The organism is Achromobacter sp. LC458 (genome assembly GCF_001005835.2).
In the GTDB taxonomy this organism is placed as follows: Bacteria; Pseudomonadota; Gammaproteobacteria; order Burkholderiales; family Burkholderiaceae_B; genus Achromobacter; species Achromobacter spanius_B.
The window spans coordinates 1-56432 of record NZ_LBHW02000030.1; the positions used below are offsets into that span (position 1 = coordinate 1).

Sequence of the window (56432 nt, forward strand, 5' to 3'; positions counted from 1 at the left end):
GCGGCGGCAGCCGATGAACCAGCAGCCGATGAACCAGCAGCGGATGAGCCGGCAGATTTCGCTGCGGACGTTTCCCCAGCCGCCGCCGCCGCCGCGCCGCCATGTTCCGCCAACGCGCGATCAACCGCCGAGGCATCTTCGCCTTCGGCCAGCAGCACGCCGATTACCGTGTTGATCGGCACCGACGCCGCGCCGGCCGGGACGACGATGCGGGCCAGCACGCCCGCATGCTCGGCGTTGATTTCGACGATGGCCTTTTCGGTTTCGATTTCCGCCAGCGCATCGCCGACGGCGACCGTGTCGCCTTCCTGCTTGAGCCACTGGTGCAGGTTGCCGCCCGAGGTATCGGCGGCAACAGAGGGGAGCTTGATTAGGTGAGCCACGATGTTCGTCCTAGTTGGCGGCGCCGGCCAGATCGGGCCGGTAGTCGGCGGGGTCGTCGTATTCGACCAGTTCCAGCACGTTGCCTTCGGGGTCGCGGAAGAACGCCAGCCACGTGCCGGGGCGCACTTCCATGGGCGCGGGCGTGCTGTCGAAGACCACGCCCCGGGCTTGCAGGTTGCGCACCACGCCTGCCAGGTCGCGCACGATGAAGGTCAGGTAGGTGGCGCCCTGGCGATCCAGGATTGCCGCGCCGCGCACGGCCGTCTCCGGCGCCACGCTCGGTTGCAGCAGCTTGATGCGTTCGCCGTACGGCGTCTGCAAGCGCGCCACGTCGTAGCCATGCGCGGTAAGGCCCGTGGCCCGTGCCTTGTCGGCGGGCACGCTGACGCGGTTCACCAGCTTCAGGCCGACGACGTCGGTGTAGAACGCCAGCAGCGCGTCCAGATCCCGGCAGCAGATGCCGACTTCCATCGGCACGGTCATGTGCATCGCGTTCATGCCTGTTCCCCCAGATCGGCCAGCACGTCGGCCAGCCCGGCCAGCACTTCTTCGGTGTCCGCGAACGCCGCGCGTTCCAGCACCTTCGAGATGCTGGGCGACGCCTCGCCACCCGTCACACGCTTGATCGGCTGATCCAGCCAGTCGAAATAGCGGCGCTGGATTTCATCGGACAGCATCGCGCCGTACGACGTACCGCGCGCGCCTTGCTCCACGATCAGCACGTTGTTGGTCTTCTGGATGCTGGCGCCGATGGTGTCCCAGTCCAGGCTGGCGCGGTCCAGCGTGCGCAGGTCGATGACCTCGGCATCCACGCCCGCCTCTTCGGCCGCCTTCAACGCGCGGCTGACCATCGACAGGTACGTCAGGATGGTGACCTTGCCGCCCGTGCGGCGCACGCGCGCCTTGCCGAACGGAATGGCGTAGTCCAGGTCGCCGTCGGGCACCTCGCCCGTCGAGGCGTACAGGTCCACGTGTTCGATCACCAGCACGGGGTCTTTCGAGGCCAGCGCGGTATTCATCAGGCCCACGTAGTCATACGGCGTGGACGGCGCCACGATGCGCCAGCCCGGCGCCGTGGCGAAGATGCCGGCTGGGTCCATCGAGTGTTGCGAGCCATAGCCCGTGCCCATCGCAACCTTGGTGCGCAGCACGAACGGCACGTCGATGTCGCCGCCAAACATGTGACGGGCCTTGCCGATCTGGTTGAAGATCTGGTCGGCCGCCACCCACATGAAGTCGGGGTACATGAATTCAACGATGGGTTTGTAGCGCCCGTCCATCGCCAGGCCGCCGCCCAGGCCCGCGAACGCGTTCTCGGAGATGGGCGTGCCCAGCACGCGGTCGGGGTACTTGTCCTTCAGCCCGCGCGTGGCGCCGTTGGTGCCGCCCTTCAAGCGGTGCACGTCTTCGCCCAGCACGACCACGCCGGCGTCCGTTTCCATGCGGCGGTCCAGCACGTCTGCCACCGCGTCGACAAACTTGCGTTCGACTTTCGCGCCCGTGTGGTCGTCGGCGTCCTGGTAGCGCAGGCCGGCCAATTCGGCGCCGTCGCTGCGCAGGCCCACGTCGCGGAAGTCGGGGCGCGGCCACAGGTCGGCGCGCACGCGGCGCTTGCCGCCGTCAGCGGCTTCGGTCAGGCGGCCGCACACGTCTTTCATGACGTCCTTGCAGCGCTGGCGCAGCGCATCCACTTCGGCTTGCGTGATCAGTTTGCGGCCGATCATTTCGGTAGCGATCTTGTCCAGCGGATCACGTTGGCGCCACTGGGATTCTTCGTCTTTGGTGCGGTAGCCGAAGGCGCTGCCGGGGAAGGGGCCGTTCTGGTGGAAGAAGCGGTACACGTCCACTTCGACAATCGTCGGGCCGTTGCCGGCGCGCATGTGCGCCACGGCTTCGGACATGGCCAGGTGCACGGCCAGCGGGTCCATGCCGTCGACTTTCCACGACGGAATATTGAACGCCAGGCCGCGTGCGGACAGGCGCGGTTCGGCGGTGGATTCTTCCACCGTGGTCGACACCGCGTAGCGGTTGTTCTCGATGAAAAAGCACAGCGGCGTTTTCCATGCGGCCGTCAGGTTCATCGTTTCCAGGACCGAGCCGATGTTCACCGCGCCGTCACCAAAGTAAGTCACGGCCACGCGGTCAGTGCCGGCGTGCTTGTGTGCCCAGCCCGCGCCCGCCGCCAGCGGCACGCCGCCGCCCACGATGGCGTTGGTGCCCAGCGCGCCCGCTTCCAGCCAGCGCAAGTGCATGCTGCCGCCACGGCCCCGGCAGAAGCCTTGCGCCAGGCCCATGATTTCAGCCAGCGTCTTTTGCAGCAAGTCGTCGATGGCGGGCGTCAGCGGGTTGCGCGGGTCCAGGCCTAGCGGCGCCACATGTTGCAGCGCCTTGGCCAGAAATTGATGGTGGCCGCGATGCGAGCCGTTGATCTGGTCGCCCGCGCCCAGCGCCAGCACCGATCCGACGGCGCCGCCTTCCTGGCCCACGGACGAATGCGCGGGGCCGTGCACCAGGCCTTCGGCGGCCAGGTCCAGCACGGCCTCTTCAAAGGCGCGGATCCAGTGCAGCTGGGTCAGCATCGTGCCCAGCAGGGCGGGGTCCGCCTGCTGCCAGTCACGCGCCTCGACCGTCAGTTGCCGCCAGGGCGCTCGGGGCTCAAGCGATTGGTAGGTGGCCATGAGTGAATCTCCAGAATGTTTTTAAGCGTCGGTGCGGTTAGAGGTAGCTGTAGCGGCTCCAGCCGCCGTCGGCCACCAGGGTGTGTCCGGTGATGTAGGCGGCCTGGCGTGAAGCCAGGAAAACCGCCAGGTCGGCCATTTCGGCCGGCTGCGCCATGCGGCGCAGCGGGGTGCGCTGCTTCAGGCGTTCGGGGTCCAGGCGGCCGCGCGCGGCCAGGTCGCGCACTAGATCGGTCTCGACGTAGCCGGGGGCCAGCGCGTTCACGCGTACGCCCATCGGACCCCATTCCACGGCCAGCGTTTCGGTCAGCAGCACCACCGCGCCCTTCGTGGCGCAGTACGCGGCGCGGTCGGGCGCGGCCACCACGCCGTACATCGATGCCAGGTTGATGATGCTGCCCGCGCCCGCCGGCACCATGCGGCGGCCGGCGGCCTGCGCGCACAGGAACACGCCGGTCAGGTTGATGTCCACGGCGCGGCGCCATTCGTCCACGGTGACTTCCAGCGTGGGCTTGTTGGCCGAGATGCCGGCGTTGTTGACCAGCACGTCAACGCCGCCCCAGGCCTGTTCGACCTGCGCAAACGCGCGCTCGACGGCGTCGGCGTCGGTGACGGACGCCTGCACGGCCATGGCCTGGCCGCCGGCCGAGGTCAGTTCGGCCACGGCGGCCGCCAGCGCGGCGGCGTCCATGTCCAGCAAGGCCACGCGCGCGCCCTGGCGCACGAACGCGTGGGCGGTGGCCAGGCCAATGCCCTTGGCGCCGCCGGTGATGACGACGCGTTGGCCGCGCAGGTCGCTATGGATGACTTCTGTGGTGTGGTCCAAGGTAGATGCCTGTAAAGGTTGTGCGTTGCGGCGGGGTCAGACCGCCAGCCATTCCTGGACCACGTCCTGGCGCTCATGCAGCTGCGCGGGCGGTCCTTCGAACACGATGCGGCCGTGGCCCATGACGCTGACGCGCGTCGATACCTTCAGCGCGATTGTCAGCTTCTGCTCCACCAGCACCACCGACACGCCGCGCTTGTGGATATCGCGGATGACGTCGGCGATCACTTCCACGATCTTCGGCGCCAGCCCCTCGGTGGGTTCGTCGATCAGCATGACCTTGGGGTTGCCCAGCAGCGAACGGCACATCGTCAGCATCTGCTGTTCACCGCCCGACAGGTTGCCGGCCTTTGTGTTGCTGCGTTCCTTCAGGCGCGGGAAGTAGTCGAACATCTGCGCCACTGTCCAATGGGGCGCGTCGTCGCGCTTGGGCTGTTCGCCCATGCGCAGGTTTTCGTCCACGGTCAGGTTGGCGAAGACCTCGCGTTCCTCGGGCACGAAGCCCACGCCGGCGCGCGCGACTTCAAAGGGGCGCTTGTTGGTGATGTCGCGCCCTTCAATGGCGATGTGCCCGCCGGTTACGTCCACCAGGCCCATGATGCTTTTCATGGTGGTGGAGCGGCCGGCGCCGTTGCGCCCCAGCAGGCTGACGACTTCGCCGTGCCCGATGGATAGATCGATGCCGTGCAGGATGTGGCTCTTGCCGTAATGGGCATGCACGCCGTGCAGGCTGAGCAGGGGCGTTTGTAGTGAGGCTTGCGTCGTCATACCGTTTCCTCTCCCAGATACGCCTCGCGCACGCGGGCGTCGCCACGGATGTCGGCGGGCGTGCCGGTGGCAAGAATTTCGCCGTACACCAGCACGCTGATGCGATCGGCCAGCGAGAACACCACCTGCATGTCGTGCTCGACGATCAGCAAGGTGCAGTCGCGTGTGACGTCCTTGATCAGCTCCACCGTGTAATCGACTTCGTGTTGCGACATGCCGGCCATGGGCTCGTCCAGCAGAATGACCTTCGGGCGCGAAGCCAGCGTCATGCCGATTTCCAGCGAGCGCTGCTCGGAATAGTTCAGGTCGCCCGCGGCCGTTTGCTGCTTGGCCGTCAGCCGCACTTTTTCCAGCAGGCGGTCCACGTCTTCATTGACAGCGCGGTGCCGCGCAATGGGGCGCCAGAAGTTGTAGACCAGCCCATGCATGCGCAACACCGCCAGGCGCAGGTTTTCGCGCACGGACAGGCGCGGAAACACGTTGGTGATCTGGAACGAGCGGGCCAGGCCCAGGCGGTTGATGGCTTCGGGGGACAAGCCGCCGATGGCGCGCGAACGCAGGTTGATGTCACCGGAAGTGGGCGCGAACGAACCGGACATCAGGTGGAACAGGGTCGACTTGCCCGCGCCGTTGGGGCCGATGACCGCATGGCGCTCGCCGGCTTCAATGGCCAGGTTCACGCCGCGAATGATCTGCGCTTGGCCAAAGGACTTGCGCACGTCGGTCAGGGTCAGGATGGAATGGCTCATTTTGCGGGCTCCAGCACGGGGGCGGCATCGCCGTCGTCGCGCCACAGGGCCAGCGCCCAGCGGCACGCCAAGAGGCCCGTGGCGAACAAGGCCAAGGGCACCAGCCAGGTAGACAAAGCCAGCGGCGCCCAGTCGTGACCGAACAGCGCAATGGGGGGCCAGCCCGCATCCGGGTTCATGGCCAGCAGCGCGCGGTAGTCGCGCGCGAACATGCGTTGCAGCAGCTCTACCAGGAAGACGGTGGCGGCGGTCAGCAGCAAGCCGGCAGCCACGGACACGACGGCGCGCGGCAGCCAGTTGGCCAGGCCCCGTTCGCGCAGCGACTTGGCCGCGCGCTGCACCAGGCCCACCAGGCCGTCCGGCACGAACAGCATCACCAGCACGAACAGAATGCCCTGGTACAGCAACCAGGAACGGGTAATGTCGGCCAGCGTCTGCGACAGGAATGTCAGTGTCGCCGCGCCCAGCACCGGACCCAGGAACGCGTTGACGCCGCCGATGTAGGCGAACAGCACCGCGTCGGTCGACAGCTTGACCTCGAACAACACGTAGTTACCCGCTTCGATGTTCAACGCCTGCAAGCCGCCCGCGATGCCGGCGAACATGGCCGACAACGCAAACACCATCGTCTTGAGCGCATGCGGGCGATAGCCCAGATAGCGCAGCCGGTTGGCGTTTTCGCGCAAGCCCAGCGTCAGCCGGCCCAAGGGCGTGCGGGTCAGGCCATACAGCGCGGCCAGCGATATCAGCACCCAGGCCAGCACCAGGAAATAGACCTCGATGTCGGACCCGAAGGTAAAACCCCAGGCCGGCATGCGCATGGCGGACACGCCCGCTTCGCCACCGAACACGCCTTTCAAATGCGGCGCCAGCGCGTGCAGCAGTTCAGCCAGCGCCAACGTGATCATGGAAAAGTAGACGCCGGAACGCATGGTGGCGAACCAGCCCGCGACCAGGCCGAACAGCAGCCCGGCCACGCCGCCCACCAGCGGCATCAATGGCGTGGGCAACAAGCCCGCGCCGCCCAGCGCGTTCATGGCGTGAATGGTGGCAAAGGTGCCAACGCCGAAGTACGCGGCGTGGCCGAAGGACAGCATGCCGCCCTGGCCAGCCAGCAGGTTGAAGGCGCAGGCGAACAGCGCGGCGATCAACATCTGCACCGCCGCCACCAACTGGCCGGGCGGCAGCAGCCACGGCAAGGCGCACAACGCCGCCACGCAAAGGATCAGCAGCAGCGCGCCGGATGCAATACGGGTCTGGCTCATGCCTGCTCTCCTTTCAGGCCCGACGGCTTGACCAGCAGCACCACCAGCATCAGCAGGAAGGGCAGGGTGGCGGCGAGGCTGGAAATCTTCACGGTCATCAAACCGCCGACGCTTTCAGCCCATTCGCCCGCGCCGAACAGGCCGAACAGGGACGCCAGGCTGGCGTCGATACCCACCGAGAACGAACTGATCAGGCCGATCAGCAGCGAGGCGATCATGGCGCCTTCCAGCGACCCCAGGCCGCCTACGACGACCACCACGAAAACCAGCACGCCCAGCTCAAGCGCCATGTTCGGGTTGGTGGTGTAGAACGCGCCGGCCACCGCGCCCGCCAGCCCGGCCATCGCCGCGCCCACGCCGAACACGCTCATGAAGACGAGCGGCACGTTGTGGCCCAGCGCTTCGGCCATGCGCGGCCGATAGATGGCCGAGCGCACCACAATGCCCACGCGAGTGCGCGACAGCAACAGGTAGATGACGGCGAACATCGCCAGCGACACGCCGCCCATCAGCAGGCGATAGAAGGGGTAGTCCGCATCGAACACGCGAAAGGCCGCGAAGTTCAGGAAGGACGGCACGCGGTAATCAACCGGAAAGTCGCCGTAGAACAGCTTGATGAGCTCGGCCACGATGAACGCCAGGCCAAAAGTCACCAGCAGTTCCTGCGCGTGGCCGAACTTGTGCACACGGCGCAGGAAAAAGCGTTCGACGCCCATGCCCAGCACGCCCGAGATGATCGTGGCCAGCACCAGCGCCGTCCAGAAACCCGTGACGGGCGTCAGCGTGTAGGCGGCGTATGCGCCAATCATGTAGAACGAGGCGTGTGCAAAATTCAACACGCCCATCATTCCAAAAATCAGTGTCAGGCCCGCCGACACCATGAATAGCAGCAGGCCGTAAATCACGCCGTTCAACAGCGAGACGGTAAAGTATTCCATGTCCGCTCCATAATTCTTTCGCGCTCAAGCCCGTGGCTTGCGCGATCCATTACGCACCTTGTTTTTCCGGCCCGCGCCGGCGGTGCGTTTTTTTGTCAGGCGACGAACAAGGCGAGCGCGCAGGCTGCGCGCCGCCTTGCCTGGCGTCTTATTGCGGACGCTGCATCTTGCAGGTGGCCTGCACCGGGGCGGACACGTCCGCCGCCGCCAGCACCTTCACCGGCTCAAAGCCCATGTCGGTGCCGTCGGCCTTGTACTTGGCGTTCTTGCTGACCTTGGACACCACCATCGGCAGTTGCACCTGGTGGTCTTCGGCGCGCATCGTGTAGGTGCCCAGCGCAGACGTGTAGGTGACCTTTTCCAGCGCCAGCGCCAGGTCCGGCACGGACAGCTTGCCGTCCTTGGGCTTGACCTGCTTTAGCGCTTCACCCAGGAAGCGCACGCCGATGACGGTCTGCGGTTCGGTGTAGCTGGGGTAGTGGCCTGTCTTGGACTTGTAGTCCTCGGCGAACTTGGCGCCTTCGTCGCCGGCGGCTTCGATGTTGTACGGGTGCGCGATGTAGTGGCCCAGGGCCACGTCGCCGGCGTTGGCCAGGTTACCCACCTGGTCCAGGAACACGGTGGCAAAGCGCACTTTCAGGCCGGCGGACTGCGTGGCCTTCATCAGCAACAGCAGATCGTTGGACCAGTTGCCGGTGATGACGGTGTCGGGCGTGGCCGAACGGATGCGCGCCACGTAGGGCGCGAAGTCCTGGATCTTGTTGACTTCGTGCAGCGTCTTGCCCACCACTTCATAGTCGTACTGCTTGGCAAAGCGCTCGGTGGCGCCTTCCATGTCCTGGCCCCAGGAATAGTTCTGGTTGATGGCGTACACGCGCTTGCCCAGCGTGCCGTCGGCCGACATCACCGACGCCAGCGACTTCACGCGCAAATCGGCGTTGGTGGTGAAGCGGAAGTGATAGAAGTGGCACTTCTGGCCGGTCAATTCCAGCGCTTCGCCGCCCACGTTCAGAAAGACGACTTCCTTGCCCGGGTTGCGCAGGTTGTGCTTGCGCACGTCTTCGGTCAGCTGGCCCGAAATGGCGGACGACGAGCCCTGCACCAACACCTGCACGCCTTCGGCGGCGGCGGCGCGGAAACGGTCGGACGCGCCCACGGGGCCGCCCTGGTTATCGAACTCGACCAATTCCAGCGGCTGGCCGTTCCAGCCGCCGGCGGCGTTGATGCGGTCCAGCTCATATTTGACCGCGGCGCGGAACATCAGGCCGGTCGAGGCCTGTGGGCCGGACAGCGTCTCGATCAGCCCGACCTTGACGGGTGCGGCGTGCGCCGATGCGGCGATGCCGGCCAGGCACAGCAGGCCGGTAGTGAAAGCCAATTTCATGCGTGTCTCCTCCGTGGAACGGGAGTGGTGTGTGCGTACGTAAAGATGCGTGCGACCGCCCTAGCAAGCGCGCTTGGTGGCGCCTATTCCATGGCCGTGAACGAGCAAATCGGGGAAGGGGATATCGCAAGATGGGGACGAACACCGTCGTGCTGCCGGGGGTGTCCGCCCTGTTGTCTCCGTCCTGTTTTTGCGGCGCTTCGGCCTTTGTTTTTTCTGACTGGCTTGCCTGAAAACGCGACTTGATTTACGCTTTCCGGATAAGTTGTCAGGTAACTTTATTAAGTTGTCTGATAAATAATAGGGCAAGCGTTTTTCTCGTGTCAAGCGGCGGATTGAGGAGTTCAATCACAGTGCCGGGCGGCCGAGACACAAGGCGCGCCCACTTACACACGCTGGAGACAGGATGATTTCATTTGAAGGGCAGGTGGCCGCGATCACGGGCGCGGGCAATGGCATCGGCTTGGCAACGGCGCGCCTGATGGCCGCCCACGGCGCCCGGCTGGTGCTGACGGATATCGACGGCGCGCGGTTGGAAGAGATCGCGGCCGAACTGGACCCGACGGGCCAGCGCGTCTACACACATGCGCTGGACGTGTCGGTGTCGCATGAATGCGAGCGCGTGTTCGAGGCGGCGGCCAAGCATTTTGGCGGGCTGGACCATCTAGTGCATTGCGCCGGCATCTATCCCGAACAACTGGTCAAGGACACCAGCGACGAGGCGTGGCGCACGCTGATGCGCGTGAACCTGGACGGCACGTTCTACGTATGCCGCGCCGCCCAGCGCCACCTGCGCCACAACGGGTCCATTGTGCTGCTGACCTCGTTGGCGGCGCAGCGCGGCAGCTACGCGCACGCGGCCTATTCCGCGTCCAAGGGCGCGGTGCAAAGCTTCACGCGCAGCCTGGCGCTGGAACTAGCGCCGCAGATCCGCGTGAACGCGGTGGCTCCGGGCATCATCGCCACGTCCATGACGCACGACCTGATCGGCCAGAAAGGCACGCATCTGCTGGAAAGCACGCCGCTGCGCCGCTTCGGCACCGCCGAGGAAATCGCCGGATCCATCGCATTCCTGTGTTCCCCGCTGGCCGGTTTCGTGACGGGCGAAGTCATGCAGGTCAACGGCGGCATCTACATCGCTTAAAGTGAAGGACGCCGCCATCACCTTTTCCCGATTTCCCATGTCGACGAATCACGATCAGGACACGCCGCGCAATCCGCCCAAGAGCTCGCTTTCCGCAGCTTTGGGCGATGCGTTGGCCGAACAGATACGCCAGGGCGTGCTAGCCCCCGGCGACCGCCTGCCCACCGAAAAGCAGCTGACCGAAACCTATTCGGTCAGCCGCGCGGTGGTGCGCGAGGCCTTGGCGCGCTTGAAATCCGAAGGCTTGATCACGTCGCAGCAGGGCAGCGGCGTGTTCGTGGACCCCAACTTTCAGCGCAACGCGTTTCGCATTGCCGCGCCCACGCCCGGCGACACCGAAGACCTGGAACACATCCTGGAATTGATGTTGTCCATCGAGGTCACGGCCGCGCGCTACGCGGCGCAGCGGCGCACCGATCAGGACCTGAAGAAGATGCGCCAGGCGCTGGTTGGCATGGAATACGCGCTGATCAACGACAAGCTGGGCGACGAAGAGGACTACCAGTTTCACCAGGCCATCGTGCAGGCCACGCACAACCCGCATCTGGTGTCGCTGAATGATTATCTGGAAGCGAATGTGCGGCGCGTGATCCGCAGCGCGCGCAACAACACGGCGCGCCGTTATGCCGAACGGATGGCCGCCGTGCAAAGCGAGCATCAGGCCATTTTCGTGGCCATCGAAGGCTCGGACCCCGACGCTGCCGGCCGCGCCGCCGAACAGCATCTGCGCAACGCGGCGGACCGGCTTCGCTTGTTCCAGGCCGAGCGCCCGGCGCCGGTGTAAGCGGCGCGGCGGTGACGCGCAACGGCGCTGGCTTCGCCCGTGTCTGGCCACCCTTTTCGGCCGTCGCTACGCGAAGGTCTGCTCCATTTCGCGCCGGAACTGCACCGCCGTCGAGCGCTCGTCATATTCCACGTCGCGCCAGCGAATCGCCTGCGACTGCCGCACCGGATGCTTGAGCTTGACCTGATGCGACAAGCCCAGCGGCAGATAGCCTTCTTCGACTGAATCGCGCGCCGGCATCAGCCGGCCGTACACCGTGTAGCCACCCTCGCCATCCAGGATCTGGCCGGCCTGCAAGTCGCGCTTGGCAGTGGCCACGACGTCGCCGTGCCAGCCGGCGGGCGCGCCGGTGGGTTCGCGCCGCAAGCCCACGCTGGCCACGCTGATGCCAAGCTCAAGGCCGATCAGGTGATACGGCTTGTACATGGCGGTGTAGTTGCCGCTGGGGTCGGTGACCAGCCCGTATTCCTGGAAGCAGCGGCGCACGTAGTCGCTGTCGGCTGCCAGCGTCACGTATACGCCCCAGCGCAGGTCGCGAAACACCGGGCGGCCGTCGCGTTCCAGCGATGAAATGACTTCCACCTGGCCCCGGTGATGCAGGATGCCACCGTCCTCGCGCGGGCGCAGCACACGCGCCAGATCGTCCACGCCGCAAGGCGGAAAGTGCAGGCCGGACGGTGACGGCAAGAGCCCCGTGGCGTTGGACACCGCCGCCATTTCGATGGCGCTTTTGGTGCCGTCCAGAAAGCTGTTGAACATCTGCGCGTTGAAGTCGCCGGCGGCCACCATTTCGGCGGTGAAGCCGTAGTACGGCCAGACGGTGTCGGGTGTCGAGGTGTGGAATTCCGGCAGGTACTTGGTGCCTTTGCCCGCCGCCATGACTTCAAAGCCGGCGGCGCGCGCCCAGTCCACCATCTCGCAGATCAGCGCGGGCTGGTCGCCATAGGCCAGCGAATAGACGATGCCCGCCTCGCGCGCGCTGCGCGCCAGCAGCGGGCCGGCCAGGGCGTCGGCTTCGACGTTGACCATGATGATGTGCTTGCCGTATTCGCAGCAGGCCAGCACGTGGGTGATGCCGGCGGCGGCCTGCCCGGTGGCGTCGATGACGATGTCGACCTCGGGGCTGGCAATGACGGCCAGCGGGTCGTCGCTGAAGAAGACCTTGCCGTTTTTCAGGGCGTCATTAGTGCTGGCGGCATTGAGCGCGGTGGCCGGCCAACCCACCCGTGTCAGTGCCGCGCGGGCGCGATCGGGCGCCAGATCCGCCACCGCCACCAGTCGCATGCCCGGCGTGCGAGGGGCCTGGCTCATGAACATGGCGCCGAACTTTCCGGCGCCCAGCAATGCAACACGCAACGGCTTGTGATCGGCTTCTCGCTGCTTGAGCAGACGGTACAGATTCATGGTGCGGGCTCCTCCGGGGTGGGGGTACAGCCAACACAGAATAGTCCTAAATCATGACGGCTGAACAGCAGCCGCCCGGACTCATTCGTCCGCCGTATAGAGCTCGCCCGCCAGCACGTTGCGCCAGTTTTTCCAGGTAACGCGAGGGCGGTCGGTGACCTGGCGGTTATAGGGCGCGTCAAACAGAATGTGCTTCCAGCGCGGCTTCACGGCGCCTTCGATATGCGGCTTGTCGTCGATCAGCAGGTCGCCGTGCACCAGCGTCTTGTCCTTGGTCAGGATCAGCCGGGCGGTGGCGTCGCGCCCCAGGTTCTTTTCGACCCACAAGTACTTTTCGGCCACGCAGTTTTCAAACTGCGACAGCGGCGACGTGCAGATGCGCACGTCCATGCCCAAGGCCAGCAGTTCCTGCACGGCCTCCAGGGCGCCGGGCACGGGCGGCAAGTTGCGGATGAAGCCGGGCGCCGTATAGATGGCTTCGGCCATGCCGCGAAGTTCGGGCGGATAGTCCTCGCGGATGTGGAAGGACTTGCGGTCTTCGAATTCAATGGGGGCGATATCGGGATGGCGCACGCGCCAGGCGTCGATGAACGCATGTTCGAAATCGGCCAGCACGCCGTCTTGGTCCAGCAGGATGATCATGGCGATCCCAGGGGTTGCAACCCAGCGATTGTGCCAGAGCGCGGCTATGCGTCCAGCGGCCGGGATTGGGCAACGATCCGGTAACGGCTGCCGCCCGACAGAGACTCCGAAGCCACCAGCACCAGGCGGTCATAGCGCCAGATCAGCGGTGTCCGGGCGCCGTCAGCGGCGTCGGCGGGCAGGCGCGGAGGCGGCTCCGCATGTTCGATGTTGCGCAGCAGCGTGACGTGGGGGCGAAAGGGTTGGGGTGGCTTGGCAAGGCCGTAGCCCGCCAACCGTTGCCACAGATCGTCGTGCACCGCTTGCAGCGAGGGCGGCGTGTCACGCGGCCCGGACCACAGAATGCGCGGGCGCTGGAAGACGCCCAGGTGGTCCAGCGGCACCTCGCCCGGCGCGATGCCATAGCCGGGCGTGGCGGCGGCCAGCGTGTCGGCCAATTGCGCCTCGACCGGTCCCAGAAACGCCAGGGTCAGATGCAGCGTCTCGGTGCGCATGACGCGGCCGCCGCAAGCGGGGCGGGCGGCTTGCGCCCACTGGGCCAGCGATGCTGCCAGTTGCGGTGACGGCCACAGGGCGTAGAAAAGGCGGACGGTGGACATGCGCCGATTGTAGGCGCGCCGTCTGCGGTCTGCTGCTGCCGTTCGCCGTCCGACCTGCGCCGTCCAACCTGCGCCGAGCGCCCCTCGCCCCGCGCTTTCGGACACGCGTCGGGCGATGGCTCAGCTGCCGGTGTTTTCCGACTTGCGCAGGCGCGACAGCGCGGTGTCGAAGCGTTCGACGCCCGGGCGTGCCGGGCGATCAAAACGTTCCACGCCGGGTCGCGCCGGCTTGTCGAATCGTTCCACCCCCGGTCGGGCGGGCGCATCGAAGCGCTCGACGCCAGGGCGGGTGAAGCGTTCCACGCGTTGCGGGGTTTGCGTCTTGGCTTGCACGCTTTGGGCGGCGGCCTGTTCGCGCTTGGCGATGATTTCTTCGGCGCGCTGGTGGTGCGGCGCCATCTTGCGCACCATCACGCGGCCATCGCGGGGAAAGTAATTGATGCGGCGCGCGTGCACGTCGCCCAGATCCTTGCCCTTGACCGGAATGCCTTCCATCTTCAGATAGTTCAAGACGAAGATGGCGTTGCGTTCGCCGATGTTCATTTGCTGCATGGCGCTAAGCACCGCGCCGCCGCCGAACACCTTGGCTTCCAGGCGGTCGCGCACGGCGCCGGCCTTGAGCAATTCGTTGATCAGCACTTCCATGGCGAACGCGCCGTAGCGCATCGTCGCCGAGGCGGGCGACTGCATGTCGCCTTCCGGCAACATAAAGTGGTTCATGCCGCCCACGCCGGTAACCGGATCGTGAATACAGGCGGCAACACACGACCCGAGTACGGTCGAAATCATCAGGTCTTCGTCGGTGACGTAGTACTCGTTGGGGAGTACCTTCACCGCCTGACACTGGAACGCGCTATCGAAATAGTGGCGCGTTGCACGGGCTTCAAGACGGGCGACCATGGGACTTATCAGGCAAGAACGGCGATTGGGACACGAAGGACGGTGCTCGGCAAAACGTTGAATGTTTCAAAAAGTATAGAAAAATTTCGCTTTATTCTTACATATCCCGCGAGACAACGGGGGAAATGCTTGTAACGGCGGCGAACGATACGTCCCTGATTCATAACGCGCTTTGCCTCCATGGCGGCGACCCGCCACGACGCGTATGACGCCGCGGCGCGGGCGGGCGTCAGCAACGACGCCTGGAAATCATCGTACACAGGCGCGCGCGCGGTCTTTCCCCGGATCACGGGGACGTTCCGGCTTTATACGTAGCTTTAGAGATTGGGCAGGGCGGTTTTAGAACCGGGTGCTGCGCGTGACCGACCAGCGCGCCGACAAGGCGCCCAGTGCGGCCGATGCCACCACGGCAGCCACCAGCACCGGCGTGCCGGGCAGGTGCAGCGCGAACTCGGCGCCGTAGCTGCGGGCCAGCCCCAGCAGCGCCTCGTTCAAGGGCGACAGCGCGATGGCCGATACGCCGATCGCCAGCAGCGACGCCACGGCGCCGGACAGTGCGCCCAGGTACAGGAACGGGCGCCGCACGAAGGATTCCGTGGCCCCAACCAGCCGGGCGACGGCGATTTCCTCGCGTTGCGACAGCGCTTGCATGCGCACGGTGTTGAACACCGTGGCCAGCACCACTACGGCCACGCAGGCTGCCAAAAAGCCCAGGCCGATACGGGCAAAGCGCAGAATGGCCTCCAGCCGCTGCACCCAGGCGCTATCAAGCTGCACCAGGTCAACGTGGTTCCATTGCTTCCAGTCGGCGGCCAGTTTGTCGGCGCGTCCGGCCAGGTTGTCGCCATCGGCCAGCGTGACGACCACGGCGTCCGGCAGCGGGTTGCCGGGCAGGACGGCCAGCGCCTGCTGCCACGCCGGGTTGGCGCGCAGGTCGGCAAGGGCGGCGTCGCGCCCCACCACGCGCACCGCGCGCACGTCGGCCTGGTAGTCGTCCTTGATGCGCTTGGCCACATCGGCGGCCGCGCCGGCGGGGGCGTCCACGCGCATGAACACGGTGACTTCGGGCGTGACGGACATTTCGCGCGCCACCGGTTGCACGGACACCAGGATGGCGCTGCCCAGCAAGGGCAAAGCCAGCGCCAGCGCCATCACCAGCAGGTTGGCCAAGGACGAAAATGGTTGTTTGGCCAGACGTCGCACGGTGACCATCAACGCATAGCGGTGTTGCCGCAGCCAGGCGTTCATGCCGGTTCTCCCGGAAAGCCCATGCCCGGTTCGGCGCGGCTGCCGGTGCGCGGCGTGGCGGCGGTGGGTTGCCCGGCGTCGGGCGGTTGCGACGGGCCGTGCGAATCGGCGAACTTGCCCGGGTCAATGCGCAGCGTGCGCGTGGCGTAGCGCGCCATCAGTCCCTGGTCGTGCGAAGCGATCAGCGTCGTGACGCCCACGCGGTTGAAATCGCGAAACACGTTCATGATGCGCTGCGCGTTGTCATGGTCAAGGTTGGCGGTGGGTTCGTCGGCGATCAGGATGGCGGGCCGGTTCACGATGGCCCGCGCAATCGCCAGCCGCTGCTGTTCACCGCCGGACAATTCAATGGGGTTCAGGTCTTCTTTACCCGACAGGCCGACCTTGTCCAGCGCGGCGCGGGCGCGCGCGGCGGCCGAATCCCAGGGGTGACCCTGCACCGCCAGCGGCAGCATCACGTTTTCGAACGCGCTGCGATCGAACAACAGGTGCGTGTCCTGCAAGATGACGCCCACGGCGCGGCGCAGGTAAGGGCGCGCACGGGCAGGCAGCTTGTCCAGCCGTTGCCCGTTGACCTGGATGGACCCGCGGCTGGCGGGCTCCAACCCGCCGATCAACTTGAGCAGCGTGGATTTACCGGCGCCTGACGGCCCGGATACGAAAACGAATTCTCCCGCGCTCACGCGGAAGTTGATGTCGGCCAGGATATTTCGGCCGCGACCATATGATTTGAATACGTGCTGGAATTCGATCATGGCGGCTGTCGGATGAAGCCGCAATAGTAACTCGGGGACAGGATCGGGGCGTAAGCCGATTCGTGCCCGGGCTGTGAAAAAGCGTTTCGGTGTGACCGGATGGACACGTTTTGAGCAGAACGAAACAAACGCATCTTCGGACCCTGTGCAATCGAAAAAAGGCGTCCCCGTTTTCGAACGAAAACGCCGATTGATTTCGCCAGTGTCCCTAAATTTCAAGGGAATTCCCGGATGTGCCGGCCGCTGCGTGGACGCTACCATCCGCCCCATGCGTCGGCCCAACCCGGTCGATGCAAGGCTCGATTTGTCCCACACGGAGATCACGATGAAAGTACTGAAACTCGCTGCAATTGGCGCTGCACTGTTTGCCGCATCCTCGGCTGCCAATGCGGGCGCGACCTTCGATAACGTTAAAAAGAAAGGGTTTGTCCAATGCGGGGTTTCAACGGGCATTCCGGGTTTCTCGATTGCTGACAGCAAGGGCGAATACAAGGGCATCGACGTGGACATGTGCCGCGCCATCGCCTCGACCATGTTCGGCGACGCCACCAAGGTCAAGTTCACGCCTTTGAACACGCAGCAACGCTTCACCGCGCTGCAATCGGGCGAAGTCGACGTGCTGACCCGCAACACCACCGTGACGCTGACCCGCGACACGACGCTGGGCCTGATCGGCGTGGGCGTGAACTACTACGACTCGCAAGGCGTCATGGTCTCCAAGGACCTGAACGTCAAGAGCGCCAAGGAACTGAACGGCGCCACCATCTGCGTGCAGCCGGGCACGACCACCGAACTGAACCTGGCTGACTGGTTCCGCGGCCAGAAAATCGAATTCAAGCCGGTCGTGATCGACAAGTACGACGAAATCATCCGCGCCTTCTCGGCCGGCCGCTGCGACGCCTTCACGACCGACAAGTCGCAACTGGCTTCGACGCGCACCACGCTCGAGAACCCGGACAAGTACGTCATCCTGCCGGAAGACTTCTCCAAGGAGCCGCTGGGCCCCATGGTCCGCCAGGGCGACGAGCAATGGTTCAACGTCGTGCGCTGGTCGCTGAACGCCATGCTGGAAGCCGAGGAATACGGCATCACCAAGGCCAACGTCGATGAAATGACCAAGAGCCCCAACCCCAACATCCAGCGCATCCTGGGCGTGACCCCGGGCATGGGCAAGAACCTGGGCGTGGACGACAAGTGGGCCTACAACATCATCAAGAACGTGGGCAACTACGGTGAAAGCTTCGAAAACACGCTGGGCAAGAACAGCGCGATGAAGCTGGAGCGTGGTTTGAACGCGTCGTACAAGCAAGGCGGTTTGATGTACGGCTGGCCGGTGCGCTAACACACGGCTGCCCGGCAAAACGGAGCCTTAGCGCTCCGTTTTGCCTAGCCCGCCACCGAGCGGGCGGCAGGAGTGGGGGGCGTGGCCTTGCCGGCGTTGCCACCCGGTGTACGACTTCTGTAGATTCATCATGACGACTTCCAATAGAAACGCCCCAATTTCGGCTCCTCGCCGGCGGCTGAACTGGAATGATCCCGGAGTGCGCTCCGTGGTCTACCAGGTGCTTGCGCTGGCCGCGGTAGCCTGGGCCGTGTGGTTCCTGGTTTCCAACACGCTGCATAACCTGTCCGTGCGCAACATCGCCACGGGCTTCGGTTTTCTAAGCCGTGAAGCCGGGTTTGCGATCGGTGAAACCGCCATCGCCTACACCCCCGCCAATGATTACGGCCGCGCCATCCTGGTCGGCCTGCTCAACACGCTACGCGTAGCCGTCATCGGCATAGTGCTGGCCACCATCCTCGGTACCCTGATCGGTATCGGCCGCTTGTCCAAGAACTGGCTCGTCGCCAAGATCACCTCGGTTTACGTCGAAGTGATGCGCAACGTGCCGCTCTTGCTGCAACTGTTCTTCTGGTACGCGCTGATCACGGAAAACATGCCGGGTCCGCGCCAGGCGCACAACCCGCTTCCCGGCGTGTTCATCTCCAACCGGGGCCTGAAAGTGCCCGGCCTGGAAGGCAACTCGCTGGACTGGATGCTGGCGGGCCTGGGCCTTGCCATCGTCGCGATCATCTTTCTTGGCCACTACGGCAAGAAGCGCCACGAAGCCACCGGCCACATGTTCCCGCTGGGCCGCTGGGCCATCGGTCTGCTCATCGGCCTGCCGTTCATCGGCTGGCTGGTCAGCGGCGCGTCGTTGACGCTGGACATGCCGGCGTTGAAGGGCTTTAACTTCTCGGGTGGCTTGACGCTGTCGCCGGAATTCGCCGCGTTGCTGGCGGGCCTGGTGATCTACACGTCGGCGTTCATTGCCGAAGTGGTGCGCTCGGGCATCCAGGCCGTCAACAACGGCCAATGGGAAGCCGCCGGTTCGCTGGGTTTGCCGCGCGCCAAGGTGCTGCGCCTGGTGATTCTGCCGCAGGCGCTGCGTGTGATCATCCCGCCGATGACCAGCCAGTACCTGAACCTGACCAAGAACAGCTCGCTGGCGGTCGCCATCGGCTACCCCGACATCGTGTCGGTCGTGAACACCACGCTGAACCAGACGGGCCAGGCCATCGAGGGCATCCTCATCATCATGGGCGCGTACCTGACGGTCAGCCTGTCGATCTCGATATTCATGAACTGGTACAACAAGCGCATCGCGCTGGTGGAGCGTTGAGATGAGCAGCACTACGCATACCCCCACCGAAGCCATGCCGCCGCCCAGCACCCACGTGGGCGCGTGGCCCTGGCTAAGATCCCGTCTGTTCTCGTCGCCGCTGAACATCCTGATCACGGTACTGCTGGCGTGGTTCCTGTTGATGTCGGTGCCGGCGCTGCTGGAATGGGCGTTCTTCAAGGCCGACTTCAACGCCGCCAACGCCCAGGAATGCCGCGCTTCCGGTGGCGCCTGCTGGGCGTTCATCATCGAGAAGCACCGGCTGATCCTGTTCGGCACGTATCCGTTCGACGAGCAATGGCGTCCGCTGATCGCCACCATCATCCTGGTGGCGGTCATTGTTTGCAGCGGCATCCGTCGTTTCTGGAACTGGAAGCTGGCGGTCATCTGGGTCGTCGGCCTGACCGCCGTGGCGCTGTTGATGTGGGGCGGCGTGTTCGGCCTGACCTACGTCGAGAACGCCCGCTGGGGCGGCCTGCCGCTGACGCTGATCCTATCCACGTTCGGCATCGCCTTTGCGTTCCCCATCGGTGTGCTGCTGGCCCTGGGCCGGCGCTCGAAGATGCCCGCCATCAAGGCGCTGTGCGTCGTGTACATCGAGCTGATTCGTGGCGTGCCGCTGATCAGCCTGCTGTTCATGTCGTCGGTGATGCTGCCCTTGTTCCTGCCGGAAGGCTTTTCGATCGACAAGCTACTGCGCGCGCAGATCGCCATCATCATGTTCGCCGCGGCCTACATCGCGGAAACGGTGCGTGGCGGCTTGCAGGCGATCCCGAAAGGGCAGTACGAAGGCGCCGATTCGCTGGGCCTGAACTACTGGCAGCAGATGCGCAAGATCATCTTGCCGCAGGCGCTGAAAATCGTGATTCCGCCGCTGGTCAGCATTTTCATTGCGCTGTTCAAAGACACGTCGCTGGTCGTCATCATCGGTATCTTCGATTTGACGCTGGCAGCCAAGGCGGCTTTGTCAGATGCGGCATGGCGCGGATTTGGCGTAGAGGCCTACCTGTTCATCTCGGCGATCTACTTCGTGTTCTGCTTTTCCATGTCCAAGTACAGTCAGGCGCTTGAAAAACGTCTTGCGACTGATCACAAACGCTAGCCACTGGCGCGCGCCCGCCTGCCGGTGGGCGCGCACAGCGATATTTACGGGAGTACAGGCATGTCGGATGCCATTATTCGTATGCAGGACGTGAACAAGTGGTACGGGCAGTTCCACGTGTTGCGCAATATCAATCTGGACGTGGCGCAAGGCGAGCGCATCGTGGTGTGCGGCCCTTCGGGGTCGGGCAAGTCCACGATGATCCGCTGCATCAACCGTCTGGAAGAGCACCAGAAAGGCCACATCATTGTGGACGGCACGGAGCTGACAAATGACCTGAAGCACATCGAGACGATCCGCAAGGACGTCGGCATGGTGTTCCAGCACTTCAACTTGTTCCCGCACCTGACCGTGCTGGAAAACCTGACCCTGGGCCCCATGTGGGTACTGAAGAAGCCGCGCGCGGAAGCCGAAGCCACGGCCATGAAGTACCTGGAACGCGTACGCATTCCGGAACAAGCCAAGAAATTCCCCGGCCAGCTGTCAGGCGGCCAGCAACAGCGCGTGGCCATCGCCCGGTCGCTGTGCATGAACCCCAAGATCATGCTGTTCGATGAGCCCACTTCGGCGCTTGACCCCGAAATGGTCAAGGAAGTGCTGGACGTAATGGTGTCGCTGGCCCAGGAAAGCGGCATGACGATGATCTGCGTAACCCACGAAATGGGCTTCGCCCGCAAGGTCGCCAACCGCGTCATTTTCATGGACCGCGGCGAGATCATCGAACAGAACAACCCGGATGAATTTTTCGATAATCCGCAGAACGAACGAACGAAACTGTTCTTGAGCCAGATCTTGCATTGATCGGCTGAAGATTAGGAAAGTCGTTTGCGGTAAGCGCCCCAAGAGTCGGATTTAGGTCCGACTGTTGGGGTGTTTTTTTTGGGGTGGTATGCGGGGGCTGATGAAGCGCGGGTTGGGTCGGTGGGAGTTCGATGCGTTAAGGGCGTAGTGTGTAGCGCTGCGGCACTTCGATATGCGGGCGGTTTCGGCCAAAGCGAGCATACGCGTCACCGCACCGACATCCGACCCTGGCCGCTTACCTGGCCGCTTACCTTGCCGCTAAGGGCCGCTTGTGGCCGCGCAGCGGCCATAACCCTCCGCTCCCGTGTCAGCTCTAAATATCGGCTACATCGCGCAGCCGTACGCCGGAGAAGTTGGCCGCACTCAATGCATCAAACATCGCGCGGTCGCAGATAGGAGGGGCTCCCATGCGATCCTGGCGGAAGATATGGGCGTCTCCCACAACATCCTGTTTGAACACCAAGCTGGCTCCGCCAACGAGGCTATAGAGCTTCTCGTCCTGGCCTGTTTGATAATTGCGGTCGAGCTTGATCCGCACGCGAGAAGCGGCTTCATCCAGGGCATCGAGTCTGCGCAGCACATTGCCAAGGTAGTACTGAGGACCGGGGCTGCCGTCAGCAAGGCTGAAGTCGCATGCCACAAAGGCAAACGCCTCGGCGTCCAATTGCTCAAACAGTTGCTTCAACGGCTCCGACACAATCCATATGCCAGCGAGCTCTTCCAGATCGCGTGGCATTCCGCCTTTCTCGGGTACATGAACCAGGTGCGGACGCTCCGGATACTGATCTGGCATTCCATTAGGACGCGAGACGACATTCATCCCCGGATCGATCAGCGTCTGTTCGTTGGCAATTTCTATGCCGGGAACCCTGCCGTTTCCCAAGAAGCTGGCGTCGATCAGGAAAAATTTTCCCTTATGCGATGCGGCTTCGCCTGACACTTCAATGGCGGTGGGTTCGGTCACGGTGGGTTCCATCATGGATGTGGGCGCAGAACGGGAATGCAGGTGCGCCGATGCTAACGGGGCTTTAACGCAGCCACAAGTTCCGTCGAAATGCTGCCTGTGAGACTTCATTCACTTGGCAGTTTTCGGCCAGGAGCTGACGAGCATCGGACCGAGCTCTTGTATTGGAGGCTGTACCAGACCATGCCAACTTCAGCGAACGAAATCTCAAGTTGAATGAACTTCATAAGCGACGTTAATGAAGGATCATCCAAGATGATTGTGATGGAGCCGCCGCTTTAGTTGCTAAAGGCACAGGCGTCCGCTTAGATCTGTTAAAAACTGAGCCGGGTATTGGGAATAAGAATGCCTCTGATGGTCCTGCGACAAGATCACAAGCCCAGAGATGTGCATTAGCCCAGTTAAGCTGATTTGACGTGTCACGAGGGAGATGTGTTGTGCTGTACGCAAGACATCATCGACATACAACTTGAGAAGATAGGATCATGACCCAGCCGCATTCAACACGCCCGCCCGCTTACGCACCGAAGACACGGTATACACCTGCGATGAAGCTTCTCTTTACGTTGGGCCTTGCAACGCTATGGACTAGCGCCCAAGCCGCTAGTTTTGATTGCAACAAGGCCGCGGGCACTACCGAAAGGTTGATCTGTAGCGATGCCGAGACATCCGCGCTGGATGGAAAATTGCAAGGCGCCTATGAAACAGCACTAGCCGCAACCGATGCCTATGGCAAGAAAGAGCTGGGGAAAGAACAGCGCAACTGGATCAAATACGCTCGTGACATTTGTCAAGACAGCGCCTGCCTGCAGCAAGCATACACAACCCGAATCGCCATGCTGGCGCGTAATGAGGAACATATTGCCAATGGCGAGGCGTACTCAGACTGCAAGCTGCCGGGCAACCAAACCGTTAGTGGCGAATGCGTGAATGTTGTGCCGATTCGTGATCCCAACTCCCGTGTTGAATCGTTCAACCAATCGTTGGCGCATCAGAAGCAAAACGGCCGGATCATCGGTTGTAGCCGGCTGATAGATCTACCGGTTGGCGCCGCTGGGAGTAATCACAGTTTTGGCGGCTCCTGCGTATTGCAGGAAGGTACGCAGCGCAAGAACGTGCGGATCTGCAACGACGATATGTTCGGGCATTTCCAAGTCGAGCCGTCCACGCCACAGGATGCCTCAGACAAGCGCCTGGTCGACTTTATTTACGCGCAGTGCTATGGCGGTTGACGGTAAGCGCCCGGGCTTATCCGTGATTTTGTGTGCGAGGCATATCGAAATCGGAGTCTGACACCGTTGTTAATGGCGGCGGGTTCGCTCACGGTGGTTTCCGCCATGGATGTGGGCGCAGAACGGGAATGCAGGTGAGCCGATGCTAACGGGGCTTTAACGCGGCCACAAGTTCCGTCGAAATGCTGCCTGTGATACTTGATTCACTTGGCCGCTTCCGGCCATGAGCGGACGGTCAACGCCTGAGCTCCGCCGGCGACAGCCTGCGCAGCGGGATGACAGTCAGTTACAGCGAAATATCAGAGGACAATTTCATGGACTCAAAGCATCCAGCATCAGCGATGCAATGTTGCCCATGGACTCCACAGAAAATGTGGCCTGCATCAGTGTAATCCCGCTTATCCATGGCCGACCGTGCCCCGTGCCTTCCTTATTGCGGAGCGCATTTAAGGCACAGGCGAGCTCATATGCGGCGCGTTCCATACGCTTATGCGCAGGCTCACCTGAAACAACGGCATCACCTGGGGTTGCCAAACCGAGGGCGGAGAACGCTTGCCCTAACAGTGTCGGAAAGTTCGACGTACTCGGATAACTACCCCACCTTTGAACGAGCACGTGGGCAGCTGTTGCTTCAAGTAGGTCTTTGGCCGTTCCAGCAAGAAGCGGACTGTCCAAGGCTCCTCGGCGTGCACGATCTGCGTACGTGCGCAATGCAGCAGTACGTTCCTTACCGCTCAGGGAATCAAGGACCTTTGCCTGAAGTGATCCGTCTGGCAATAGGTCCCACCCTTGTGTGGTGAAAGCCGAGGCAAGATTTGCAACAGCCTCAGCGCCGCAGTAGTTGGTGGAGGTTTCGCGGAACCCTCCGTGGCCTTGAACCGTGGCAACAAGACCAGCTACAAGTGTTTCTCCGGCAGCAAGGTTATTCGAAAGCGCCCAACTTAAGACTCCACGCACACGCTTGGATTTTCCGACTGGTTTTCCGTTTGCGCGCCCCGGATCAGCAGACGCCAAGCCGGCTTTGTCGATTTGGAATTCGATATCCGAGTGCGCTGGGTCGCGCCGGTCGCCTTGAGAATCGTCTACCAGCTGAGAAACTGCCACAACGATAGCGTCTGTAAGTGGTGGTCGATTCGCCATGATGCGGTTCTTGTCCCCTAAACACTGAATAGGCGGACCCGTGGGTCCACGTACGCGATCACGCCTAGAATTTCTGGCGCAACCACTTGTTCTGAATGAAGCATATCGTTGTGGGGGCCGGCTGACAACCAAGCCTATAGTCGGAAGAAGAACCGGGCTCGTGAACGACTGCTAGGGCCGTAAGCGTCCTTTTTGTTAGTGAAAATGGGATTCCTTTCATCGAAGGAGAATTCCATAAAACCGGACCTCGATGAAGAAAAACCGCACTTCCCTTGGAACAAGGGGAGTCTTGTTGGCCAAAAGGCTCCGTTGAAGCTAAGAGAAACCTGGGCAATCCGTATACGGCTGCAGCTAGCTGAAAAGGTGCGGGATCTGGCTCTATTCAATCTAGCCATCGACAGCAAATTACGTGGTTGCGATTTGGTCAACTTGCGCGTTTGCGACATTTCACAAGGGAAGAGCGCTTACTCGCGCGCTATCGTTATGCAGCGCAAGACGCATCGGCCAGTACAGTTCGAAGTTGCCGAACTGACACGACAGTCGGTGGCTGCTTGTATAGATGCGGCGCGCCTCGCTTCAGACAACTATCTATTTCCAAGCAGGGTAGCCAAGTCGCCGCATCTTTCTACGCGCCAGTACGCACGCATCGTTGCGGGTTGGATCGCGTCGATCGGTTTAGACCCTGCGGTATGGCACGCACACTATGCGCCGAACAAAGGCCACGCTGATCTACCGGCGAACGAAGAACCTTCGCGCAGTCCAACTTTTTCTTGGACATACTAAGTTAGAAAGCACGGTGCGATACCTCGGCATAGAAGTCGACGACGCGCTGGAAATCGCAGAGCAGACAGAAACGTAAGGTTTGCTTACAATCGGACAGCACATCTATGTGGATTGTCGCTGTCCAGCCAGGAGCGGGCAGCTGACCGATCTGGAAATTTTTGGGTTGGCCTACAACCAACACGCAAACAATTGTTGTCCGATGAGCATGACTAGATTCAATCTGTAGTTAGCCAGCAAAGGGAGCTTCGGTGCCAGTCGAAACAGAACAATACGAAGAGCTTGGGTTCGTCAAGTACTCCGGTAAGACTCTTATAGATGGCGTAATTGATGCAGGTAGCGCCGGATCCGCCCTCGTTGGGCTTGATGAGGCCGTCCGCTTCTTCAACTCGCAGCAGTCTCCAGACTTCTCCACATTTCAATACGATGTTCCAGTGCAAACTCGCACTGGCTCATGGGAAGCAGTAGTTGTTGCTAGTGCTGCCATCGGTGGAGCATTCGCGCTCGGTTATGCAAAGAAAGCTGGTGAAAAACTTGCCGAAAACGATTTCAAAGACCTCGGCCTAAAAGACATCCTCAAGAGATCGATGTCAGCTCTTCAGACTCTTGCTAAGCTCATAAAGCACACTCGACGCTCTCGTAACTGGGATCGCGTGCGCATCGAGCCGTCACTCGGAACTGACACCGTTCTGGTAGCCAATGACAACGGCGACGAGCTGTCGATCCCCATCGAGTACTTTCGTTGGTATCAACAACTCCCGCCTCGTCTACTTGTAAAAATGACTTCTGTGATTCGAGCTGATCGAGTTCTAACCATTGGAGTCGTTAGGGCGGCCGGTGTTGAGGAAGTGACCATCGTCGAAGAAGAAAAATCTCTTTTCAATCAATCGCAGGAAGACGAATACGAAGAGGCGCTTCTATTTCCGGAGCTACATCATGGGGCAGAAGCGAAATTGGAAGGTCGCCTCATTCGTGGCAGCGAAGCATCTAACTCGGTTGGCCTGGAGTATATGGGTCACGTCATCAATTGCGTGCCAGCGCACGGGAATATTCGCCAGTACAAAGCCGCGCTATTTTTGCACTGCAAAGTTGAGGGGAAAATCACTCGCCACGCCAAAAATCGTTTTGTCGCAGATCGTAGGCCTACGCTCATCGTGGAGAAAGTCACTCCCCTCGAAATAGACGGCCAAATGGGGCTGTTTCCTGGCTAATGCGTCATTGCTGCTTACGACAACCGTTGAACATCAGCGTTGATTTTTCCGGCTTGAAGAATATCGGCTACTGGTCGGTATGCGACGATCATGGTCGGCCATAGCGGTCTTTGCACCATGTCCGAAGTCTCTACTGACCGTCTCATCATTTGCATCCGTCTTGCTTTAGGGGGCTGGAACTTGGAGTGCTTCCGAATCGATGAAAGCGGCTACACAGGCTTTGACCTGCTGAACTCGGAGCAGAGGTTTCAAGGCGCGACGGCGATCGCCATTGACGACGCCGAGGCCAAGCGCCTGATCCGCGAGCACTTTCCGAAGCTGCAGGCGGACGAGCTCAAGTACCGGGCCCTGGCGCGACGGCCGGCCAACCGCCCCCGCCTGATGGCGCTGCAACGCGACCTGTTGGGCCACCACAAGTGCGTGACCTACGTCTGCGACAAGCGCTACCTGTTGCTGCTGATGTTCCTGGATTACGCCGTCGAGCCGTTCTACTACGAGCGCGGGATGGACTTCTACGAGGACGGGCAGAACTACTCGCTGGCATCCCTGCTGTACACGGTGGGGCCAACGCTGCTTGGGCGAGGCGCTCTCGACCGCCTGCTGGCGGGCTTCCAGCGCGCGGTAAAGGAGAAGAACCCGGCGGCGCTCGTCGACTTGGTCCAGGCTGCGCGTGCCTCGCGCTGGCAGGAACTGCCGGAAGCGCTGGGGCCCTTGGCGCAGTTCGCCGCCCCAGAGTGCCTGCGAGCGATCGCCACGCCAGGCGTCAGCACGGATGCCGCCCTGGTGGTGCTGCAGTCCCTGGTCAGCCGGATGGAGGTCATGGCCGACGGTCCGTATCGGGTCGAGCACGACCAGTCGAAGAACCTGGTCACCTACCATGACTTGCTGCAGCGCTACATCCGCCACGAGGAAAAGGTCACGTTCCGCCAGTCGGAGATCGCCAGTATCACCTTCCCGCTCAAGCTCCAGTCGGTAACGCAGGTCGACTCCCGGAACAGTCCCGCTGTGCAGCTGGCGGACGTGATGATCGGCGCGGCCATCGAGGCGGCGAACACGCTCACGGGACACCGTGCCGGGGCGCTGGACGCACGGGAGGTGATGGCGATGTATGCCGACCACCAGCTGATCCACATGCTGCCCTCGATCGATTTCGACGAGCAGAAGCGCTTCCGCCAGGGGACGCAGGCGGCCAGGGTCATCGACTATTTTGCAAAGAACTTCCACACGCCATAACTGCGAAGGGAAGCACGATCCACCCGCCGCCAGGGCGTGGGCGGCCGATGAGTATCGCCAAGGACGCCATCCAAAGCGTCTTTCTGTGTAGAGAGGGCCGCATGGCAAGCATCGTCTCGGAGTACCACCGCTTCTTGGCGCACTTGGCGCAGCAATACGTGCACGACGACGTGCGCCGGCTCGCGCACCTGGTGCTTGATCACCTGCAGCCACTGGCCGAGGTCGGTGCTGCGCGCCGCGGGCGATCGACGCACCTATTTTCTGCCGCCTGCTCATTCAAAATTCTACGTTTTGGGGAAACCTGATGTTCTGGAAAATTCGTCTATTTCTTATTGCTGTCTTCTTCACGACATTTAGCACCGCCAGCGCTCAGACAGCTCTTGACCAGTTGGTGTCTGCTAATAGACAGAAGCAGCTCGGTTTTGACAAGCTGTCGGCTCAACAGCGGGCCGAAGTAGCGAAGCTACTTCTAGAGGTCTATCAAATTGGAGAGCAAGCAGGTAAGAAGGCGGCGCAAATCTCGAAACCAAGTGGTGCCGCAGGTGCTCCAACCTCATCCGTCATCGAATCACAAATCGATGGCCAATTTGATGGCTGGGAAGGAGAGACGATTGTCAAACTTATGAACAGCCAGATTTGGCAGCAAACCGAATACCACTATCACTACCATTACGCGTTCATGCCAAAGGTACTTATCTACCGTAGCGGTGGAGGATACAAAATGAAGGTGGAGGGTGTAGAAAAAGCGGTTGGCGTCGAACGCATGCGTTGAAGATGCATAACCTCAACGATGACGCGCGGTTAATTTTTCGGCGGACGCCCGCACCGGGTCGGAGCGGGCATCAGCATGGGTCACCTCCGGCCAGGAGCCGACATTTCAAGGCACATGAGCTATAGAAGCTTATCGAAAAAATGCATACCTCAACTGTTCGTGAGTAAAAGCAGCATGTCTATATCATCAACTCAGTATTCCATCGAGAAACACAAAGACATGTACGCCAGGTGGTGCGCTGCGGCCGCGTATGGCCGTGGTCTAGCAGGCGGTGGTAGCTCTCTGGCTTTTAGACTGATTGAGGTAAGTGGCCTAGATCAGGTAGCCGGCCCAGAGGACATTGGCCAAGACGTCGATGAATGGCAGATGAGCTTTATGAAGAAAATCGAGTCGGAAGCTGTGCATCTGGGGATCCGCGATTTTTCCTTTGGCCGCGCTCAAAAGCTGGTCAATATCTACTTAAAAACGATATTAGTCTGCGGAGGTCATCATCATCATCCGAACGTTGCCTTGCTCCATCCACCGCTAGACTACGAACTGTTCAAAGGGCTACGCACCTTTCTGTCGAAAAACCGCAAATGTATGTTTGAGGCTCGTTCAGCATTTCTCGCCGCGCAAAAGAGTAATCCGCGGTGGACTAATTTTTCTGAGGCTGACTACGTAGCCCACATAGATGCTATCAAGTTACTAATGGCTGGCAAGCCGCTTTATCAGGTCGAGGAACACTGGAAATTCTGATTTGGAGACTTGTTACGACCAACTTTGAACTCTTACGAGAGACAGATTTGGGTCGGAAGCAGCCGTACCGCTCCGACCGCTTCTACCCGACAGCGTGGTGCATGCCGGAATTTCATTAGAATCGCCGTGTACACAATAGACGCGGGACGGCTCAACAAGGGAGTGATGGATGCGCATCATGGTGGCCCCTGACTCTGGGCACCCGGCGGTGGTGCTGCGACAGCTGGAACGTGCTGACGCGGACGATTGGTACTCTTATCTTGCCTTGCCACAAGTGTTCCAGCACACAAGCTGGAATCTGGGCTCGGCTAAAGACCTGTCTCGCTTGTTTGACTTGTTCGATTCTGCATCCGAGGACTCGGAACGCCGCCTGGCAATCATCGACAAACTACAGGATCGGCTCATCGGGACGATTGGATTTCACACCGTGTCAAACGCCAACAAAACGGCCGAGATTGCTTACGACATCGCCCCCTCCCATTGGGGATTGGGTATCGCGAGTGCTGTATGCGACGCCGTAACCCGTTGGGCCTTCTCTTCATACGGTTTTGTCCGTGTTCAGGCGACGGTCCTGCACACAAACTCGCAATCGGAGAACGTGCTCAAGCGATGCGGCTTTCGACGCGAAGGACTATTGCGTTCTTACCGAATGGTACGAGGAACGCCTGGGGACTTCGTGCTGTATTCAAAGCTCCCCACTGATGAGAACTGAGAACTGAGAACTAAGCGACCGTATCATGGGCGGGAGCGTAGTTTTCCAAAAGACGACGTACGGCCAGAAGCGGTCGGCCGACGATTCTGGATATGCTGTTTCCACATACAAGCAACCCGAAATTCTGGTTCCTGGCGAAATGATGACGAACGTTCGGGCGGGCTATGAGCAGCAACTATGCGACCTCGTCGAATCCTCTGAGCAACTGATGGCTGCGCTGCGGGCGGTTCGCTGCCTTGGTTTGCCCTCCTGGTGCATTGGTGCAGGGGCCATCAGATCTTTGGTATGGGATAGTTTGCATGGCTTTCAGGAGCCCTCGAACTTAGATGACGTGGACGTTGCATACTTTGATGCCGAAGCGCCTCTAGCTCTGGATGCCGAACTTCAAGAGCGGCTGCAGTTGCTCCTTCCCTCGTTAACTTGGGAAGTGACAAACCAGGCAACAGTGCATGAGTGGTTCGCAGAAGCGCTCGGTCAAGTGGTTTCACCCCTGAACTCTTTGGACGATGGGCTGGCCACTTGGCCAGAGTTTGCCACCTGCGTTGGCATTTACCTGGACGATGATGAATCATTGAAGGTCATAGCGCCGTACGGACTGAATGACCTGTTTGAACTGCGAGTTCGGCACAACCCTCGGCGGGCGAGCGTCTCAACGTTTATGCATCGCGTGCATTCCAAGCGATTCGGACACCGTTGGCCTCGGCTTTCAATCTGTACACCCTGACCGCACGTAGGACCGCTCCGCGTGGAAAGGCGTCCCTCATCACCCAGAACCCGCCGCGATAAACTCGCTATTCAAACGGAGGCACGAACATGAAGCCACGAGTTACCGTTATCACCCTGGGCGTTGAAGATCTTGACGTGTCGTTGAGCTTCTACCGGGATGGGTTAGGCCTTTCCAGCGACGGCATTGTAGGCAGGGAATTCGAGCACGGCGCCGTTGCGTTTTTGGATTTGCAGTCCGGCGTGCGCTTGGCGCTTTGGCCGCAGAGCAGCATTTCTCATGACACAGGATTGACGACAGTGCCGTTCAATCCGACCCAGATGACGATGGGTCACAATGTCTCATCAAAGGTCGAAGTGGACACTGTCATGGCTCAGGCCGGTGCGGCAGGGGCAACGATCGTCAAGCCACCGCATGAAACGTTCTGGGGGGGGTACTCGGGATACTTTCAGGACCCCGACGGACATCTATGGGAAATTGTCTGGAATCCGCAGTGGTTGGAGTGAAAGCTGATCTGGCGCGACACCTGAACTGCCGGCCAAAGTAGCCGCCTCCCAGGACGGCAATGGGTCGGAAGACGTCGGCGGAAAGCGACGGCCTGGGTCAGGATTCGCAGACCCAGGCGATGGGCACGTCGTCTGCGGCAAACTGCATGGACGGCCAATAGCCATCCATGAACCAGGTCGCGTCGCGCGCCGCCAGGTGCGGCACGTAGCCGCCGACGGTCGAGACGACCAAGTCCGATAGGACGAAGTGTTCAAGGAACGCCGCCGGGGGATCGTCGGGCTCGCCGCCGTCGCGCCCCGCGCGCCATAGGAAATGCAGCGCTGCGTTGCGGTGCGCGGCCAAAACTTGGGCAGTCGAGCGGGCCCGCGCCAGCAACGGCGCAGCCGCCTGCGGATCGGCCGCAAGCAACGCCACGCGCAGCCGGCCACTGTCTGCGGTTGCACAGTCCAACCAGGTTTCGTGAGCAGGAATATTGTCGTGGGTATACGCCTTTGGATCGGGCGGCATAGGGGGCTGCGCAGGCGGTTGCATACGGCGTTACGCCAGAAGCGCCGCCATGGCGCGGCCCGCAATCATGTCTTCGAACAGGGCCGCGAGATTCGGGGCAACGTCGCGCGTGTCCTCGAATTCCGGCTCGATGCCGTGCACGATGCGGCCCGAGTCGCGTTCTATGGCCATGAATTCGTACGCGCCGGCAACGCTCATGTAGATCGGCGTGTGCTGTTGCCAGAAGTCCAGGACCGCCTGCCGGCCGGCGTCGTCCAGCGCTGCGTCCAGACTGATATCGCGCAGGGTGTGCCAGGGAAAGGCGCTGTCCGCCGTGCCGTCATGGTCGGCTGCGCTCAGGAACCAGCGTGTCTGGTCCGCGTTGTGCAATTCGGTGAATGTCGCCAGGAAAGCGCCATAGCCGTGCGCGTCGCGCGGCGCGGCCGCTGGCGTCGAGGTGGGCGTGGTCCGCAGCACCGTCCAGCCACGAGCGGCGAGATAATCCAGGAAGCGTTGTGGCTGCGATGTCATGTCGGTTTCCTCGGAGAGGGTATCGATGATATTGCAGTCTGACGCCTTGTTTAAACGCTTTGTTTATGACGCGCGTGGTCAAAAGAAAACACGAACTCCCCGCCCAAGGTTGACCAAACTAGGGCATCCCCGCCCGGTATCTCTTTGTTACGCCAATCTCGTCCCTGCGGTATGCTACTGACCGCCATAGATCTGGAGTGAGGAGAAAAACATCATGACGAATACCCCCCGAAGCGCGGTCCGCCGTGCCTTGTTGCAGGGCGCCGTGGCGCTGGCCGCTACCTTGCCGTTTGGTGCGCCCGCGCTGGCGCAGGCGACTGATTTCCCGACGAAGCCGATTCGCTTTGTTGTGCCTTACCCGCCTGGCGGTCCGCTGGACACCATGGCCCGCATGTTGGCCGAGAAGGTGCGCGGTTCGCTGGGTCAGCCCGTGATCGTGGAAAACCGCTCGGGTGCGGGTGGCAACATTGGCGCCGACCTGGTGGCCAAGGCGCCCGCCGATGGTTACACGCTGGTGATGGGCGCGGTGGCCACGCATGCGATCAACCCGTGGTTGTTCGCGAACCTGCCCTACGACCCGGTCAAGGATTTCGCGCCCGTGACGATCGTGGCGTCGGTGCCGAACGTGTTGGTGATGAACGTTGAGTTCGCCGACAAGAACAAGATCAAGACCCTGGCCGACCTGGTCGACTACGCCAAGAAGAATCCGGGCAAGCTGAACTACGGTTCAGGCGGCAACGGCAGCGCGGGCCATCTGTCTGGCGAGCTGCTGAAGGCGCGTGCCGGCATCAACGTCGAACACATTCCTTACCAGGGCGCGGCGCCCGCGCAGTTGGCGCTGTTGTCGGGTCAGTCGGATTTCATGTTCGACAATCTGGCGGCGTCGGCGCCGTTGATCAAGGACGGCAAGGTGAAGGCGCTGGCGGTGACGACGGCCAAGCGTTCGTCGTTGCTGGCGGATGTGCCGACGGTTGAAGAGTCGGGCGTGAAGGGCTTTGATCTGGGCACGTGGTTTGGCGTGTTCACGACGGGTGGCACGCCCGCGCCGGTGGTGGCCAAGCTGAACAAGGCGTATGCCGATGCGATGCAGCAGCCGGATGTGAAGCAACGCCTGTTGACGATGGGTTCGGAAGCCGCGCCGATGACGCCGGAAGCCTTTGCTGACTTCGTGAAGAGCGAGAAGTCGAAGTACCAGGAAATCGTAAAGATTTCTGGCGCGAGCTTGAATTGATGGGTCGTTGATTCAACGCGACAGCAGTTTTGGGGGCAGCGTGAGCTGCCCCCTTTTCATTTATGGCGTGTGGATCTACGGCGTGCTTATCTACGCCGCCCCTATCGCCGGTCTATCCGTTCCCGGCCGATCCGTTCCCGCACCCCCAACTTCCCCCGCCTACATCTTGCAATCCGCCGCGTGCACATCGGTGTGGTCGCGCGCCAGCACCTTCAGGTTTTTGTAGACCAGCTTGCCGTCGCTGCCAGGCTCGATGTGCAGCAGATACCAGTCCTGAACCGGATGTTGATTCGGTCCGAACTTGAACTTGCCGCGCACGCTGGGGAAGTCCGCCTTGCGTAGCGCATTGCGAAAATCGTCCGGGCGACCGGTGATGTCGCCATTCACGGCTTTCAGGGCCGAGGCGATCAGGTTGGCGGTGTCATACGCCTGTGCGGCATACGCAGTGGGCGGGCGGTTGTAGGCCTTGGTGAACGCCTGCACAAAGTGCTTGTTCTGCGCGTTGTCCAAGTCGGCGCTCCATAACGAACTCAGATAAAAGCCCTTGCTGGCCGTGCCCGTCGCGGCCAGCATGCGGTCGTCCATCGAGTAGATCGGCGTAATCATTTTGATCTTGTCCGATAGCCCCGAGTTGGCGAATTGCTTGGTCAGGTTGATGCCCGCACCGCCCGGGTGAAACTGAAAAATCGCGTCGGGATTCAACGAGCGGATGCGCGCCAGCTCTACCGAAAAGTCCGACTGATCCAGCTTGGTGTAGATCTCTTCCGCAATCTCGCCCTTGTACGCGCGCTTGAAACCGGCGACCGCATCACGCCCGGCTTGATAGTTGGGCGCCATGACGACGACGCGCTTCACGCCCAGTTCGTTGGCGGCGATGCCGGCCGTGTCGGCGTAGGAATCGTTCTGGAATGCGACCGCGAAATAGTTCTGGTTGCAGGCCTTGCCTGCGTAGTTTGACGGCCCCGCGTTCAAGCTGACATAGAAGCCGCCCGCGTTCAGCACCGTGGGGCCAACGGCCGCCATCACGTTCGAGAAGTTGACGCCCGTGAACAGGCGCACGCCGTCCTGCACCATCTTGTCGGCGGTCTGCTTGGCGTTGGCCGGCTTTAGCGCGTCGTCTTCCACACGCACGTTGACGGGCACGCCGCCCAGTTTGCCGCCGCCTTCCTTCACGGCCAGCATGAAGGCGTCGCGCTCGTCTTCGCCGATGTAGCCGGCGGGGGTGGACAAGGTGCCGATGAAACCGATGTCCAGCGGCTTGCCTTGCGCGCCGGCGGCGCATGCCGTCAGCGTTAACGCCAGGGCGGCGGCGCCCCGTAGGGTGTGGCTTGTCATGGTTGTCTCCAGTGGTGCTTCGTTGTTTTTGCTTTGTATTGATATGCCCTAAGTGGACGCCAGGCAGCCTTCCACCTTCCAGCCATACAGCCACTGCAACGCGTCATAGAACTGCGACTGGCTGCGGCCCGTCCACAGCGTGTTACGCACGGTGCGTTCCACACCGCGCGCGTGATACAGCCTGCCCATCTCGCGCGTGGACCACACGACACGCGCGCTGCGCGGAATGCGCACCGATTCGTACAGGCGGAACGCGGCGTCCAGATCGTCGCCGCACTGTTGCACCGCGACCCCCAGCGTGACCGCGTCTTCCAGCGCCATGCAGGCACCTTGCGCCATGTATTGCGTCATGGGATGCGCCGCGTCGCCCAACAAGGTGACGCGGCCCTGGCCCCAATGCGCGACCGGTTCGCGGTCGGCGGTGGCCCAGCGCTTCCAGGACGTGGGCCGATCCAGCATCTGGTGTGGACGCGGATGAATGCCTTCGAAGTACGACAGCGCCTCTTGCTTGCTGCCTTCGCGCACGCCCCATTCCTCTTGTTCGCGGCTGTGAAACGTGACGACCAGGTTGTATTGCTGTCCGCCGCGCAAGGGGTAGTGCACCAGGTGGCAGTGCGGCCCGGCCCACAGCACGGGCGCGTTGATGCGTAGTTCGTCTGGCATGTTCTCGCGTTCGACGACGGCGCGGTAGACGACGTGGCCGGTCACGCGCACCGGGTCGCCCACCGTCTGCGCGCGGATGACGGACTTGACGCCGTCCGCGCCCACCAGCGCGTCGGCACGATAACGGTTGCCGTTTGTGTCCACCACTTCCACGCCTTGCGCGTCTTGCGACATTGCGGCGATTTGCGTCGACGTACGAAACCGGATCAGCGGGTTTTGCTGCACGGCTTCAAGAATGGACAGGTGAATGTCGGCGCGATGGATCACGGCATATGGCCCGCCGAACCGCGCACGAAAAGCGTCGCCCGTGTCGATGCGTACGACTTCTTTGGCGTCGACGGCGTCCATCATGATGATGTGGTCGGTGAAGACGGCGCGTGCCCGTGCGGTCTCGCCCACGCCCAGCGCGTCCAGCGCCGCGAACGCGTTGGGCCCCAGCTGTATGCCCGCGCCGATTTCGCCAATGTGCGCGGCCTGTTCCAGCAGTTGTACGGCGATGCCTTGCCGCGTCAGCGCCAGCGCGGCGGCCAGGCCGCCGATGCCGCCGCCCACCACGATCACGGACCGCGTCGGCTTGGCTGAAAGTGAAGATGCGTTCATGTTGGCTCCCGCGGGGTCAATCCTGGCCGCCCAGGAAGGCGCCTTGGTGTTTCAGTTGCTCTTGCAGCGCCGCGATGGAAACGTTGCCCGGTGCGATGCCGTCGCGCAGCGCCATTGCCGCCGCCGTGCCCGCGGCTTCGCCCATGACGAAGCAACTGCCGCTGACGCGCGCGGCCGACTGGCCCTCGTGCGTCATTGACGCGCAGCGGCCCGCCACCAGCACGTTGTCGGCCACGCCGGGCCCGCGCTTGGGCACCATCATGCGAAACGGCAGCTGGTTGTAGCCGCGCGATTCGGGGATGGGCGGCCACACCCATTTGACGTCGCCCGCCGTGTGCATTTCCAGGGGCCAGCCGTTCACGCCGATGCTGTCTTCGAAGTCGGCGCAGCCCAGTACGTGTTCCTGCGTCAGCACGGCTTCGCCGACGATGCGACGCGTTTCGCGGATGCCCAGCTGTGGCGCGATGTCCAGCACGTAAGCCTGTTCAAAGCCCGGGACCTTGGCACGTAGAAAGGCCAGGTACTGCATGATCTGGCGGCGGCCTTCCAGCTCGCCTGCCGACAGCGAGCCCGCGTCGGTGCCGTCGGCCGCGCTGCCATCGGCATTGGCCAGCTGCGTGACGTTGACGCGCCATTCGTAGTCGTGCTTTTGCGGGCGGACGATGGCGCCGCGCCGGGGGAAGGTGAACTCGCCGCTGGCGGCGGCTTCGTCCATCAGCAGGGGTATCGTCTTCCACGCTTCCTGCGCCCGCGCGCCGTCCACGTTGCCCACCTTGAACATCAGCGTGGGGTAAAGCATGTGGCCGTGAGCGTCGCCTTTTTCAAAGGGCAGGCCGCCCCATTGCGCGATGTCGGCATCGCCGGAACAGTCGATGAAGACCTTGGCGCGTACCGCGCAGCGGCCGGACTTGGTTTCCAGGAACAGGGCGTCGACGCGGCCGCGTTCGTCGCGTGTCAGCCCCGTGGCCAGGGCATGGAACAAGATCTGCGCGCCGCTGTCTTGCACCATGCCGTCCGCCGCGCACTTGAAGGCGGATATGTCGTAGGCCTGGGCGTGGATCTTGCCCAGGATCAGGTGCGGATCATTCAATCCGTCCATCGCGCGCATGCGGTCCAACAATTCGTCGGTCATGCCGTGCACTACCTGGCGGATGTCGCCGTGGATGTTGGCGTGCAGGCCGCAGAAGTTGGATACGCCGGCGGCGGTGCCCATGCCGCCAAGGAAGCCGTAGCGTTCCACCAGCAGCACGCGCGCGCCGTTGCGGGCAGCGCTGGCGGCGGCCAGCACGCCGGCGGGGCCGCCGCCCAGCACCACAACATCAAATTCGCCATACAGCGGGACCTGGCGGGCGGGTTCGGTAATGACCATCGAAATTCTCCTTGCTTGTATTGCTGCGCGGCGCGTTGCGCCACCCTGCGGTGCGCCACCAAGCGGTGCGCCACCCTGCGGTGCGCCACCATGCGGTGCGCCACGAATTACCGCTTACTGGCCTTTGATGCCCAGCTTCTTGATCAGCGGTTCCCAGCGCCTGAGTTCGTCGTCCATGTAGGCACGAAACTCAGCGGGCGTGTTGCCCACCGGGTCCATGAATTGCGCTTGCAGCCGCTTGGCGACTTCCGGGTCGCGTATGGCCTGGATCAACGCATCCGACAGCTTTTTCTGAATGTCGGCCGGCACCTTGGACGACACCACGAAGCCGATCCATGCCGACCCCTCAATGCCCGGCACGCCCACTTCCGCCAAGGTCGGAATGTCGGGCAGCAAGGCGGAACGCTTGGACGACGTCACCGCCAGCGCCTTCAAGCGGCCGTCTTTCACCATCGGCATGACGGCAATCGGCGGCAGCGCGGCAAACTGCGTGTCGCCCGACAACAGCGACGTCAACGCGGCGGGCGACGACGGATAGGGCACGTGCGTGGCGCGCGCACCGATCTGTTGCAGCAGCAGTTCAACGGCCAGGTGCGACACCGTGCCGGCGCCCGGCGACGGGAAGTTGTACTTGTCCGGATTCTTCTTCAACGCCTCCAGCAGCTGCCCCACGTTGGCGATGCCGGCGGACGCGGGCACCACCAGCACGTTGGGCTGATGCACGGCCAGCGTCAGCGGCGACAAATCGGTGGCGGGCGCATAGGGCAGCTTGTCGAACAACAAGGTGTTGTTCACCAGCGGGCCGGTGATGGACACGCCGAAGGTGTAGCCGTCGGGCTTGGCGTTAGCGATGGCGAAGGTGCCGATGTTGCCGCTGGCGCCGGGCTTGTTTTCAATGACGATGGTTTGCCCCAGGATGGCGCCGGCCTTCTCGCCGACAATGCGCGCCACCTGGTCCGGGCTGGACCCGGGCCCAAAGGGCACGATGGCCTTGAGCGGTTGGGCGGGCCAGGCGTCGGCGGCCTGGGCGGACGTCAGCGGCGCGGCGGCGGACAGGGCCAACAGACCCATCAGGCCCCGGCCCAATGCGCGCGTCAGGCGTTGGGGCAACAACTTAGTCATGCGTGTCTCCCACGTTTTTCATGGTGTTGAAATAGGTTTGTTCGTTGGCGATGAAGGCGGCGACCATTGCGCGATACGTTGCGTCCACCACCTGTTCCAGGTTGGCAAAGCCGCGGTTGTGGCGCGTGGCCAGCGCGCGCGCCTTGTCAAAGACCTGCGCCTGACGCGCGGGTGCGCTGACCTGGAAGGCGTCGCGCTTGAAGCGCGCGGCATCTTTCACGTACATCGCGCGCTCGGCGATCAAGCGGACGATCTCGTCGTCCAGGCGATCGATGTTGGCGCGCACATCGGCCAGCGTGGCGCACAGCGGCTGGTAGGCGGGGTCGGTGTATTCGCGCAGGGGCGCGCCTTGGGTGTCGGGCTCTTGCATGGGCGTGGTCATTGCGTGTAGTCGGGTTGACGCGCGGGCGCGGCTTGCTGGAAGGCGGGTTGCGCGTTGCAGTGGTCGTAAACGCGCAGGATGCGGGCATATGGCGACAGGTCGCAGCCCATCCGCTGCGCATTGGCCACTTGCGGCACCAGGCAGCAATCGGCCAGCGTGGGCGCGTCACCAAAGCAATACGCACCCTGGCCATGGCGTGCCAGCAATTGCTCGACCGCGCCCAGCCCTTCCTTGATCCAGTGGTGATACCAGTCGTTCTTTTGCGCGTCGGTTGCGCCCAGCACGTCTTGCAGGTAGCGCAGGATGCGCATGTTGTTGACGGGATGGATATCGCACGAGATGGCAGCCGCCAGTTCCAGCACGCGGGCGCGCGCCAGGGTATCGGTGGGGATCAGGCGCGGCGTGGGATGCGTGGCGTCCAGGTAGTCGATGATGGCAAGCGACTGCGACAGCTGGACGTCGCCATCGGTCAGCAGCGGCACGCCGGCCGACGGGTTCTGCGCCACGTAGTCGGGCGCGCGCTGTTCCTGCTTGCGCAGGTTCACGGGCACGTAGTCGTAGGGCAGGCCCTTGAGCGCCAGCGCGATGCGCACGCGGTACGACGTAGAACTATTGAAAAAGCTGTGCAGTTGCATGGGGCCTCCTGGTCAGACCATCTTTACGCTGAGTGTGCCCAGCCCATCCACGCCGCCCAGCATCTGGTCGCCGCGCACGACGGGGCCGACGCCTTCGGGTGTGCCGGTGTAGATCAGGTCGCCCGGCTCCAGCCGGAAGTAGCGGGACAGGTAGGCCACGGTCTCGGCCACAGACCAGATCAGCTTGCCGATGCCGCTGCGTTGCTTGTCGGTGCCGTTGACCTGTAGCCAGATGCCGGCGTGTTCGATGCCGCTGCTCGATGCCGCGGGATGCAGCGGTCCGATGGGCGCGCTGCGGTCGAATGCCTTGCCCAATTCCCAGGGGCGACCGGCTTCGCGCATTTTCATTTGCAGGTCGCGGCGCGTCATGTCCAGGCCCACGGCGTAGCCCCAGATATGTTTGTGCGCGTCGTCCACGGCAATGTCGGCGCCGCCTTGGCCAATGGCGGCGACGAGTTCGATTTCGTAATGCAGGTTGGCGGTTTCGGGTGGGTAGGGCAGGCTCAGCGTCTGGCCCTCTGCAACCGGCACGACGGCGTCGGCGGGCTTGCAGAAGAAGAAGGGCGGTTCGCGGTCGGGGTCAAAGCCCATCTCGCGCGCATGGGCGGCGTAGTTGCGGCCGACGCAGTAGACGCGGCGTACGGGAAACGTGTCCTGGCTGCCGGCGATGGGCACGGCAACGGGCGCGGGGGGAGCAAACACGAAAGGCATGAATCACCCTGGAAAGACGGAAGGGGAAAGAAAAAAGGGAAAAGGGAAACGCAAAGGGGATGCAACGGAAATGCAAAGCGCAAGGCGCAGGGTTCAAACCCCACTGCGCAATCACCGCGCTTGCAGCGCGCTGGCACCGCGCGCCCGGGATCAGCCGATCCGTTCTTCGCGCCACACGCCCAGCGCGTCCTGCACCGGGCGGTCGGAATAGCTGAACAGCGTGGCGTCATCCAGCGCGGCCAACTGCACCGGCATCCACGACGGCGCGACGAACACGTCTCGCGGACCGAAGTGGAATTCTTCGTCGCCGATACGCGCGATGCCCCGGCCTTCCACCACGCTGTACACGGTGGAATCGGTGCTGCGATACGCCTTGCCCTGGAATCCCGCCGGCAGCAGCTGCATGAACGTGGCCATCGTCGGCATGGGGTAGCCGCCCGTGGCCGGGTTCAGGTAGCGCAGCTTCACGCCGTCCCAAGGGTCAAGCTCGCCATGGCGATACAGCGCGTCCAGCGCCTCGCGGCTGCGTTCGTAGGGGTAGTTGAAGATGGGCGATGTGCCGCCGGTGGCTTGGTGGCGCACCGGCGCCATGTTGTGCCCAAAGCGCGCCATGCTGTCGCCTTCGGGACGCGTCACGGGTTGCGCGGCCTGCGGATAGTTTTCGGCAAAGCCCGCATCCAGAAAGCGCAGCAGCGGAATGTCCAGGCCGTCCAGCCAGACGACCGGTTCGCCGCCTTCAACGGTGTCGGCATTGCCGTGGTCGTGCCAGGTCCAGGACGGCGTGATGATGAAGTCGCCCGGGTGCATGGTGGTGCGTTCGCCGTTGACGGCGGTGTAGGCGCCGCGCCCTTCCACGATGAAACGCAGTGCCGACTGCGTGTGGCGGTGGCTGGGCGCCACTTCACCCGGCAAGATCAGTTGCAGCCCGGCGTACAGGCTTTGCGTGATGCTGGCTTGCCCGGGCAGGCCGGGGTTTTCCAGGATCAGCACGCGCCGCACGGCTTCTTCGGCGCTAATCAACGCGCCGGACGCCATGACGTCGTCACGCACATCGTCGTATTTCCACAGGGCGGGTACGCAGCGCGGCGAGGGCTGGCGGGGCACCAGGTTATGCAGGGACTCCCACAGCGGAGCCATGTGTTTCTTGGCGATGCGCGCGTAGTACTGCGCACGGTCGGCGCTGGGGTGTGCGCTGGGGTGTGCGCCGGGGGTGTGGCCGTCGGGCATGTTTGTCTCCGGTATGTCCGGCTGAAGCCGGCTTCTACAGGTGGCCGCCACGTGGTTCGCGGCTGGTCCAGATTCGAAGACGATTATGCGTACGCAGCTATGTGTTTTGAAATGAAATTATCTTATTATCCATACGAATAAATATATACATACGAGACAACCCCCCACGCACGAGGGCCTGCATGGACTGGACCCATCGCCTGCGGCTGCGCAACCTGAAGATGCTGTTAAGTCTGGCGCAGACCCGCAACATCAGCCATTCGGCGGCCATGCTGAACACGACGCAGCCCGGGCTGTCGAAGTGGCTGAAAGACCTGGAAGACGACATCGGCCTGCCGCTGTTCGAGCGCCATGCGCGCGGGCTGCGGCCCACGCCGCATGGCGACGTGCTGATCGCGCACGCGCAGCGGCTGGAAGCGCAGCTGGATCGCGCGGGCGCCGACATGGCCGCGCTGCGCGAAGGCGGCGGCGGCCGGGTGGTGATCGGGGCATCCGGCGCGTCGGCTTCCGACACCGTGCCGCTGGCCGTGATGAAGCTGTTGGAACGCATGCCGCAAGCGCGCGTGAAACTGGTCGAAGGCACTACCGACCGCCTGCTGGCGCAGCTGGCGCAAGGGGATCTGGATATCGTGGTGGGCCGCTCGGCGCCTGAACATCACGACCCGGCCATTCGCTTTGAAGCCTTGTACCTGGAGCCCATCCACCTGGTGGCGCGCCCGCGCCATCCGCTGTTTGCCATTGAACAACCCAGCTGGCCGGACCTGCTGTCGTACCGCTGGATTCTCTGGCCCAAGGGCACGCCGATCCGCAATGCGGTGGACGCGGCGCTGGCGGCCGCCGGCCAGGCGCCGCCCGCCGATCACGTGGAATCGAACTCGGTCACCATCAACCTCACGCTGATCAACAACAGCGACATGATCAGCGTGGCCTCGCATCGCGCGGCGCTGCGCTTTTCGCAGATGCGCGCGATGCGCATCATCCCCGTGCGCTTGTCGGGCTTTGGTTCGGTGGCGATGTACTGGCGCGAAGACGCGTTCCGCCCGATGGCCGTGCAAGAGGCAATGGCGGCGCTGCGCGACACGGTGGCCGAACACGCACCCGGTGTGACGAGGCTTTGATGACAGCGCCGGGCGCGGGGCTGACAGCGTTGATCGCGCAGTGCCGCAAGGTGGAGGCCGCGCTGGCGGGCTCCGGCGACCCGGCCGCATCGACGGCCATGCATCGCTTTGTGGCCGACATGGACGCGCGCCGCGTGCCGCCCGGCATGTGGTCGCCGCTGGTGTTGTCGGTGTTGGTGATGACGGGCGGGCTGGGCGTCGGGATCGAAGTGCTGAGCCTGCTGCTGCGATCCGCGGGCGCGGCGCTGGCCGCGTTTGCGCTGGTGGCGGTTTGCGCGGGTACGGCGCTGGCGTTGGCGATTGGCGTGGTGATGGTGATGGCCGGCAAGTGCGCGGGCCTGGTGCTGATCAGGCGGCTGGTGCTGGCGCTGATCGCAATTGGCGCGATGGGCCTTGCCGCCTGGGCGCTGGGCGGCGTGCGCGCCGTGGGGCCGGTGGTGGCGCTGCTGGGGGGCTTGGGCGCGTGGCTGGTGGTGAACAGCGCCGCGTTCTACGTGTTCGCGGGATATCGCGTGGCGCTGCGAGTGGTGGCGGGCGGCCACGGCCAAAACAAATAAGCCATCATCGGTGACGGGCACCGTGATGGCTTATGCATGGGCATCCAGGCAACGGAGACCAGGCGCTTGACACCAGGCGCTCTGCGCCCCGCGCCCGGCCTGGCGCGGCGGGCTTCCCCGCCTTGCCGGCTTAGCGCCTTAGCGCCTTAGCGCGATGCGACCGTGTCCGCCGGCACCGGGTTGTCCCAGCCGCCGCCGATGGCACGGATCAGTTCCACCGCCGACCGTGCCTGTTCACCGCTAAGTTGCACGGCAACGCGTTGTTGCAGCAGCACGCTGCGGTCGGCTTCGATCACGTCCAGATAGCTGATCGAGCCTTCGCGGTACTGCGTGTGCGACAGCTTGGCGGCGCGCGCCGAGGCGTCGACGGCGGCGTCCTGCGCCTTGGTCTGGTCGGCCAGGATGCGCAGGTTGGCCAGGTTGTCTTCAACCTCGCGGAAGGCGTTCAGCACCGTTTGGCGATACACGGCCACGTCTTCTTCGTAGACGGCGCGGGCGCGGTCCAGGCCGGCTTGGCGGCGGCCGCCGTCAAAGATCGGCATCGACAACGCGGCGCCCACCAGCGGACCCAACAGGAACGTGCGGCTGGACCACTGGAACAGGTTGCCCAGGTCGGACGATTCATAGCCAAAGGCGCCGGTGATGTCCAGGCGCGGGAAGAACGCGGACTTGGCCGCGCCCACGCGGGCATTGGCGGCGGCCATGGCGCGTTCGGCGGCGGCGATGTCCGGGCGGCGTTCCAGCAGCGTGGACGGCAGGCCGGCGGGAATCGACAGCGCCACCTTCTGGATGGGCTGCGGCGGCATCGTGAAGTCGGACGGTGCGCGGCCCAGCAACACGGCCAGCGCATGTTCGGCGGCGGCGCGGCGGCGGTCGATGCCCAGCGCTTCCGATTGCGCGGATGCCAGCTCGGCCTTGGCGCGTGCCAGGTCCAGTTCGCTGATGTCGCCCGCGTCGTAGCGGCGCTGGATCAGTTGCAGCGTGTCGGTACGCAGCTTGACGGTCTGGCGATACAGCTGCGATTCGGCGTCCTGTTCGCGCACCAGGAAATACGTGGTGGCCACGTCAGCCTGCAAGGCCAGCAGCACCGAGCGGTACAGCGCCTCGCTTTGCTGCGCGTCGGCCGTGGCGGCGTCGGCGGTGGATGCCACGCGACCGAACAGGTCGGCCTCGTACGACACCGCGCCTTGCGCACGCCACGTCGTCACGGGGCTGGTCGACGTGCCATCGGGCAAGCCTTGCGACACGGCGGACGGGCGCTGGCGGTTGGGGCCAAAGGCCGCGTCCAGCGTCGGGAAGAAGCCGGCGCGGGCTTCGCGTTGCAGCGCGCGCGACTGCGCCAGGCGCGCAGCGGCCGCTTGCAGGTTCTGGTTGGCCTGCTGCGCTTCTTCCTGCAATTGATTCAGGCCGTCGTCGCCGAATACCTTCCACCAGGCGCCGCGCAACGCGTCTTCGGACGGTTCAGCGGGCTTCCAGGTGCCGGCCTCGGATGCGGGCAGGGCGGCTTCCTTGAACGCCGCCGGCGCGGCCGCGGACGGCTTTTCGTAGGTGGGGCCCACCGCGCAGCCGGCCAGCACAAGCAGGACGGCAAGCAGGGCGGAACCGCGGGTCAGTCTTTGGATCATGATGAATTCTCTTTGTCGCGCGCCCCGCCCGCTGGGGCAGGGCGCGCTGGCTTCTCTGTGGGTCTGCCTGCTTTATGCGTGAGTCTGCGGGGCGGGCGGCGCATGCGGGTCGATGTGCGGCGCGCACTCCGGCGCTTCATGCTGGGACGCCGAGTGCAGCGGCTTGCCACCCAGCGAACGCAGCAGCACGTAGAACACCGGCGTCAGGAATAGGCCGAACAGCGTCACGCCCAACATCCCGAAGAACACCGCCACGCCCATGGCATGACGCATTTCGGAACCGGCGCCCGACGACAGCACCAGCGGCACCACACCCATGATGAACGCGATGGACGTCATCAGGATCGGACGCAGACGCAGGCGGCTGGCTTCGATGGCGGCTTCCAGCGGCGTGCGGCCGCTCATTTCAAGCTCGCGGGCGAATTCCACGATCAGGATCGCGTTCTTCGCGGACAGCCCCACCAGCACCATCAAGCCGATCTGCGTGAAGATGTTGTTGTCGTTGCCCGTCAGGTACACGCCGGTCAGCGCAGCCAGGATGCTCATCGGCACGATCAGGATCACGGCCAGCGGCAGGGTCAGGCTTTCATACAGCGCGGCCAGCACCAGGAACACCAGCAGCACACTGATCGGGAACACCCACAAGCCGGCATTGCCCGCCAGGATCTGCTGGTACGTCAGGTCGGTCCATTCGAACTTCACGCCACGCGGCAGCGTTTCGGCGGCCACGCGTTCGGCGGCGGCTTGCGCCTGGTCCGACGAAAAACCGGGCGCCGGGCCGCCGTTGATGTCGGCGGCGGTGTAGCCGTTGTATCGCACCACCATTTCGGGGCCAAACGTCTGGTTCACCGTCACCAGCGAAGACAGCGGCACCATGTCGCCCGCGGCGTTGCGGGTCTTCAGTTGCAGGATGTCGTCGGCGTGCGCGCGGAACTGGGCGTCGGCTTGCGCCCGCACCTGGAACACGCGGCCGAAACGGTTGAAGTCGTTGACGTACATCGAACCCAGGTAGATCTGCATGGTGTCGAACACCTCCGTCACCGGCACACCCAGCTGCTTGGCCTTCACACGGTCCAGGTCCACGTCCAGCTGCGGCACGTTGATTTCGTAGCTGGAGAACGCAGGGCCCAGTTCAGGCGTTTGACGCGCCTTTGCCAGGAAGGCCTGCTTGGCCTTGTCCAGCTCGGCATAGCCGAGCGCCGCGCGGTCTTCCAGTTGCAGCTTGAAGCCGCCCAGCGTGCCCAAACCCATCACGGGCGGGGGCGGGAACACGGCGATGAACGAATCCTGGATGGCGGCAAACTTCTGGTTCAGCGAGGCGGCAATGGCGTTGCCCGACAGCTCGGCACCCTTGCGCTCGTCAAACGGCTTGAGCGTGACGAACACGATGCCGGCGCTGGAACTGTTGGTAAAGCCGTTGATCGACAAGCCCGGGAACGCGATGGCCGATTGCACGCCGGGTTCCTTCAAGGCGATGTCGCTCATGCGGCGGATCACCGCTTCCGTGCGGTCCAGCGATGCGCCGTTGGGCAACTGCGTGAAGCCGATCAGGTACTGCTTGTCCTGCGCGGGCACGAAGCCGCCGGGCACCAGGTACGACACGCCGATCGTGGCCGCCACCAGCACGGCGTACACGCCCATCGCGCCGGCCTTGCGGCGGATCACGCTGGACACGCCCGTGCCATAGGACTCGGACGCGCGGCCGAACATGTTGTTGAACCAGTTGAAGAAGCGGCCGAAGACGCGGTTCATGCCACGGGTCAGCCAGTCCTGCTTGTCGTGATGGCTTTTGAGCAGCAGGGCCGACAGCGCGGGCGACAGGGTCAGCGAGTTAAAGGCCGAGATCACCGTCGAGATGGCAATCGTCATGGCGAACTGCTTGTAGAACTGGCCGGTCAGGCCCGTCATGAACGCCAGGGGCACGAACACGGCGCACAGCGTCAACGCGATAGCGATGATGGGGCCGCTGACTTCGCGCATGGCGCGGTAGGTGGCGTCGCGTGGACTCAAGCCCGCCGCGATGTTGCGTTCCACGTTTTCCACCACCACGATCGCATCGTCCACCACAATCCCGATGGCAAGCACCATCCCGAACAGCGACAAGGCGTTGATGGAATAGCCGAACACCAGCAGCAGCGCGAACGTACCCACGATGGAGACCGGCACGGCCAGCAGCGGGATGATCGATGCGCGCCACGTTTGCAGGAACAGGATCACCACCAGCACGACCAGCGCAATGGCTTCCAGCAGCGTGTGCACCACGGCTTCGATACTGGAACGCACGAACTGCGTGGGGTCGTATTCGATGCGGTATTCCACGCCCGGCGGGAAGTCTTGCGACAGCTCGGCCATGGCGGCGCGCACCTTGGACGACACGTCCAGCGCGTTCGCGCCCGGCGATTGCATGATGCCCATGCCCACCGCCTGCTTGTTGTCCAGCAGCGAACGCAGGCCGTATTCCTGCGCGTCCAGCTCCACGCGGGCGACGTCGGACAAGTGCGTCACGGCGCCGTCGGACGAGGTCTTCAGGATGATGTCGCGGAACTCTTCTTCGCTTTGCAGACGGCCACGCGCGTTCACGTTCAGCTGCAAGGGCACGTCGCCCTGCGTGGGCGATGCGCCGATCACGCCGGCGGCAACCTGCACGTTTTGTTCGCGAATGGCGGCAACGACTTCCGACGCCGTCATGCCCCGCTGCGCGACTTTCTGCGGGTCCAGCCACACGCGCATCGAGTAGTTGCCCGAGCCCCACACCGTAACTTCGCCCACGCCCGTGATGCGGGCCAGGCGGTCCTTGACGTTCAGGATGGCGTAGTTGCGCAGGTAGGTGATGTCGTAGCGGTCGTTAGGCGAAATCAGGTGCACCACCAGCGTCAGCGTCGGCGAGCTTTTCGCGGTGGTCACGCCCAGGCGCTGCACGTCCGGCGGCAGGCGCGGCAGCGCTTGCGACACACGGTTCTGCACCAGCTGCTGCGCCTTGTCCGGGTCCACGCCCAGCTTGAAGTTGACCGTCAGCGTCAGGTTGCCGTCGCTGTTGGCCTGCGACTGCATGTACAGCATGTCCTCGACGCCGTTGATGGATTCTTCCAGCGGCGACGCGACGGTCTCGGCGATGACCTTGGGGTTGGCGCCCGGATACTGCGCGCGCACCACCACCGACGGCGGCACGACTTCCGGGTATTCGGAAATGGGCAGCTGGAACATGGCCAACAGGCCGGCCAGCAACACCAGGATGGACAGCACACCGGCAAAGATCGGCCGGTCGATGAAGAACTTTGAGATATTCATGAGCGTTCTCTGTAGACGCGCGGGCCTTACTGGACCTGGGCCGCGGCGGTCTGCACCGGTGCGCGCTTGGCGGCAACCATGGGCACGACGGTGGGGGTCACGGCGTCGCCGGGACGGATGCGTTGCAGGCCGTTGACGACGATGCGTTCACCGGGCTTCAGGCCGGAATCCACGACGCGCAGGCCTTCCTGGTTGGCGCCCAGCTTGATCTGGCGGTAGACGGCGTGGTTCTTGTCGTCCAGCACCAGCACGTAGCGCTTGTCCTGGTCGGTGCCGATGGCTTTTTCGTCGATCAGCACGGCCGAACGCGGGTCGCTGCCGCCCAGGCGGACGCGGGCGTACAGGCCGGGCAACAGCGAGCCGTCGGCGTTGTCGAATTCGGCGCGCACGCGGATCGTGCCCGAGGTGGCGTCCAGGCGGTTGTCCACCGACTGCACGACGCCGGTGCGCGAATAGCCTTCTTCGTTCGCCAGGCCCAGTTCAACCGGCACCGAGCCGGCCTTGCCGTTGCGCGCCGGGTTCACGTACTTCAGGAACGTTTGTTCGTCCACGTCGAACGATGCGTACATCTTCGACACCGACACCAGCGTGGTCAGCGGCACGGACGCGGCGCCGGCGGCCACCACGTTGCCCACGGTGACTTCGGCGCGCGACACGCGGCCGGCCACGGGGGCTTCGATGCGGGTGTAGCCCAGGTTCAGCTTGGCGTAGTCCAGCGCGGCCTGCGCGCCTTGCAGGTTGGCGGCGGCTTCGCGCGCGGCGTTCTGCTTTTCCTCGAAGTCGCGGCGCGCGATGGCGTTGTCGGCCAACAGGCGCTGGCCACGCGCCAGTTCGGTGGCGGTGTACGACGCGCGGGCCTTGGCGGCGGTCAGGGCGGCGGCGGCGCGGTCAACCTCGGCCGCGTAGGGGCGCGGGTCAATGGTGAACAGCACGTCGCCCTTCTTGACGATGCTGCCGTCCTGGAAGTGCACTTGCGTCAGCGTGCCGGACACCAGCGGGCGGATGTCGACGCGGTCGATGGCTTCCAGGCGGCCGGAATAACGCTGCCAGTCCACGATGGTCTTGTTGACGACTTCCGCCACTTCGACCGGGGTCGCGGCGGGCGCGCCCTGGGCCACGGCGACGTTGCCGCCACCGGGGCCACGGGTCAGGGCATAACCGCCACCGGCCGCCAGCACGGCGGCAAATACAACGAGCACAGCAATACGTTTACGCGAAACCATGATGTTTCCTTGAAAGATTTAGGTGCGAAAGCGCGCTTGCTTGGAGCCCGGGGCGGGGGCGGCTGCGGCGGGTCTGGCCATGTCAGTCCTTAGCGTCCGTTGCGGCTAGGCGTATATGCTTATGCTGCAACGCAACATCCATCAGGGTTGCGGATCCAAGTCAGAGTGCCGGGGGGGCGCTCTGCGAGGACGGAAGCTGAGGATTGACATGCCCTGTGGGGTCGCCGGGAGGCAAGGGCACTTCAAGATGGTTCGCATTCTGAGTGTTTTGTGGGGCCGGATAAACACAGTTAATCCGGCAACACTGTTCGACACGGATGACTAATCGGCGTCGAAATCGGGTTATGCTCCGTTCACCCCGACTTATTTGCCCAAAAGGACACCGTCGCCATGGACCGTTTTCAGGCTATGCAGGTGTTTGTGCGCGTCGTGGACGCCAACAGCTTCACGCGGGCGGCCGACAGCCTCTCGCTACCGCGCACCACCGTCACCACCATCATCCAGAACCTCGAACGCCTGCTGGGCGTGCGCCTGCTCAACCGCACCACGCGCCGTATCGGCCTGACGCCGGACGGCGCGGGCTATTACCAGCACTGCGTGCGCATTCTGGCGGACGTCGAAGAAACCGAGGCCTGTTTCCAGGAAGCAGCGCTGCGCCTGAAGGGCCGGCTGCGCATTGACGTGCCAACCTGCATCGGCCGCCTGATCCTGATCCCCTCATTGTGTGATTTCCACGACAAATACCCCGACGTCGAGCTGGTGCTTGGCCTGGGCGACCGGCCTGTGGATATGGTGCAAGAGGCCGTCGACTGCGTGATTCGCGCAGGCGAGCTGGAAGATTCCAGCCTGGTCGCGCGCCGCATCGGCACCTTGCAGACCGTCACCTGCGCCTCGCCTACCTACGTGGCGCGCCACGGCATGCCGCAAACCATCGAGTCGCTGCGCGATCACCACGCGGTGCATTACTTCATGAGCCGCACGGGCCGTAACTGCGCCTGGGACTTCAAGGTGGACGGCAAGCACCAGGAAGTGGACATGAAGGGCACGGTAGCGGTGAATGAAGCCGGCGCCTATCTGGATTGCGGGCTGAAGGGTTTCGGCCTGATCCAGGTGGCCCGCTACATGGCGCTGCCGCACCTGCAATCGGGCGAGCTGATCGAAATTCTGCCGCAATGGAAGCCCAGCTCTACGCCGATTTCCGTGCTGTATCCGCAAAGCCGCCAGTTGTCGCCGAAGGTACGCGCGTTTACGGACTGGGTGGCTGAATTGTTCGCCGGATGCCCCCTATTGAGCGGCCGTGACGAAACGGATCCGGCAGCCGCCAGCTGCGGCGTGTATCAGCGTCAGCTGGGCATGCCCAGCGCCATGACGATGGGGGCGCCCGCCGCCCAGCCGCCGGCCGAACCGGTGTTGGCCCAGACGCCGCCGCGTCGCCGCAGCCCGCGCGAAGAGGCCGCCGAGTACGCGCTGTAAGCGTGTGGCGTGGCACGCCCGGTGCGGGCCACGCCGAAAAACCACGGGAATCCCCGTAGTAAATACAGGGCTTGCGTCCCTCGTATATCTTGAAACGTCTGTATAGTCCGACAGTCAAAGCCTACAACGCCCTTACTGTCGATCCGCGCTATGCAGCCTGTTCTACCCGCTTATTTGATGGCCCGTTGGCTGCTTTTGCTCGTGCTGTTGGCCGGGGTGTACTTCCTTAGCGGCTTTCTCGTTCCTGCTCTTGCGGCCCTGATTATTGGCCTGGCCAGCTGGCCCTTGTACCAGCGCCTGGTGGTGCGCTGCGGCGGCCGCACGGCCGTGGCCGCGTCGCTGGCGCTGCTCATGGTCATCGTGGTGCTGATCGTGCCGATGTCGTTGGCCTTGTCCTACGCCATCAAGGAAGCCAGCACCTTTTTCGCCTGGGCCATAGCCGCCAACCGCCACGGCGTGGCCGTGCCGAACTGGATTACGTCGATGCCCGTGCTGGGCGAGCGGCTGGGCCAGTATTGGGAATCGTATATTGGCCAGCCCCACGCGCTGGGCGCGCTGGTTGAAGCCGTCAGCGGCGAACACCTGGGCAACATCTACCGCATGGTGCTGGCCGCGACGGGCAACGTGTTCCAGCTGCTTTTGACCGTGCTGTTCATGCTGATCACGCTGTTCTTCGTCTACAAGGACGGCATCCGGATGGTGGCGCAGCTGGACGTGCTGGGCGAACGCATTCTGCCTGCGCGCTGGCAGCGGTTTTCCCGCGTGGTGCCTGCCACTATCAATTCCACCGTTACCGGCATGGGCCTGATCGCGCTGGGCGAAGGCCTGGTGCTGGGCATCGCCTATTGGGTAGCGGGCGTGCCGTCGCCCGTGTTGCTGGGCGTGGTGACCGGTTTCATGGCCTTGATCCCCGGCGGCGCGCCGCTGTCGTTCACGCTGGTGTCCTTGTACCTGGTCGGTTCCGGCCATGTGGTGGCGGGCATTGCGCTGATGGTTTGGGGCAGCGTTGAATTGTTCATCGTGGACAAAACCTTGCGCCCGCGCCTGGTGGGCGGCCCGGTCAAGCTGCCGTTCCTGCCGACGTTCTTCGGCCTGGTGGGCGGCGTCAAGACGATGGGCATCGTGGGCCTGTTCGTCGGGCCGGTGCTAATGGCCTTGCTGGTGGCCGTGTGGCGTGAATGGGTGCACCACGAAGTCCAGGAACGCGACGCTGAACGGGCTCGCCCGCCGCTGCCGCCGGCGACGCCGCGCGTTGAAAAAACACCTACTGCCTGACGCGCAGCCCGCCCGCTTTGGTAATCTAGCCATCCCCGCGTTTACCGGCGCCTGACCGGTACGCGCCTGCCCCGCACGCAGACGCTTCGCAACCGCCGCGGGGTGTGAGGATTGAGATGTCCGGGTTCCTGCACGATGATCAAATTGCCGTCCTGCGCCAGCAGGGTTTTGTGGTGGCCCGCCAGTTTGCGGACCCGGACCGGGTAGCCGCTTTGCGCGCCCTGGCCGAGCGCCATTTGCAAGACCACGTAGCGCCCATCGAATACGAAGCCGACCTGCGCTATCCCGGCGCGCCGGCATCCCGCGAGGCGCAAGGCGGCTTGACGGTGCGCCGCCTGTTGAACGCCTATGCGCGCGACCCGCTGTTTGCGCAGTGGGCCACCGACCCGGCCATCGGCCAATGGCTGGCGCGCTATTTCGGCGAACCGGCCGTGCTGTCCACCGTGCATCACAACTGCGTGATGACCAAGCACCCGGCCTACGGCAGCCTGACCGGTTGGCATCAGGACATCCGCTATTGGTCTTTTTCCGATACTGATTTGGTGTCCTGTTGGCTGGCGCTGGTGCCCGAAAGTTCGGGCAATGGTGGTCTGTCATTCATCCCCGGTTCGCACACGGCGTCTTTCGCGCCTGAACAATTCGATGAGAAGAAGTTCTTCCGCGAAAACGTGCCCCAAAACGCCGACTGGATCGCGCGGGCGGTCAGCCCCACGCTAGAGGCGGGCGACGTGGTGTTCTTCCATTGCCGCACGTTGCACGCCGCGCCAGGCAATCGCAGCGACCGCGTGAAGCTGTCGTTGGTGCACACCTATCACCCGGCGTCCTGCCACCCCATCGCGGGTACGCGTTCCGCGTCGCAGCCGGACGTGCCGCTGGCTAGGTAAGCGGTAAGTGGGCGGACGTTGGGGCGGTAATAATCAATCGATATCTGCAATAAATAATTGAATTACAATTATTTCAACCGCAGTACGCAGTAAGCAATACGCATAACCCAAACGCAGAACGCAAACGCAGAACGTCTGGATGAATACGCGATGCCGGGCCGGCAACACCCGCATCGCGTTCCTCTTGCGTGACCATCCCCGGAACTGAACAGGCTGTTTCCCGTGCCCAAAACAAAGATCGACAACGACACGCAAGAATCGCAGGCGCCCGGCGCAACCCGGTCATCGCTGTTTGTGGGGTCCACCGAAAAGGCCTTCCAGGTGCTGCACGCGTTCGACGGGTCGCGCCGCCACATGACGCTGGCCGACATTGCGCGCGCGTCCGGCCTGGACCGCAGCGCCACGCAGCGCCTGGTCTACACGCTGGAAACGCTGGGCTACCTGCGCCGCATTCCCGACACGCGCAACTACGGGCTGACGCCCAAGGTGCTGCAATTTTCGTACAACTATGTGCGCGCCAACGAGCTGATCGACAAGGCCTCGCCCTATCTGCTGGACATCAGCCGCACGCTGGGCGAAACCACTAACCTGCAAGAACTGGACGGCCACGAAATTGTGTTCGTCGCGCGCTTTCCGGGCCATCACCTGGTCAACGTGGACATTGCCGTCGGCAGCCGTCTGCCTGCGTTCTTCACGGCGTCCGGCACCGCGATCCTGTCGCGTCTGACGGACGAGCATCGCCGTGAAATCCTGGCGCGGACGCGGCTGGACCCCATCACGCCCTACACCGAAGTGGACCCTGACAAGCTGATGGACCGCGTGCAGCGCGTGGCCGAAAAGGGCTACGCGATCATCGTCAACGAGACGGTGCTGGGCGATATCTCGGTGGCCGCGCCGGTCACCGACCATCGCGGCCTGGCCGTGGCTGCCATCAATATTTCGGTGCCCACGACGCGCTGGACGGTCGCCCGCGTTGAAGCCGAACTGGCGCCCCATGTGCAGGTGGCGGCCACGTCGATTTCAAAGTCCAAATTCGCGGGCTATTCCAGATAGGCCGACTTACTTCACCCCTTCGAATTCCGCCAGCAACGGCTTGAGCGTTTCACGCAGGGCCGACTGCAACGCATCGGCCGGGGCCACCAGCGGGTCCAGCACATCGGGCGCGTTCACGCCGATCAGGTCCATGACGGACTTCATCGGGCCCGGGTTGGTCTCGGCAAACGCCAGGTCCATCAACGGAATCAGGCGGCGATGCAGTTCCATCGATTCCCGCGTGCGGCCTTCCGACGCCAGCTGGTAGACCTGGCGCCAGGCCGACGGCAGCAAGCTAGCCGTGACCACGATGCCGCCGCGCGCGCCGGCGGCCAGATGCACCGGCAGCAGCGTGTCTTCGCCGCTGAACACCGCAAACGATTCGTCCACGCCCGCCACCGTGCGCAGGAAGTGGTACATGTCCGTGTTGCAGGCCTTCATGCCGATGATGTTCTGGTGGCGCGACAGTTCATGCAGCACCTCGGGCGCAATCGCGATGCGGGTGCGGTACGGAATCTCGTAGATCATCACGGGCAGCGGCGATGCATCGGCATAGCGCAAGAAGTAGTCGCGGATGCCGGCCTGCGTGGGCGTCGTGTAGTAGGGCGTCAGCACCATCAGCGCATCGGCGCCGGCCTCGGCGAATTCGCGGCCCGCTTGCAGCGCGTCGTGATAGCCGGGGTCCAGCACGCCGGGAATCACCGGCACGCGGCCGGCTACGGCCTCGACCGTCAACTGGCACATGCGGATGCGCTCGGCGCGGGGCAGCGCGCCGTATTCGCCCGTGCCGCCCAACGGGACGATGCCGTCGATGCCCTGCTGCATCAGGTAGGCAACCAGCGCCTTGGCAGCGGGTACGTTGATGGTGTCGTCGGCGTTGACCGGCGTGGGGATGGCGGGAAAAACTCCGCGCAGTTGGGTTGCGTTCAGCATGTTGTGTATCCAGGAAAATAAATCTAAATCAGAGGCGTCGGATTCAATTGGCCAGGCTGCGGCGGCGCAGCCGGTCGGCCAGCCAGATCAGCGCGGCAATGAAAATGAACAGGCAGGTAGAGACGGCGGCAATCACCGGGGAAATCTGTAGCGTGACCTCGTCCCAGAACTGCTTGGGCAGCGTGGCGTTCAGGCCACCGGAGGCGAACAGCGCAATCGTGAGTTCGTCGAACGATGTGGCGAAGGCAAACAGGAATGACGACATCAGCCCCGCGCCCAGAATCGGAAACGTCACGAAGCGCAGCGTGGCCCACGGTCCGGCGCCCAGGCTTTGCGCCGCCAGGTCCAGCCGCGTGTCGTAGTTGCGCAGCACGGCCATCATGGTGATCACCACGTAGGGCACGGCCACCACGGTATGCGCCAGGATGAGGCCGATGGTGGATCCCACCAGCCCCACGCGCGCAAAGAAATAGAACATGCCCACCGCGATGATCATGCGCGGCACCACGATGGGCGACAGCACGAAGGCCAGCATCGCCGACTTGCCTCGCATGTTCGCGCGCACCAGCAGGAAGGCGGCGGGCGTGCCGATCAGCATCGCCAGCAAACCCGTGCCCACGCCCACGATCAACGACCGGGTGATGGCCTGCATCCACACGGGCGACGTGAACATCTGCTCGTACCATTGCAGCGAAAATCCCTTGGGCGGCCACGTCAGGCCCGAACCGGAATCGAACGACAGCGGAATCATCAGGAAGGCCGGCGCACTAAGAAACGCCAGCACGCCCAGTACGATCCACCACAGCGTGCGTGACTGACCCGTGCCCGACACCGACCGCCGCACCCGCTTGGGCAACAGCGCGAACAGGGCATCCGACACGTTCGCCAGCACCGTCAACACCGCATCGCCCGCGCGGCGCGACAGGCTTTCCTTGCCCGATGCCCGCACGCGCGTGGATGCGCCGCCCGTCATGGTGGACAGGCCCAGCACTTTGTCATAGATGGCGAACACCACCAGCACCACCACCAGCAGCAACACCGACACCGCGCCGGCGAACTCCCAGTTCATGGTCTGCTGCACCTGGTCAATGATGATCTGCGTGATCATCGTTTCCTTGCGTCCGCCCAGCAGCGCGGGCGTGATGAAAAAGCCAATGGCGGTGACGAACACCATGATGGCCGCGGCCGCCACGCCGGGCATCGACAGCGGGAAATAGATCTTCCAGAATGCCGTGCCGGGGCGCGCGCCCAGGGTGGAGGCGGCGCGCGGCAGATTGCGGTCGATGTTCTCCATTACCGACAGCATCGTCAGCACCGCCAGCGGCATCAGTGCATGCACCATGCCCACCAGCACGCTGCCGAAGTTGTAGAGCAGGTTGGCCGGCGCATCCAGGATGCCCAGCGCTTGCAGCAGCTGGTTGACCACGCCGTTGCGGCCCAGCAGCACCACCCACGCAAAGGTGCGCACCAGGAAGCTGGTCCAGAACGACAGCAGCACCCAGAACAGCAGCGACGTTTTGCGCTTGGCGGACAGGCTGGAAATCAGATAGGCGACCGGGTAGCCCGCGACGACGGAGAAGAACGTGGTCCACAACGAAATCTTCAACGTGATCAGCAGCACGTTCACATACACCGACGACTCGAACAGCCGGTGATATTGCGCCAGCGTGAAGCCCTTGTCGTCG

The 56432-nt window shown here is 63.3% G+C and carries 54 protein-coding genes and 1 pseudogene (1 of these 55 running past the window's edge); 23 read left to right on the forward strand and 32 right to left on the reverse strand.

Going from position 1 to position 56432, the window contains the following annotated elements; all coding sequences use genetic code 11:
* From YH64_RS21485 to YH64_RS21525, 9 genes are all read right to left on the reverse strand, one after another.
* A partial coding sequence (locus YH64_RS21485; RefSeq protein ID WP_185975412.1) for a biotin/lipoyl-containing protein occupies positions 1-383 on the reverse strand: 383 nt, incomplete at its 3' end.
* Between the two features lie 10 nt (positions 384-393).
* The gene (locus tag YH64_RS21490; RefSeq protein WP_046803274.1) at positions 394-882 is read right to left on the reverse strand and encodes a VOC family protein; all 489 of its coding nucleotides are present in this window, start codon (positions 880-882) and stop codon (positions 394-396) included.
* Positions 879-3062, reverse strand: coding sequence for a thiamine pyrophosphate-dependent enzyme (locus YH64_RS21495; RefSeq protein ID WP_046803275.1), 2184 nt, complete (start codon positions 3060-3062; stop codon positions 879-881). The genes YH64_RS21490 and YH64_RS21495 overlap by 4 nt, the downstream gene beginning before the upstream one ends.
* 37 nt (positions 3063-3099) lie before the next feature.
* The gene (locus YH64_RS21500) at positions 3100-3888 is read right to left on the reverse strand and encodes an SDR family NAD(P)-dependent oxidoreductase (protein ID WP_046803276.1); all 789 of its coding nucleotides are present in this window, start codon (positions 3886-3888) and stop codon (positions 3100-3102) included.
* Between the two features lie 36 nt (positions 3889-3924).
* Positions 3925-4656, reverse strand: coding sequence for an ABC transporter ATP-binding protein (locus YH64_RS21505; protein ID WP_046803277.1), 732 nt, complete (start codon positions 4654-4656; stop codon positions 3925-3927).
* Complete coding sequence (locus YH64_RS21510; RefSeq protein ID WP_046803278.1) at positions 4653-5405, reverse strand: ABC transporter ATP-binding protein; 753 nt, start codon at positions 5403-5405, stop codon at positions 4653-4655. The genes YH64_RS21505 and YH64_RS21510 overlap by 4 nt, the downstream gene beginning before the upstream one ends.
* Complete coding sequence (locus tag YH64_RS21515; protein ID WP_046803279.1) at positions 5402-6670, reverse strand: branched-chain amino acid ABC transporter permease; 1269 nt, start codon at positions 6668-6670, stop codon at positions 5402-5404. The genes YH64_RS21510 and YH64_RS21515 overlap by 4 nt, the downstream gene beginning before the upstream one ends.
* Positions 6667-7608 (reverse strand): branched-chain amino acid ABC transporter permease, encoded by a 942-nt coding sequence (locus YH64_RS21520; RefSeq protein ID WP_046803280.1) that lies wholly within the window; start codon positions 7606-7608, stop codon positions 6667-6669. The genes YH64_RS21515 and YH64_RS21520 overlap by 4 nt, the downstream gene beginning before the upstream one ends.
* Before the next feature lie 148 nt (positions 7609-7756).
* Positions 7757-8992, reverse strand: a complete 1236-nt coding sequence (locus YH64_RS21525; protein WP_046803281.1) for a branched-chain amino acid ABC transporter substrate-binding protein — start codon at positions 8990-8992, stop codon at positions 7757-7759.
* A 406-nt stretch (positions 8993-9398) separates the two neighbouring features.
* Between YH64_RS21525 and YH64_RS21530 the strand changes: the two genes are divergently transcribed.
* Both YH64_RS21530 and YH64_RS21535 read left to right on the forward strand, forming a co-directional pair.
* A complete protein-coding gene (locus tag YH64_RS21530) occupies positions 9399-10136 on the forward strand; it encodes an SDR family NAD(P)-dependent oxidoreductase (protein WP_046803282.1) in 738 nt (245 codons plus the stop codon).
* 37 nt (positions 10137-10173) lie between these two features.
* Entirely contained in the window at positions 10174-10920 is a 747-nt protein-coding gene (locus YH64_RS21535; protein ID WP_046803355.1) for a FadR/GntR family transcriptional regulator, read from the forward strand.
* Positions 10921-10986: 66 nt separating this feature from the next.
* On the opposite strand, the gene YH64_RS21540 is transcribed toward YH64_RS21535, so the two are convergent.
* The 6 genes from YH64_RS21540 to YH64_RS21565 form a co-directional block, all read right to left on the reverse strand.
* Complete coding sequence (locus YH64_RS21540; protein WP_046803283.1) at positions 10987-12324, reverse strand: NAD(P)H-dependent oxidoreductase; 1338 nt, start codon at positions 12322-12324, stop codon at positions 10987-10989.
* 81 nt (positions 12325-12405) lie between these two features.
* Positions 12406-12966: a 5'-3'-deoxyribonucleotidase gene (locus tag YH64_RS21545; protein WP_046803284.1), complete on the reverse strand. Its 561-nt coding sequence runs from the start codon at positions 12964-12966 to the stop codon at positions 12406-12408.
* A gap of 44 nt (positions 12967-13010) precedes the next feature.
* Positions 13011-13565 (reverse strand): RNA 2',3'-cyclic phosphodiesterase, encoded by a 555-nt coding sequence (gene thpR / locus YH64_RS21550; protein WP_046803285.1) that lies wholly within the window; start codon positions 13563-13565, stop codon positions 13011-13013.
* 120 nt (positions 13566-13685) lie between these two features.
* Positions 13686-14465 carry a chemoreceptor glutamine deamidase CheD gene (cheD, locus tag YH64_RS21555; RefSeq protein ID WP_046803286.1) on the reverse strand — a complete coding sequence of 260 codons (780 nt, stop codon included), beginning with the start codon at positions 14463-14465 and terminating at the stop codon, positions 13686-13688.
* Between the two features lie 339 nt (positions 14466-14804).
* Positions 14805-15713 (reverse strand): ABC transporter permease, encoded by a 909-nt coding sequence (locus YH64_RS21560; RefSeq protein WP_046803287.1) that lies wholly within the window; start codon positions 15711-15713, stop codon positions 14805-14807.
* On the reverse strand, positions 15710-16468 hold the full coding sequence (locus YH64_RS21565; RefSeq protein ID WP_046803288.1) for a cell division ATP-binding protein FtsE: 759 nt from the start codon (positions 16466-16468) through the stop codon (positions 15710-15712). The genes YH64_RS21560 and YH64_RS21565 overlap by 4 nt, the downstream gene beginning before the upstream one ends.
* 325 nt (positions 16469-16793) lie before the next feature.
* Here YH64_RS21565 and YH64_RS21570 point away from each other — a divergent pair, with 325 nt between their 5' ends.
* The 4 genes from YH64_RS21570 to YH64_RS21585 all read left to right on the forward strand — a co-directional run bounded on the left by YH64_RS21570 (position 16794) and on the right by YH64_RS21585 (position 21034).
* Positions 16794-17810 (forward strand): amino acid ABC transporter substrate-binding protein, encoded by a 1017-nt coding sequence (locus YH64_RS21570; RefSeq protein WP_046803289.1) that lies wholly within the window; start codon positions 16794-16796, stop codon positions 17808-17810.
* A 130-nt stretch (positions 17811-17940) separates the two neighbouring features.
* A complete protein-coding gene (locus YH64_RS21575; protein ID WP_046803356.1) occupies positions 17941-19131 on the forward strand; it encodes an amino acid ABC transporter permease in 1191 nt (396 codons plus the stop codon).
* 1 nt (position 19132) lies between these two features.
* Positions 19133-20233, forward strand: coding sequence for an amino acid ABC transporter permease (locus YH64_RS21580; protein WP_046803290.1), 1101 nt, complete (start codon positions 19133-19135; stop codon positions 20231-20233).
* Positions 20234-20293: 60 nt separating this feature from the next.
* Positions 20294-21034 carry an amino acid ABC transporter ATP-binding protein gene (locus YH64_RS21585; RefSeq protein ID WP_046803291.1) on the forward strand — a complete coding sequence of 247 codons (741 nt, stop codon included), beginning with the start codon at positions 20294-20296 and terminating at the stop codon, positions 21032-21034.
* A gap of 313 nt (positions 21035-21347) precedes the next feature.
* Here YH64_RS21585 and YH64_RS21590 read toward each other — a convergent pair whose 3' ends face one another.
* Positions 21348-22013 (reverse strand): imm11 family protein, encoded by a 666-nt coding sequence (locus YH64_RS21590; RefSeq protein WP_082134358.1) that lies wholly within the window; start codon positions 22011-22013, stop codon positions 21348-21350.
* A 470-nt stretch (positions 22014-22483) separates the two neighbouring features.
* Here YH64_RS21590 and YH64_RS21595 point away from each other — a divergent pair, with 470 nt between their 5' ends.
* Positions 22484-23230: a lysozyme inhibitor LprI family protein gene (locus tag YH64_RS21595; RefSeq protein WP_255444651.1), complete on the forward strand. Its 747-nt coding sequence runs from the start codon at positions 22484-22486 to the stop codon at positions 23228-23230.
* 312 nt (positions 23231-23542) lie between these two features.
* Here YH64_RS21595 and YH64_RS21600 read toward each other — a convergent pair whose 3' ends face one another.
* Positions 23543-24370 (reverse strand): abortive infection family protein, encoded by an 828-nt coding sequence (locus YH64_RS21600; protein ID WP_082134359.1) that lies wholly within the window; start codon positions 24368-24370, stop codon positions 23543-23545.
* 204 nt (positions 24371-24574) lie between these two features.
* On the opposite strand from YH64_RS21600, the pseudogene YH64_RS21605 reads away from it, so the two are divergent.
* The 9 genes and pseudogenes from YH64_RS21605 to YH64_RS21645 all read left to right on the forward strand — a co-directional run bounded on the left by YH64_RS21605 (position 24575) and on the right by YH64_RS21645 (position 31046).
* A pseudogene (locus YH64_RS21605) lies at positions 24575-25229 on the forward strand (tyrosine-type recombinase/integrase).
* A gap of 172 nt (positions 25230-25401) precedes the next feature.
* Positions 25402-26361 (forward strand): hypothetical protein, encoded by a 960-nt coding sequence (locus YH64_RS21610; RefSeq protein WP_046803293.1) that lies wholly within the window; start codon positions 25402-25404, stop codon positions 26359-26361.
* A 117-nt stretch (positions 26362-26478) separates the two neighbouring features.
* Positions 26479-27594, forward strand: a complete 1116-nt coding sequence (locus YH64_RS21615) for a DUF3800 domain-containing protein (RefSeq protein WP_255444652.1) — start codon at positions 26479-26481, stop codon at positions 27592-27594.
* A gap of 101 nt (positions 27595-27695) precedes the next feature.
* Positions 27696-27899 (forward strand): hypothetical protein, encoded by a 204-nt coding sequence (locus YH64_RS21620; RefSeq protein WP_143215482.1) that lies wholly within the window; start codon positions 27696-27698, stop codon positions 27897-27899.
* Positions 27899-28366 carry a hypothetical protein gene (locus YH64_RS21625; protein ID WP_052945936.1) on the forward strand — a complete coding sequence of 156 codons (468 nt, stop codon included), beginning with the start codon at positions 27899-27901 and terminating at the stop codon, positions 28364-28366. Before YH64_RS21620 ends, YH64_RS21625 begins: the two co-directional genes overlap by 1 nt.
* 174 nt (positions 28367-28540) lie before the next feature.
* On the forward strand, positions 28541-29104 hold the full coding sequence (locus YH64_RS21630) for a hypothetical protein (RefSeq protein WP_143215483.1): 564 nt from the start codon (positions 28541-28543) through the stop codon (positions 29102-29104).
* A gap of 169 nt (positions 29105-29273) precedes the next feature.
* Positions 29274-29816 (forward strand): GNAT family N-acetyltransferase, encoded by a 543-nt coding sequence (locus YH64_RS21635; RefSeq protein WP_046803295.1) that lies wholly within the window; start codon positions 29274-29276, stop codon positions 29814-29816.
* Positions 29817-29841: 25 nt separating this feature from the next.
* Positions 29842-30540 (forward strand): nucleotidyltransferase family protein, encoded by a 699-nt coding sequence (locus tag YH64_RS21640; RefSeq protein ID WP_370512770.1) that lies wholly within the window; start codon positions 29842-29844, stop codon positions 30538-30540.
* Positions 30541-30629: 89 nt separating this feature from the next.
* Complete coding sequence (locus tag YH64_RS21645; RefSeq protein ID WP_046803296.1) at positions 30630-31046, forward strand: VOC family protein; 417 nt, start codon at positions 30630-30632, stop codon at positions 31044-31046.
* 97 nt (positions 31047-31143) lie between these two features.
* Here YH64_RS21645 and YH64_RS21650 read toward each other — a convergent pair whose 3' ends face one another.
* Complete coding sequence (locus tag YH64_RS21650) at positions 31144-31554, reverse strand: hypothetical protein (protein WP_255444655.1); 411 nt, start codon at positions 31552-31554, stop codon at positions 31144-31146.
* Positions 31555-31584: 30 nt separating this feature from the next.
* On the reverse strand, positions 31585-32064 hold the full coding sequence (locus YH64_RS21655) for a hypothetical protein (RefSeq protein ID WP_046803298.1): 480 nt from the start codon (positions 32062-32064) through the stop codon (positions 31585-31587).
* Between the two features lie 214 nt (positions 32065-32278).
* Here YH64_RS21655 and YH64_RS21660 point away from each other — a divergent pair, with 214 nt between their 5' ends.
* Entirely contained in the window at positions 32279-33295 is a 1017-nt protein-coding gene (locus YH64_RS21660) for a tripartite tricarboxylate transporter substrate binding protein (protein ID WP_143215484.1), read from the forward strand.
* Positions 33296-33454: 159 nt separating this feature from the next.
* Here the strand turns inward: YH64_RS21660 and YH64_RS21665 are convergent, their stop codons facing one another.
* The 8 genes from YH64_RS21665 to gtdA all read right to left on the reverse strand — a co-directional run bounded on the left by YH64_RS21665 (position 33455) and on the right by gtdA (position 41339).
* Positions 33455-34630 (reverse strand): ABC transporter substrate-binding protein, encoded by a 1176-nt coding sequence (locus YH64_RS21665; RefSeq protein ID WP_046803300.1) that lies wholly within the window; start codon positions 34628-34630, stop codon positions 33455-33457.
* 48 nt (positions 34631-34678) lie between these two features.
* A complete protein-coding gene (locus YH64_RS21670) occupies positions 34679-35893 on the reverse strand; it encodes a 3-hydroxybenzoate 6-monooxygenase (RefSeq protein ID WP_046803301.1) in 1215 nt (404 codons plus the stop codon).
* Positions 35894-35909: 16 nt separating this feature from the next.
* Positions 35910-37262, reverse strand: a complete 1353-nt coding sequence (locus tag YH64_RS21675) for an FAD-dependent oxidoreductase (RefSeq protein WP_046803302.1) — start codon at positions 37260-37262, stop codon at positions 35910-35912.
* Positions 37263-37376: 114 nt separating this feature from the next.
* Positions 37377-38384 carry a tripartite tricarboxylate transporter substrate binding protein gene (locus YH64_RS21680; RefSeq protein WP_046803303.1) on the reverse strand — a complete coding sequence of 336 codons (1008 nt, stop codon included), beginning with the start codon at positions 38382-38384 and terminating at the stop codon, positions 37377-37379.
* Positions 38377-38766, reverse strand: a complete 390-nt coding sequence (locus YH64_RS21685; protein ID WP_046803304.1) for a chorismate mutase — start codon at positions 38764-38766, stop codon at positions 38377-38379. The genes YH64_RS21680 and YH64_RS21685 overlap by 8 nt, the downstream gene beginning before the upstream one ends.
* On the reverse strand, positions 38763-39401 hold the full coding sequence (gene maiA, locus YH64_RS21690) for a maleylacetoacetate isomerase (RefSeq protein ID WP_046803305.1): 639 nt from the start codon (positions 39399-39401) through the stop codon (positions 38763-38765). The genes YH64_RS21685 and maiA overlap by 4 nt, the downstream gene beginning before the upstream one ends.
* Positions 39402-39413: 12 nt before the next feature.
* Positions 39414-40112 (reverse strand): fumarylacetoacetate hydrolase family protein, encoded by a 699-nt coding sequence (locus YH64_RS21695; protein WP_046803306.1) that lies wholly within the window; start codon positions 40110-40112, stop codon positions 39414-39416.
* Positions 40113-40262: 150 nt separating this feature from the next.
* Positions 40263-41339 carry a gentisate 1,2-dioxygenase gene (gene gtdA / locus YH64_RS21700; protein ID WP_046803307.1) on the reverse strand — a complete coding sequence of 359 codons (1077 nt, stop codon included), beginning with the start codon at positions 41337-41339 and terminating at the stop codon, positions 40263-40265.
* Positions 41340-41521: 182 nt separating this feature from the next.
* Between gtdA and YH64_RS21705 the strand changes: the two genes are divergently transcribed.
* On the forward strand, positions 41522-42457 hold the full coding sequence (locus tag YH64_RS21705; RefSeq protein ID WP_046803308.1) for a LysR family transcriptional regulator: 936 nt from the start codon (positions 41522-41524) through the stop codon (positions 42455-42457).
* Positions 42457-43014 carry a hypothetical protein gene (locus YH64_RS21710; RefSeq protein ID WP_046803309.1) on the forward strand — a complete coding sequence of 186 codons (558 nt, stop codon included), beginning with the start codon at positions 42457-42459 and terminating at the stop codon, positions 43012-43014. The genes YH64_RS21705 and YH64_RS21710 overlap by 1 nt, the downstream gene beginning before the upstream one ends.
* A 146-nt stretch (positions 43015-43160) precedes the next feature.
* Here the strand turns inward: YH64_RS21710 and YH64_RS21715 are convergent, their stop codons facing one another.
* The 3 genes from YH64_RS21715 to YH64_RS21725 all read right to left on the reverse strand — a co-directional run bounded on the left by YH64_RS21715 (position 43161) and on the right by YH64_RS21725 (position 49150).
* Complete coding sequence (locus YH64_RS21715; protein ID WP_046803310.1) at positions 43161-44639, reverse strand: efflux transporter outer membrane subunit; 1479 nt, start codon at positions 44637-44639, stop codon at positions 43161-43163.
* Positions 44640-44711: 72 nt separating this feature from the next.
* The gene (locus tag YH64_RS21720; protein ID WP_046803311.1) at positions 44712-47927 is read right to left on the reverse strand and encodes an efflux RND transporter permease subunit; all 3216 of its coding nucleotides are present in this window, start codon (positions 47925-47927) and stop codon (positions 44712-44714) included.
* Between the two features lie 26 nt (positions 47928-47953).
* Positions 47954-49150, reverse strand: coding sequence for an efflux RND transporter periplasmic adaptor subunit (locus YH64_RS21725; protein ID WP_046803312.1), 1197 nt, complete (start codon positions 49148-49150; stop codon positions 47954-47956).
* A 390-nt stretch (positions 49151-49540) separates the two neighbouring features.
* Between YH64_RS21725 and YH64_RS21730 the strand changes: the two genes are divergently transcribed.
* From YH64_RS21730 to YH64_RS21745, 4 genes are all read left to right on the forward strand, one after another.
* Entirely contained in the window at positions 49541-50623 is a 1083-nt protein-coding gene (locus YH64_RS21730; protein ID WP_046803313.1) for a LysR family transcriptional regulator, read from the forward strand.
* Between the two features lie 150 nt (positions 50624-50773).
* The gene (locus YH64_RS21735; protein ID WP_046803314.1) at positions 50774-51898 is read left to right on the forward strand and encodes an AI-2E family transporter; all 1125 of its coding nucleotides are present in this window, start codon (positions 50774-50776) and stop codon (positions 51896-51898) included.
* A gap of 116 nt (positions 51899-52014) precedes the next feature.
* Positions 52015-52782 (forward strand): phytanoyl-CoA dioxygenase family protein, encoded by a 768-nt coding sequence (locus YH64_RS21740; protein WP_046803315.1) that lies wholly within the window; start codon positions 52015-52017, stop codon positions 52780-52782.
* Between the two features lie 222 nt (positions 52783-53004).
* The gene (locus YH64_RS21745; RefSeq protein ID WP_046803316.1) at positions 53005-53835 is read left to right on the forward strand and encodes an IclR family transcriptional regulator; all 831 of its coding nucleotides are present in this window, start codon (positions 53005-53007) and stop codon (positions 53833-53835) included.
* Positions 53836-53841: 6 nt separating this feature from the next.
* Here YH64_RS21745 and dapA read toward each other — a convergent pair whose 3' ends face one another.
* Both dapA and YH64_RS21755 read right to left on the reverse strand, forming a co-directional pair.
* Positions 53842-54747 (reverse strand): 4-hydroxy-tetrahydrodipicolinate synthase, encoded by a 906-nt coding sequence (gene dapA / locus YH64_RS21750; protein WP_082134360.1) that lies wholly within the window; start codon positions 54745-54747, stop codon positions 53842-53844.
* 43 nt (positions 54748-54790) lie between these two features.
* Positions 54791-56432: the 3' portion of an ABC transporter permease subunit gene (locus tag YH64_RS21755; protein WP_046803318.1), read on the reverse strand. 134 nt of this gene lie beyond the right edge of the window; 1642 of the gene's 1776 nt are visible here — the last part of the coding sequence; its start codon lies beyond the right edge, outside the window — the gene reads right to left on this strand; it ends in the stop codon at positions 54791-54793.

Excerpts from the sequence above, each read along its gene's own strand:
- YH64_RS21560 (WP_046803287.1), bottom strand. The coding sequence starts at position 15,713 with ATGAACGCCTGGCTGCGGCAACACCGCTATGCGTTGATGGTCACCGTG.
- YH64_RS21585 (WP_046803291.1), top strand. The coding sequence starts at position 20,294 with ATGTCGGATGCCATTATTCGTATGCAGGACGTGAACAAGTGGTACGGG.
- YH64_RS21590 (WP_082134358.1), bottom strand. The coding sequence starts at position 22,013 with ATGATGGAACCCACCGTGACCGAACCCACCGCCATTGAAGTGTCAGGC.
- YH64_RS21600 (WP_082134359.1), bottom strand. The coding sequence starts at position 24,370 with ATGGCGAATCGACCACCACTTACAGACGCTATCGTTGTGGCAGTTTCT.
- YH64_RS21615 (WP_255444652.1), top strand. The coding sequence starts at position 26,479 with ATGTCCGAAGTCTCTACTGACCGTCTCATCATTTGCATCCGTCTTGCT.
- YH64_RS21630 (WP_143215483.1), top strand. The coding sequence starts at position 28,541 with ATGTCTATATCATCAACTCAGTATTCCATCGAGAAACACAAAGACATG.
- YH64_RS21525 (WP_046803281.1), bottom strand. The coding sequence starts at position 8,992 with ATGAAATTGGCTTTCACTACCGGCCTGCTGTGCCTGGCCGGCATCGCC.
- maiA (WP_046803305.1), bottom strand. The coding sequence starts at position 39,401 with ATGCAACTGCACAGCTTTTTCAATAGTTCTACGTCGTACCGCGTGCGC.
- YH64_RS21720 (WP_046803311.1), bottom strand. The coding sequence starts at position 47,927 with ATGAATATCTCAAAGTTCTTCATCGACCGGCCGATCTTTGCCGGTGTG.
- YH64_RS21535 (WP_046803355.1), top strand. The coding sequence starts at position 10,174 with ATGTCGACGAATCACGATCAGGACACGCCGCGCAATCCGCCCAAGAGC.
- YH64_RS21730 (WP_046803313.1), top strand. The coding sequence starts at position 49,541 with ATGGACCGTTTTCAGGCTATGCAGGTGTTTGTGCGCGTCGTGGACGCC.
- YH64_RS21660 (WP_143215484.1), top strand. The coding sequence starts at position 32,279 with ATGACGAATACCCCCCGAAGCGCGGTCCGCCGTGCCTTGTTGCAGGGC.
- YH64_RS21655 (WP_046803298.1), bottom strand. The coding sequence starts at position 32,064 with ATGACATCGCAGCCACAACGCTTCCTGGATTATCTCGCCGCTCGTGGC.
- YH64_RS21505 (WP_046803277.1), bottom strand. The coding sequence starts at position 4,656 with ATGACGACGCAAGCCTCACTACAAACGCCCCTGCTCAGCCTGCACGGC.
- YH64_RS21740 (WP_046803315.1), top strand. The coding sequence starts at position 52,015 with ATGTCCGGGTTCCTGCACGATGATCAAATTGCCGTCCTGCGCCAGCAG.
- YH64_RS21635 (WP_046803295.1), top strand. The coding sequence starts at position 29,274 with ATGCGCATCATGGTGGCCCCTGACTCTGGGCACCCGGCGGTGGTGCTG.
- YH64_RS21530 (WP_046803282.1), top strand. The coding sequence starts at position 9,399 with ATGATTTCATTTGAAGGGCAGGTGGCCGCGATCACGGGCGCGGGCAAT.
- YH64_RS21670 (WP_046803301.1), bottom strand. The coding sequence starts at position 35,893 with ATGAACGCATCTTCACTTTCAGCCAAGCCGACGCGGTCCGTGATCGTG.
- YH64_RS21510 (WP_046803278.1), bottom strand. The coding sequence starts at position 5,405 with ATGAGCCATTCCATCCTGACCCTGACCGACGTGCGCAAGTCCTTTGGC.
- YH64_RS21520 (WP_046803280.1), bottom strand. The coding sequence starts at position 7,608 with ATGGAATACTTTACCGTCTCGCTGTTGAACGGCGTGATTTACGGCCTG.
- YH64_RS21580 (WP_046803290.1), top strand. The coding sequence starts at position 19,133 with ATGAGCAGCACTACGCATACCCCCACCGAAGCCATGCCGCCGCCCAGC.
- YH64_RS21565 (WP_046803288.1), bottom strand. The coding sequence starts at position 16,468 with ATGATCGAATTCCAGCACGTATTCAAATCATATGGTCGCGGCCGAAAT.
- YH64_RS21680 (WP_046803303.1), bottom strand. The coding sequence starts at position 38,384 with ATGACTAAGTTGTTGCCCCAACGCCTGACGCGCGCATTGGGCCGGGGC.
- YH64_RS21685 (WP_046803304.1), bottom strand. The coding sequence starts at position 38,766 with ATGACCACGCCCATGCAAGAGCCCGACACCCAAGGCGCGCCCCTGCGC.
- YH64_RS21710 (WP_046803309.1), top strand. The coding sequence starts at position 42,457 with ATGACAGCGCCGGGCGCGGGGCTGACAGCGTTGATCGCGCAGTGCCGC.
- YH64_RS21545 (WP_046803284.1), bottom strand. The coding sequence starts at position 12,966 with ATGATCATCCTGCTGGACCAAGACGGCGTGCTGGCCGATTTCGAACAT.
- YH64_RS21665 (WP_046803300.1), bottom strand. The coding sequence starts at position 34,630 with ATGACAAGCCACACCCTACGGGGCGCCGCCGCCCTGGCGTTAACGCTG.
- YH64_RS21515 (WP_046803279.1), bottom strand. The coding sequence starts at position 6,670 with ATGAGCCAGACCCGTATTGCATCCGGCGCGCTGCTGCTGATCCTTTGC.
- thpR (WP_046803285.1), bottom strand. The coding sequence starts at position 13,565 with ATGTCCACCGTCCGCCTTTTCTACGCCCTGTGGCCGTCACCGCAACTG.
- YH64_RS21490 (WP_046803274.1), bottom strand. The coding sequence starts at position 882 with ATGAACGCGATGCACATGACCGTGCCGATGGAAGTCGGCATCTGCTGC.
- YH64_RS21570 (WP_046803289.1), top strand. The coding sequence starts at position 16,794 with ATGAAAGTACTGAAACTCGCTGCAATTGGCGCTGCACTGTTTGCCGCA.
- YH64_RS21640 (WP_370512770.1), top strand. The coding sequence starts at position 29,842 with ATGGGCGGGAGCGTAGTTTTCCAAAAGACGACGTACGGCCAGAAGCGG.
- YH64_RS21645 (WP_046803296.1), top strand. The coding sequence starts at position 30,630 with ATGAAGCCACGAGTTACCGTTATCACCCTGGGCGTTGAAGATCTTGAC.
- YH64_RS21715 (WP_046803310.1), bottom strand. The coding sequence starts at position 44,639 with ATGATCCAAAGACTGACCCGCGGTTCCGCCCTGCTTGCCGTCCTGCTT.
- YH64_RS21620 (WP_143215482.1), top strand. The coding sequence starts at position 27,696 with ATGGCAAGCATCGTCTCGGAGTACCACCGCTTCTTGGCGCACTTGGCG.
- cheD (WP_046803286.1), bottom strand. The coding sequence starts at position 14,465 with ATGGTCGCCCGTCTTGAAGCCCGTGCAACGCGCCACTATTTCGATAGC.
- YH64_RS21705 (WP_046803308.1), top strand. The coding sequence starts at position 41,522 with ATGGACTGGACCCATCGCCTGCGGCTGCGCAACCTGAAGATGCTGTTA.
- YH64_RS21495 (WP_046803275.1), bottom strand. The coding sequence starts at position 3,062 with ATGGCCACCTACCAATCGCTTGAGCCCCGAGCGCCCTGGCGGCAACTG.
- YH64_RS21575 (WP_046803356.1), top strand. The coding sequence starts at position 17,941 with ATGACGACTTCCAATAGAAACGCCCCAATTTCGGCTCCTCGCCGGCGG.
- dapA (WP_082134360.1), bottom strand. The coding sequence starts at position 54,747 with ATGCTGAACGCAACCCAACTGCGCGGAGTTTTTCCCGCCATCCCCACG.
- YH64_RS21735 (WP_046803314.1), top strand. The coding sequence starts at position 50,774 with ATGCAGCCTGTTCTACCCGCTTATTTGATGGCCCGTTGGCTGCTTTTG.
- YH64_RS21625 (WP_052945936.1), top strand. The coding sequence starts at position 27,899 with ATGTTCTGGAAAATTCGTCTATTTCTTATTGCTGTCTTCTTCACGACA.
- YH64_RS21595 (WP_255444651.1), top strand. The coding sequence starts at position 22,484 with ATGACCCAGCCGCATTCAACACGCCCGCCCGCTTACGCACCGAAGACA.
- YH64_RS21695 (WP_046803306.1), bottom strand. The coding sequence starts at position 40,112 with ATGCCTTTCGTGTTTGCTCCCCCCGCGCCCGTTGCCGTGCCCATCGCC.
- YH64_RS21675 (WP_046803302.1), bottom strand. The coding sequence starts at position 37,262 with ATGGTCATTACCGAACCCGCCCGCCAGGTCCCGCTGTATGGCGAATTT.
- YH64_RS21540 (WP_046803283.1), bottom strand. The coding sequence starts at position 12,324 with ATGAATCTGTACCGTCTGCTCAAGCAGCGAGAAGCCGATCACAAGCCG.
- YH64_RS21650 (WP_255444655.1), bottom strand. The coding sequence starts at position 31,554 with ATGCCGCCCGATCCAAAGGCGTATACCCACGACAATATTCCTGCTCAC.
- YH64_RS21725 (WP_046803312.1), bottom strand. The coding sequence starts at position 49,150 with ATGGTTTCGCGTAAACGTATTGCTGTGCTCGTTGTATTTGCCGCCGTG.
- gtdA (WP_046803307.1), bottom strand. The coding sequence starts at position 41,339 with ATGCCCGACGGCCACACCCCCGGCGCACACCCCAGCGCACACCCCAGC.